Raw genomic sequence first — 55,838 nt, forward strand, 5'->3', positions numbered from 1 at the left:
TCGGCGTCGCGGCGGCCTCCGGGCGGTACGTGACGAAGATGGACGACGACAACTACTACGGCCCGGGCTACCTGCAGGACCTGGTGCGCGCCTTCGACTACACCGACGCCGCCGTGGTCGGGAAGTGGGCCCACCACGTGCACCTCGCCGCGACCGACGCGACCGTGCTGCGCTTCGCCCACGCCGAGCACCGCTACACCCGGCTGGTCCAGGGCGGGACGATCATGACCGCGCGGGACACGCTCGCCGACATCCCCTTCCGGGACATGCCGCGGGCGGTGGACACCACCTTCCTCGAGGCCGTGCACGAGGCCGGGGGTCGGGTCTACTCGGCCGACCGCTTCGAGTACGTCTCGCGGCGGGCGGCGAGCACCGAGGGGCACACCTGGGGGATCGGCGACCTGGAGCTGCTCAGCCGCTCCTCGCAGCTGCTCTTCTACGGCGACCCCACCGCCCACGTCACCGTCTGAGCCCCACCCGCCCCGATCTCCCACCTGTCCCCGCTTTATCGGGTTACCCGATAAAGCGCCGGTTACCGGGGAAGGCTTCTCAGGTTTTCGAGAGGTTCTCGCCGGCCGGTGTGGGCCCGCCTTCGGTATGGATGAAGGGGGAGAGCGCTCTGCCGAGAGCAGAACGGTGCGACCACGAGAGCAGGGCGGCGTAGCGTCGGACCATGACGAAGCTGTGGCGGCAGATGCTCGGCGACGCGATCCGCGGAACCCGGCGGGAGCGGGGCGAGCGGCTCGTCGACGTCGCCGAGACCGCCGGGATCTCCCCGCAGTACCTCTCCGAGATCGAACGCGGCCGCAAGGAGCCGTCCTCAGAGATGGTCGAGGCGGTCGCCGAGGCGCTCGGGCTGACCACGCTCGACCTCGTCCGGCGTGCCGCCGACGAGTCCGCTTCCGCCACCGGCCCGACCACGACCTCGCGCCTGGCGAGCGTGACGAGCCTCCGGTCCGACGGGTCCGACGGGTCCGACCGGACCGACCGGCCAGAGCGGCCGGATCGCACGCGGGCGTCCGTGCTGGCACTCGCCGGCTGAGGGACACGCCCGGTCAGTCGCCCGGGCCGCCCGGCCCCTCATCGCCTCGCGGCTCCACGATCTCGTCGACCAACCCGTAGGCCAGCGCTGCCGGCGCGTCGAGGACGTGGTCGCGGTCGGAGTCTGCCCGCACCTGCTCGGGGGTCCGACCGGTGTGCCGGGCGAGCACCTGCTCCATCTCCCGGCGCAGCCGGAGGATCTCGTCGGCCTCGACGACGAGATCGGGGATCGCGCCCCGGCTGCCCCCCTTCGGCTGCTGCAGCATCACCCGGGAGTGCGGCAGGATCGTCCGCCGCCCACGCGCCCCTCCGGCGAGCAGGGCGACAGCGCTGCCGCTGGCCTCGCCGACGCAGGTCGTCGCCACCGGGGCGCGCAGCAGCTGCATCGTGTCGTAGACGGCGAGCGTCGCGTTCATCGCACCTCCGGGGGAGTTGAGGTAGAGGTCGATCGGCCGGTCCGGGTCGGTGGCCTCGAGATGCAGCAGCTGGCCGATGATCGCGTTGGCGACGCCCTCGTCGACCGGAGTGCCCACGTAGACGATCCGCTCGCCGAGCAGGTGGGTGAAGAGGTCGAGAACCCGCTCGCCGCGGCTGTCCCGGGCGACGACGTTCGGGATGAGATAGCTGCCGCTCATGCCGCCGCCCCGATCTGGCCGAAGTCGCTGACGACGTGGTCGAGGAAGCCGTACTCGCGGGCGGCCTCCGCCGAGAACCAGCGGTCCCGTTTGGCATCCTCGAAGACCCGCTCGAAGGGCTGACCGGTCCGGGTGGCCGTGATCCGCATGACCTCGTCGATGAGCGCGCGCAGGTCCTCCGCCTGCAGCTCGATGTCGGCGGCCGACCCGCCGAAGCCGGCCGACCCCTGGTGCAGCAGCACCCGGCTGTGCGGAAGGGCGTAGCGCAGGCCGGGCTCACCGGCGGTGAGGAGGAACTGGCCCGCGCTCGCGGCCATCCCCATCGCCAGCGTCGAGACGCGGCACGGCAGCGCGTCCATCGTGTCCGCGATCGCCATCATCGCCGGAACCGAGCCGCCGGGGGAGCTGATCCACAGCTGGACGTCCTTGCGGCTGTCCTGCTGGGCGAGCACCCAGAGCTGGCTGATGAGACGGGTGCCGCCGGAGTCGTCGAGCTCGCCGTCGAGGACGACGATGCGGCGGAAGAAGAGCTCGTCCTGGATGCGGCTGTCGAGGGACGGGTGCAGCGGTGTCGTGGTCATGGCGCCACCGTGCGCCGGTCCGCGGCCATGGCGGAAGGGGACGAGGCTGCCGGCAGATCCGCCCAGGGCAGCAGGTCGCCGTCAGGGGGCGAAGGGGACTGATCGTCCCCTTCGCCTCCGGCCTGTCACGTGCCCGGGCAGTTGCGCGGCTGGTGGTGATTTTGCCCGGGCAGTTGCGCGGCTGGTGGTGATTTGCCCGGGCAGTTGCGGGACTGGTGGTGATTTGCCCGGGCAGTTGCGGGACTGGTGGTGATTTGCCCGGGCAGTTGCGCGGCTGGTGGTGATTTGCCCGGGCAGTTGCGGGACTGGTGGTGATTTGCCCGGGTTGTTGCGGGACTGGTGGTGATTTGCCCGGGCAGCTGCGCGTGTCAGTCGGTGGAGGGGGCGGACTGGCCGCCGCGGGTGCGGCGCCGGTTGCGGTTGCGGCGCCGACGCGGCCGGTCGCCGCCGCCGTCACCGTCGGACCCGCCGGAGGAGCGCTCGCCCTGGCGCTGGCCACCGCCACCGCTGCGGCCCCCGCCACGGTTGCCGCCGCGACCGCGACCACCGCGGTCGCGACCACCGCGGTCACCGCCGGAGCGGCGCCCGCTGGACTTGCCGGTCTCCCCGAGGTCCTCGACCTCCTCGGCGTCCAGACCGGCGCGGGTGCGCTGGCTCTTGGGCAGCCGGCCCTTGGCGCCCTCGGGGATCTCGAGGTCGGCGTAGAGGTGCGGGCTGGAGGAGTAGGTCTCCTGCGGCTCCGGGATGCCGAGGTCGAGGGCCTTGTTGATGACCGCCCACTTCGTCAGGTCGTCCCAGTCGACGAGGGTGATCGCGATGCCGGTGTTGCCGGCGCGACCGGTGCGCCCGATCCGGTGCACGTAGGTCTTGTCGTCGTCCGGGCACTGGTAGTTGATGACGTGGGTGACGTCGTTGACGTCGATGCCCCGGGCGGCGACGTCGGTGGCCACGAGGATGTCGACCTTGCCGTTGCGGAAGGCGCGCAGCGCCTGCTCACGGGCGCCCTGGCCGAGGTCGCCGTGGATCGAGGCAGCGGCGAAGCCGCGGTCGGCGAGCTCGTCGGCCACCTTCGCCGCGGTGCGCTTGGTGCGGCTGAAGATGATCGTCAGCCCACGGTCCTTGGCCTGCAGCACCCGCGCCAGCAGCTCGACCTTGTCCATCGCGTGCGCCCGGTAGACGAACTGCTCGATGGCCTTGACGGTCTGGCGCGAGTCGCCGTCCTCGCTCATCGCGCGGATGTGCGTCGGCTGGCTCATGTAGCGGCGGGCCAGGGCGACGATCGCCCCCGGCATGGTCGCCGAGAAGAGCATGGTGTGCCGGCTGGCGGGGGTCATCGCCATGAGCTTCTCGACGTCCGGCAGGAAGCCGAGGTCGAGCATCTCGTCGGCCTCGTCGAGCACGACGGTCTTGGCCGCGGAGAGGTCCAGGTGACCCTGCTGGGCGAGGTCGATGAGCCGCCCCGGGGTGCCGACGACGACGTGCACGCCCTTGGTCAGCGCCTCGATCTGCGGCTCGTAGGCGCGGCCACCGTAGACGGTGAGCACCTTGATGCCGCGGCGCTTGCCGGCACGTTCCAGGTCGCTGGCCACCTGCACCGCGAGCTCGCGGGTGGGGGCGACGGCCAGGGCCTGCGGGCGCCGGTCGTCGCTGTCGATCTCGACCCGGTTGAGCATCGGCACGCCGAAGCCCAGGGTCTTGCCGGTGCCGGTCTTGGCCTGGCCGATGATGTCGTGCCCGCCGAGCGCGACCGGCAGGGTCATCGCCTGGATGGGGAAGGGGTGGACGATGCCGGCGTCGGCCAGCGCGGCGACGATGTCGGGGTCGACGTCGAAGTCGGCGAAGGTCGGGGTGGGCGCCTCGGGTGCGTCGGTGGCGACGGCGTCGGTGACGTCGGCCTGCGGGGCGTCCTCGCCCTCCGGCAGGGTCGCGGGGTCGGTCTCGGGCAGCGTGGTGCCGTGCTCGGTCATGGGTCGTGGTCTCTCGATCAGCCGTGGGCGGCCGCGGGGCGGCCACCGTCGTGGACGGGCCGATCGGGGATCTGCCGTGGTCCTGCCTGACGAAGGAGGCGGACCGCGCCGGACGTCTCGTCCGGGTTCACTCACGTGCCGACCGGGCACCGGATGTCACCAGCATCCTACCGGGTCGGCCGATAGGCTCCGCGACATGGACGACGACGCCCCGACCAGCGCACCCGCCGCGGACCTCGGCGACCGGGAACGGGAAGGGGTGATCGAGCTCCTCGGGGCCATCTCCTACGGCGCCATCGCCGGCTTCACCCGGCTGGCCGCAGACAGCGAGCTCTCCGACGACCTCGGGCTGAAGCGCGCGCTGGCCGGGATGGCGGTCACCGAGTTCCACAACCACGAGGCGCTGGTGGCGCACATCGAGCAGCTCGGCGGCGAGCCGAACGCGGCGATGGACCCCTTCCGGGAGGCCTTCGACGCCTTCCACCGGCGCACCCGACCGCGCGACCTCGTCGAGGGGTTGGTCAAGGCCTACATCGGGGACGGCATCGCCAACGACTTCTTCCTCGAGATCGCGCGCTACGTCGACCCGGAGAGCCGGGCGATCATCGAGCGGGCGGCGGCCAAGGACACCGACACCGAGGTCATCGTCGAGGCGGTGCGCAGCCGGATCCGGGCGAACCGACGGCTGGCCGGGCCGCTGGCGCTGTGGGGCCGCCGGCTGGTCGGCGAGGCGCTGACCCAGGGGCAGGTCGTCGCCGGCCAGCGCGAGGCCCTGGCCGAGCTTGTGCTGGGGCTGAGCCACGACCGCCCGGGCGCGGACCTGGCCGAGATGGCCCAGATCATGGAGCGGCTCACCGACGCCCACCAGCGGCGGATGGGGCGGCTGGGCCTGCACGCCTGACGCGGCGCGCGACGGGGTCACCACGACGGGGCGGCGTACCGACCGGAGCGCGACGAGCGGATCACGACGACTGCGCGCAGGACGACTGCGCGCACGACGACGGGGTCGGCCGCGAGGTATCGCGGCCGACCCCGTCGGCGGTGCTGGTGGGGGCGGTGCCGCGCCAGGGTGCGGTGCGCCTCAGGTCTGCTTGCGACCGATCAGCGAGCCGTAGGCGACGATGAGCAGCGCGGCGACCGCGACCCCCGCGAAGAACGGGATGATCTCGAAGCCGCCGTTCTCGTTGTCGTAGCCGAGCTGGTAGACCAGCCAGGAGCCGACGAGCGAGCCGAGGATGCCGAGGATGATGGTGACGAGCACCGAGATGCTCTGCTTGCCGGGCAGCACCAGCCGCGCCAGGGCGCCGATGATCGCGCCGCCGATGATCGCGCCGAGGACGGTTGTGATCACGATCGTCTCCTTTCATCCGCCCGGACTGTCGTCCGGGCGCGGCCCGGACCACCCGGGCTGCGCCGGACAACCTAGCGCTCAACCACCCTTCGCACCCCGTCTGACCTGCACAGACGGCGTGTCGGCTCAGGCGCCGAAACCCACCCGGCCGCGGCTCGGCTCGCCGACCTCGATGTAGCCCAGGGCGCCGGCCGGGACGCTCACCCGACGACCGCGCTCGTCGGTCAGCACCAGGTGCCCGCCCTCGAGCGCGCTCTGGATGGCTGCCTCGATCTCGCTCTGCTCGCCGGCGGCGTCGATGACGATCTCGCGGGCGACGTTCTGCACGCCGATCTTGACCTCCACGGTGGTCTCCTCTCGCTGGGGTGGCTACGGCTTCGCAGCCATCGTGTCAGGCGCCGCCGACGGCCTCGTCGGCGGTGGTCGCCGTGATCGCGTCCGGGGACTCCTTGGGCGGGAAGGAGCCGATCCCGCGCCAGGCCAGCCGTCCCGCGGCCAGCGCGGCCGTCTCGAGGTCCATGCCCCCGGGGTGGCTCAGCCAGGCGCGGGCCGAGACCTGGGACATCCCGGCCAGGCCCACCCCGAGCAGGGTGGCCAGCTCGGCCGGCAGCCCGGTGTCCTGGGCGATCCGGGCGGCGATCCCGTCGGCGACCTGCGCCTCCAGCGCGTCCAGGCGGTGGCGCACCCCCGGGTCGTTGGTCAGGTCGGACTCGAAGACCAGCCGGAAGGCGAAGCCCTCGTCGCCGACGAAGCGGAAGAAGGCCCGGATCGTCGCGTAGACCCGCTCCTTGTGGGTCCCGGGGGTCTCCAGCGCCTCCAGCACGAGCGCCTCGAGCCGGTCGCACTGCTCGTCCAGCAGCGCCGTGTAGAGCTCCAGCTTGCCCGGGAAGTGCTGGTAGAGCACCGGTTTGGAGACGCCCGCCTCCTCGGCGATGTCCTCCATGGCGGTGGCGTGGTAGCCCTTGTCCACGAAGACGGTCAGGGCCGCGCCGAGCAGCTGCGCTCGGCGCTGGGCGCGAGGCATCCGCTGCACGCGCGGGGTGGGGGCAGTCATGCGTATCTCCCGACTGTGGTCCGGGTCACGCATCCTACCGACGGGTACCGCCGCGGTCCTGGCGGGGTTGGCCCCGGTGGTTGTCGGTCCCGGGTGATGGGATGTCGACATGTCCACCACGGTCCGCCTCGCCACCACCGGCCCGGCCGTCGGCGCACCCGCCGACGCCGCCGTGGCCGAGCTGCTCGACCCCGAGCAGGCGGGCGCGGTGGCTGCCCGGGGTCGGCTGGTCCGGGTGCTCGGCGGCCCCGGCACCGGCACGAGCACGGTGGCGGTCGGGTGCGTCGTGGACCGGGTCCGGCGGGGCGAGCGGCGGCTGGACGAGATCGTCCTCATCGGCCCCACCCGCCAGGCGGCGGCGCGGCTGCGCGACGCGGTCACCGCGCGCACCGGGGGGACCGGCACCCGGCCCCGCGCCCGGACCATGGCCAGCCTCGGCTTCGGCATCCTCCGCCAGCAGGCGAGCCTCCAGGGCCGGCCCGTGCCCCGGCTGCTGAGCGGCGCCGACCAGGACGTGGTGATCGGCGACCTGCTCGCCGGGCACGCCGCCGGGGAGGGCGCTCCCGGCTGGCCGCCGGGGGTGGCGGAGGCGCTGGGCACCCGCGGCTTCCGGGACGAGCTGCGGGACCTGCTCATGCGCTCGGTCGAGCACGGTCTGGGCCCGGCGGACCTGGCCCGGCTCGGCGAGGTGCACGACCGCCCGGAGTGGGTCGCCGCCGCCCGGGTCGCCGCGGAGTACGACGAGGTGACCGCGCTCTCCCGGCCGGGCGCCTACGACCCGGCCTGGGTGCTCACCGCGGCCGCCGACCTGCTCGAGGACGACCCGGAGGCGGCGGACCGGGTCGCCGCCGAGCTGCGCTGCGTCGTCGTCGACGACGCCCAGGAGCTCACCGCCCCGGCGGCGCGGGTCCTGGGCATCCTCGCCGGGCTGGGTGCCGACCTGGTGCTGCTCGGCGACCCGGACGCGGCCGTGCAGACCTTCCGCGGGGCCCGGCCGGAGCACCTGGTCCAGGACTGGCCCGGGATCGACGGACCGACGCACGTGCTGCGCACCGGGCACCGGCTGCCCGCCGCGGTGGCGACTGCCGACGCCCGTGTGGTCAGCCGGATCGGCGCGCTCGGTGGTGGCGGGCAGCGCCCCCCGGCGGCGACGGCCGCGCCGGGCGAGGTCGAGGTGGCCGTGCTGCGCTCCTCGGCGCAGGAGGCGGCCTGGGTGGCGCAGGCGCTGCGCCGGGCCCGCCTCGTCGACGGGGTGCCATGGTCCGAGCTCGCCGTGGTGGTCCGCGGAGCCGGCCGCCTCGGCACGCTGCGCCGGGTGCTCGCCGCGCGGGGCGTGCCGGTGGACAGCCCCGCGGGAGAGTCGCCGGTGCACGAGGAGCCGGCTGCCCGGCCCCTGCTGACGCTGCTGCGGATCTGCCTGGACCTGGCCCAGCACGGCCGGCCACCGGTCGTCGAGGACGTCGTCGACGTGCTGACCAGCCCGCTGCTGGGCAGCGACGCCGTGGCCCTGCGTCGGGCCCGGCGGGTGCTGCGCGCCGCCGAGCTGGAGTCAGGGGGCGGGCGCACCAGCGACGAGCTGCTCACCAGCGCCGTCACCGACCCGACCCTGCTGGTGATGCACGGCCCCGAGGTCGCCCCGCTGGCCCGCCTGGCAGCCGTCGTGGCGGCCGGTGTCGCGGCCGCCCGGGTCGACGAGGACGGTCGGTGGGCGGCCGGGGTCACCGGGGAGAGCGTGCTGTGGGACCTGTGGTCGGCGGTCGGGATGGCCGACGCCTGGCGGGAGCAGGCGCTGGCCGGGGGAGCGGCCGGACGCCGGGCCGACCGGCTGCTCGACGCGGTGGTGGCCCTGCTCGACGCGGCCGCGGCGCACCAGGACGCGCTGCCGGCCGCCGGACCCGACTCATTCCTCGCCGCCGTCGGGTCCAGCGCGGTGGCCGCCGACTCGCTGGCCGCCCGCGGCGACGCCTCGGGGACCGTGGCCCTGCTCACCCCGCAGTCGGCGGCCGGGCGCCAGTGGCGCCGGGTGGTCGTCGCCGGGGTGCAGGAGGGCGTCTGGCCGGACCTGCGGCTGCGCGGGTCGCTGCTCGGCTCCGAGCACCTCGTCGACGTGCTCACCGGGCGGGACGTCGGGGTGCGGGCGGCCCGGGAGAAGGTGCGCGACGACGAGACCCGGCTGCTGCACGTCGCGCTGACCCGAGCCACCGAGAGCGTGCACGTGACCGCGGTGAGCTCCGAGGACGAGCAGCCCTCGGTCTACCTCGACCTGATCGACCCGCGGGGCCCCGACGCCGGTGCCCGGCCGAGCGTCGAGGCGCCGCTGCAGCTGGACCTCGTCGGCGTGGTCGCCCGGCTCCGCCAGTACCTGGCCGGACCGGCAGACGTCGCCGCGGCGGCCGCCCGGCGGCTGACGGACCTGCACCGGGCCGGGGTGCGTGGCGCCGACCCTGCGTCCTGGTGGGCGTTGCGCGGTCTCAGCGACGACCGCCCCGTCCGACCGGCGGACGCGCTGGTGCCGGTGAGCCCCTCACGGGTCGAGGGCTACCAGCGCTGCCCGCTGCGCTGGTTGCTCACCAGCAGCGGCGGCGACGGGGTGGGCCACGTCTCCTCCGAGCTGGGCACGCTCATCCACGCGGTCGCCGAGGAGCTCGGGGACGTGCCCGAGGAGGACATCCGCGACGAGATCGACCGGCGCTGGCCACAGCTCGGCCAGCGCCCCGGCTGGGTCGCCGACCAGAACCTCGCCCGGGCGCACGCGATGGGCCGGTGGCTGGCCCGCTACTACCGGCAGGCGGCCGGCAGCGGGTGGACGAAGGTGGGCGCCGAGGTCCCCTTCGCGGTGGAGGTGGGCCGGGCGCGCCTGGCCGGGCGGGTGGACCGGGTCGAGCGCGACCCCGACGGCCGGCTGCGGGTGGTCGACTACAAGACAGGCTCGAGCGCCCCGACGAAGCCCGAGCTCGCCGTGCACCCGCAGCTGGGCACCTACCAGGTGGCCGTCGAGGCGGGCGGCTTCCCGGCGCTGGGGCGGGAGAGCGGCGGTGCCGCCATCGTCAACCTCGGCAAGGCGGCCAACCCGAGCAACACCGTCATGCCGCAGCCGCCGACCGGCGAGGCCGACGACCCCGCCTGGGCGCAGCGCCTGGTCGCCGAGACGGCCGAGGGGATGGCCGCGGCGCGCTTCGTGGCCCGGCCGGACGAGGGGAAGGTGTGCGGCACGTGCCCGGTGCGCACCTCCTGCCCTGCTCGCGACGAGGGGATGATGCTGCGATGAGCGAGCAGCTGCCGCTGCTGCACAACGACGAGGACGTCGCGACGCGGCGACCGCAGGAGCCGTGGATCGACGCCGTCGGCCTGAGTCGCGCGCTCGGGCAGGCGCACCCGCCGACCGCCGAGCAGCAGGCGGTCATCGAGGCGCCGCTGGAGCCGACCCTCGTGGTGGCCGGGGCCGGCTCCGGCAAGACCGAGACGATGACGGCCCGTGTCGTCTGGCTCGTGGCCAACGGGTTCGTCCAGCCCGACGAGGTGCTCGGGCTGACCTTCACCCGCAAGGCCGCCGGCGAGCTGGCCGAGCGGATCGGCGCCCGGCTGGACCGCCTCGCCGCGTCCGGCCTGAGCGTCCCCACGGCGCCCGCTGACGGGCTCGCCGCGGCGCCGACGGTCAGCACGTACCACGCCTACGCCGGCAGCGTGGTGCGCGAGCACGCGCTGCGCCTGGGGCACGAGCGGGACGCCCGGCTGCTGTCCGAGGCGGCGGCCTGGCAGCTGGCCCACGAGGTGGTCGTCGGCTACGACGGCCCGATGGAGGGGGTGGACTGGGTCGAGAGCACGGTGACCGGCATGGTTGTCGCCCTCTCCGGCGAGCTCGCCGAGCACCTGCGCACGCCCGAGGAGATGCAGGCTCACCTGCGGGCGCTCGCCGACCGCTGGGAGTCGGTGGGCGAGCGCGCCGAGAAGGCCCCGACCAAGGGCTTCCTCGGAGAGATCCCGCCGCTGCGGGCACGCGCCGCGGTGCTGCCGATCGTCGCGCGGTACCGCGAGGTGAAGCGGGCCCGCGGGGTGCTCGACTTCGCCGACCAGATGGCCCTGGCGGCCCGCCTGGCGCAGGAGGTCCCGCAGATCGGGGAGCAGGAGCGGGACCGCTTCCGGGTGGTCCTGCTGGATGAGTTCCAGGACACCTCCGAGGCCCAGCTGACCCTGATGACCGGTCTCTTCGCCCCGCACGGTCGAGCCTCGGGCGGGATCACGGCGGTCGGTGACCCGCACCAGTCGATCTACGCCTGGCGCGGGGCCAGCGCCACCACGCTGGGCGCCTTCGCCGAGCGCTTCGGCGCGCGGCGCCTGGCGCTGGGCACGAGCTGGCGCAACGACACGAGCATCCTCGAGGCGGCCAACGTGGTCGCCGACGAGCTGCGTGCCGGCGCCCCCGTGCCGGTGCCGCAGCTGAGCGCCCGGCCGGACGCGCCCCGCGGGGAGGTCACCGTCGCGCGGGTGGCGACCGCGGCGGAGGAGGCCGACCTGGTGGCCCGGTTCATCGCCGAGCGCCGTGGCCAGCGACGCACCGCGGCGGTGCTGTGCCGCAAGCGCAGCCAGTTCACCTCGGTGGTGGAGGCGCTGGTCGCCCACGACCTGCCCTACGAGGTGGTCGGTCTCGGCGGCCTGCTGCTGACCAGCGAGGTCAGCGACGTCGTCGCCCTGCTCAGCGTGGTGCAGGACCCGGCCCGGGGGGACCGGCTGATGCGGCTGCTCACCGGACCCACCTGCCGCCTCGGCGCCGCCGACATCGCCGGGCTCGGCGGTCGGGCGCGCGAGCTCTCGCCGCGCCGGGACCGCAGCGCCGGCACCGACCTCGCGCCCGACTCTGCCGACGGGGTCACCATCGTCGACGCCCTCGACGACCTCCCGGCGCCGGGCTGGCAGGGCCCCGGCGGAGAGACGATCAGCGAGACGGCGCTGACCCGGCTGGCCGCCCTGGCCGGCACCATCCGCCAGCTCCGCGGCCTGGCCGGTCTGCCGCTGCCCGACCTCGTCGGCGAGGCGGAGCGCGCGCTGGGCGTCGACATCGAGGTGCTGGCCCGCCCGGGGTGGTCACCGGGTGCCGCGAGAGCGCACCTGGACGCCTTCGCCGACGTCGCGGCCGGGTTCGCGGCCGGGGCCGACCGGCCGACGCTCGGCGGCTTCGTGGACTGGGTCGAGGCGGCCATCGAGCAGGAGCGTGGTCTCGACAAGCCGGTCGTCGACCCCACCCCGGAGGCCGTGCAGGTGCTCACCTGCCATGCCGCGAAGGGGCTCGAGTGGGACGTCGTCGCGGTGCCGGGCCTCGTCGAGGGCACCTTCCCGGCGCACTCGGCCCGGGTCACCCCGGACAAGGAGACCGGGGGCTGGAAGATCGGGAGCCCCACCGACCGCGGCTGGCTGGCCGGGGTCGACGGCGGGGTGCCCTACCCGCTGCGGGGCGACCGGGCCGGGCTGCCCGAGCTGGACGTCTCCGGGGCCACCCCGAAGGAGGTGACCACGGCGATCGAGGACTTCCGGCGGGCCGGCGGCGAGCACGCGGTCGTCGAGGAGCGCCGCCTGGCCTACGTCGCGCTGACCCGCGCGCGGCACGACCTGCTGCTCGTGTCGGCGCAGTGGGCGAGCGCGCAGGCCCCGCGGATGCCCTCACGGTTCTTCACCGAGGTGGCCGCGCTGCCCGGGGTCACCCGCCGCGGCGAGCTGCCGGCGGACGCCATGCCCGACGGCGGGGAGACCAACCCCGCCTTCGCCGAGCTGCACGCGGTGCCCTGGCCGCCGGAGACCCCGGCCGCGCCGGCGGACGAGGTGGCCGCGCTCGAACGGGCACGTGGACGGTTCGAGGAGCAGACCTCGCCTGGGACAGCAGAACCCGCCGCGGTGACCAGCCGCTACGCCGCGCTCGACGCGCAGATCACCGCCCTGCTGGCCGAGCGCGAGGAGCGTCGGCGCGGTGGTGACGTGGAGATCGCCCTCCCCGCGCACCTGTCCACGTCCGACCTGGTCGCGCTGGCCGCGGACCGGGCTGCCTTCGCCGCCGAGCTGCGCCGTCCGATGCCGCGCCGGCCGCAGCCGGCCGGACGGCGGGGGACCGCCTTCCACGCCTGGGTCGAGGAGCACTACGGGCGGGCCGCGATGGTCGACGTGCTGGAGCTGCCCGGCAGCGCGGACGCCGACCTCGACGACGGCGAGCTGGCCGGCATGCAGCGGCGCTTCCTGGACAGCCCGTGGGCGCAGCGGACGCCGCTGGAGGTCGAGCTGAGCCTGGAGACGGTCGTCGCCGGCCGGGCGGTGCGCGGGCGGGTGGACGCCGTCTTCCGCGACGAGGACGGCGGGGTGACGGTCGTGGACTGGAAGACCGGCGTCCCCCCGACCGGGGCGCAGGCACGGGCCCGGGCCGTCCAGCTGTCCGCCTACGTCCTGGCCTACGCGCGCTGGGCCGAGCTGCCGGTGGACCGGGTGCGCGCCGCCTTCTTCTACGCGGGCACCGGGGAGACCCGGGCGCCGGAGCTGCTCGGCGAGGACGAGATCGCGGCGCTCCTCACGGGGTAGATGCCGTCGCGGTCAGTGCCGGTGGGGGAGCGCTCCCGGGTCAGCGCTCTCGGGATCAGCCGACGGCCGAGCTCCCGCTGCGCGGTGCCTCGTCGTCCCCGTCGTCGAGGTCACCCGAGGCGTCGTCGTCCGCGACACCATCGTCGAGGTCGCGGTCCCCGGGAGCGGCCCGCACGCCGGTGTCGTCGTCGACGGGCCCGAGCACGAGCGGCTCGGTGATCTTCGTCGACCGGGTGCCGTCGCGGTCCGGCGCATCCTCGGCGGGCGCGACGTCAGCCGAGGCCTCCGGGACCACCGCGTCGTCAGAGGCGGGCGCGCGACCGTCCTCGCCCGGGTCGTCGTCACGCACCTCGTCGTCGCCGACGAGGTGCTCGTCCCCCAGCGGGCGCTCGTCATCCACCGGCTGGTCGTCGACCTCCGGGTCCTCGCCGGCGCTGTGCTCGTCACCGCCCGGCTCGTCACCGCCCGGATCGTCACCGTCCGGCTCATCCGCGGGGACCGTGCGGTCCTGCGGGTCGAGGCTGGCGGGCACGACACCGGGACCCGCGGACGAGTCGTCCTCGGCCGCCAGCTCGTCGTCCAGGCGACGCAGCCGCGCGGCGTACCGCTCGGCGGTCACGTCGTCGTCGGCGGCCACCGCGGCCGTCATCGCGTGCACCAGGCGCATCTCGTCGACCAGGCGGGCCCGCTCGATCAGGTGCGCGTCGGGGCGCTGCACCCGGGTGTGCGCGTACGCCTCCATCACGGTGTCCAGGGTGGCCTCGTCGACGACCGAGACGACCGCCGCCAGGTCGTCGGCGGGGTCGGCGACCTGCGCCGACTCCCACCCGAGGAAGGCCTTGAGCTCGGCGTCGTCGTCCCCCGGCACGGCCAGCACGCTGCCCTCGCCGATCGCGCCGTGGGTCGGCACCGGCTGGAAGCGCCACCGGCTGACGTCCTCGAGCACGCTCTCCCAGCGGCCGAGCAGACCGGTCGGCACCCGCCCCGTCGCCGCGGCACGGTCGAGATCGGCCAGGCGCCGCACCCGGTAGGCCTCCGCGTCGTAGACCGGCACCCCGGCCTCCTCGTAGACCCCGGCGTCGAGGTTGTGCAGCTGCGCCAGCGCACGGCCCAGCCCTGCGGCCAGCCGCGACCCGGCGGTCAGACCGGCCAGGTCGACGAGCTGCCCGGTGAGGTAGGCGTGCACGGCGGCGCGGCCGCCCTCGGGCAGCGCCGTCCACCCCTTCACCGTCGGGACCGGGGTGGTCAGCCGGCGGGCCAGCAGCCCCAGCAGCGCCGCGGACTGCTCCAGCTGGGCCGAGGCCGCCGGGGTGCGGGGGCAGCGGATCACCCACCGCCGGTGCTCGGAGTCCTGGACGAAGGCGACGTCGAAGGGGTGCGCCGGATCGGTGACGACACCCTCGACCGAGGCAGGGTCGAGGTCCGGCACCGCGGCGCTGGCGAGAGCGGCGAGTTCGAGCGGTCCACGGGTCACCCGCCCACCGTACGGCCCGCCACCACCGGAACGCGGGAGCGGCGAGGGGCGAGTCACCACCTACGCTGGGTGGGTGCCCCTGGACCCCTTCGCCGACCTGCCGCTGACCCTCCCCGGAGCCGACCGCGAGGGGCACCGACGCACCGACCCGGGGCGCCTCGACGAGGCGCTGACCGACCTCGCCACCCGCGTCCTCGACGTCACCGCCGGACGGGTGCAGACACGCGACGGCGAGCTCCGGCTGCGCCCGGCGACCGCGAGCGACGCCGACCGGCTGGTGCTCCACCTGGGCCGTCTCGACGGCGGCGCGGTGCTGGCCGTGGTGCACGACCCCCCGTCGCCCGAGCAGGCCACCGGCGACGAGGACGACCTCGACGCCGCAGCCTGGACCGACCTGCGCGGGGCCGCCGACGGGCTGCCCGCGGCGCAGGCGTCGCTGGCGGCGACCGCGGTCGCCCTCGCCAACTGGCACGCCGCGCACCCGCGGTGCCCGCGCTGCGGCGAGCCAGCCGAGCCCGCGGCCGCCGGCTGGGTGCGCCGCTGCCCGGCCGACGGCTCCGAGCATCACCCGCGCACCGACCCGGCGGTCATCGTCGCGGTCACCGACCCGGACGACCGGCTGCTGCTGGCCCGCAACCAGGGCTGGCCCGAGGGCCGGTTCGCGATCATCGCCGGCTTCGTCGAGCCCGGCGAGACCCTGGCCGCCGCGGTCGCCCGCGAGGTGGGCGAGGAGGTCGGCCTGCAGGTGGAGGACGTGCGCTACGCCGCCGACCAGCCGTGGCCCTTCCCGGCGTCGCTGATGATCGGCTTCTCCGCGCGGGCCACCGGCACCGAGATCACCCTGCTCGACGGCGAGATCGCCGAGGCCGGCTGGTACACCCGGCAGGAGTACCTGGAGGCGGTGCGCTCGGGGCGGGTGCGCCGGGCTGGCCGGCTCTCGATCAGCGCCCGGCTCGTCGAGCAGTGGCTCGGTCGCCGCCTCGACGACCTCGACGACCGCGGCTGAGCCGGTCGTCGGTGTCGTCTGAGAGAGTGCCGAGCATGACCCAGCCCCCGCCGGTGGCCCCCTCGGCCGACGACATCCTGGAGGCGCTGGACCCGGAGCAGCGGCAGGTCGCCGCCGAGCCGAGCGGACCGATGGCGGTGCTCGCCGGCGCCGGCACCGGCAAGACCCGGGCGATCACCCACCGGATCGCCTACGGGGTGCACGCCGGTGCCTACCAGCCCACCCGGGTGCTCGCGGTGACCTTCACCGCGCGGGCCGCGGGAGAGATGCGCACCCGGCTGCGGGACCTGTCGGTGGCCGGGGTGCAGGCGCGCACCTTCCACGCCGCCGCGCTGCGTCAGCTGCACTACTTCTGGCCCCAGGCCATCGGCGGCGCCGCGCCGGAGCTGATGCCGCAGAAGTTCTCCGCCGTCGGCGAGGCCGCCGGCCGGCTGGGGCTGCGTCTGGACCGGACCGAGCTGCGCGACGTCGCCTCCGAGGTGGAGTGGGCGAAGGTCTCGCTGCTCACCCCGGAGAGCTACGCCGACGCCGCCCGCCGAGCCCGTCGCGAGCCGCCCGGGATGGACCTCACCGCGATGGCCCGGCTGCTGGAGGCCTACGAGGAGGTGAAGTCCGCCCGAGGGGTCATCGACTTCGAGGACGTGCTGCTGCTGACCGTGGGCATCCTCCAGGAGCGCGAGGACGTCGCCGCGACCATCCGTGATCAGTACCGCCACTTCGTCGTCGACGAGTACCAGGACGTCAACGCCCTGCAGCAGCGGTTGCTCGAGCTCTGGCTCGGCGGACGCTCGGACATCTGCGTCGTCGGCGACCCGGCCCAGACGATCTACAGCTTCACCGGCGCCACCCCCGAGCACCTGCTGCGCTTCACCGCGCGGCACCGCGGCGCCGGGACGGTGCGGCTGGTGCGCAGCTACCGCTCCACGCCGCAGGTCGTCGAGCTGGCGAACCGGATGCTCACCGACCCCTCCGGCGGTCGGCGGCACGGCTCGGTGCAGCTCGTGGCCCAGCGCGAGGCCGGTCCGGCGCCGCGGCTGACCGTGCTCGACGACGACCCGACCGAGGCCGCGTGGGTGGCCGCCGAGGTGGGCCGCCTCGTCGCCGCCGGACGGCCGCTGTCGCAGATCGCCGTGCTCTTCCGCACCAACGGGCAGTCCGAGGCCTTCGAGTCCGCGCTGGCCGACGCCGGGATCCCCTACCTGGTGCGCGGCGGCGAGCGCTTCTTCTCCCGCGCCGAGGTCCGCGACGCGATCGTGCTGCTGCGCGGCGCCGCCCGCACCGACGACGGCAGCAAGCCGCTGCCCGACCTCGTCGAGGACGTGCTCGGCGGGCTGGGCTGGAGCCGCCAGCAGCCGGGCACCGCCGGCGCGGTCCGCCAGCGGTGGGAGTCGCTCAAGGCGCTGGTCGACCTCTCCGCCCGGGTCGCCGCCCGCGGCGAGGAGGTCCGGCTGCCGGACCTGGTGCGTGAGCTCGACGAGCGCATCGCCGCCCAGCACGCGCCCGACGTCGAAGGGGTGACTCTGGCGTCGCTGCACGCGGCGAAGGGGTTGGAGTGGGACGTCGTCGTCCTCGCCGGGTGCAGCGAGGGGCTGCTGCCGATCGCCATGGCCGACGGGGCCGAGGAGGTCGAGGAGGAGCGCCGGCTGATGTACGTCGGGGTGACCCGGGCCCGGGAGGTGCTGCACCTGACCTGGGCGCGCTCCCGGGCCCCCGGCGGTCGGGCCTCGCGCCGGCCGAGCCGCTTCCTCGAGCCGGCCGCGGGGATGCTCGGCGAGGGTGCCCGCAGCCCGTCCTCGTCCGGCGGCAGCCGCGGCGCCGGCACCCGGCAGCGGCGCGCGGCCGCGCCGCGACGCTGCAAGGGGTGCGACGCCGAGCTGACCACCGCCGCCGAGCGGGCTACGGGCCGCTGCCCGGACTGCCCGCCCACCTTCGACGAGGCCACCTTCGAGCGGCTGCGGGCCTGGCGGCTCGCGGTCTCCCGGGCTCAGTCCGTGCCCGCCTTCGTCGTCTTCACCGATGCCACCCTGGAGGCGATCGCGGAGGCGGCGCCGACCGCCCAGCGCGACCTGGCCGCGATCAGCGGGGTGGGTCCGCGCAAGCTCATCCTCTACGCCGACCAGGTCATCGCGGTCGTCGGCGGCGCCGACCCCGACGAGGTGCTCGACCAGGAGCCGTCGGCCGGCGACCAGGACGCCCTGCCGGACGGCTGAGGACGCTCGCCGATTAAATCGGTTGGCAGTCTCCGCGCAGGGGTCTAACCTGACGGAGTCAGTCGGGCCGAGAGCCCGTGAGCGCGTCGACGAGAGGAGGGCAGCACCGATGGACATCATCACCACGACCGGTACGTCCGGGTTCGCCGCTGCCCTCGCCACCCTCGGCGGGAACCAGGCGAGCAACGGCCGTCTGCGTGCGATCGACGCCGCCCGTCCGTGGGCGCCCTTCGGCACCTCCGCCGTCATCGGCGGCGCCGGTGCCGCCGTCGGCGCCTTCGACGCCCCGGATCCGCGACCCGTGGGACCACCTGCCTGACAGCAGGCACACCTGGTCACCACCTCAGGCCGCGGCATCCGATCACCGGATCCCGCGGCCTTCGTCGTGTCCCGCCACCCCCGCTCTCGCCCGACAGGAGTCATCAGATGCCGACCCCCGACCACCCACCTCATCCCGACCGGCTCACCCCGTGCATGACCGAGGAGCCGGAGACCTGGTTCGCCGACACCCCCGACGGGGTCGAGTTCGCCAAGGCGCTGTGCGGCACCTGCCCGCTGCGCCAGGCCTGCCTCGAGGGCGCCCTGGCTCGTCGTGAGCCCTGGGGCGTCTGGGGCGGCGAGCTCTTCGACAACGGTCGGGTGGTGCCGCGCAAGCGCCCCCGCGGCCGGCCGCGCAAGCACCCCGTCCCGGCGTGAGCCGAGCCCGGAAGCCCGGGCCGCCCGGCCACCTCGCCCGCATCGTCAGCCCGAAGGAGGTGAACGACGATGAGCCCGCTGTCCAGCCTCTCCCGGCGGCTGCGCCGCAGCCCCCGCGGTCCGCGACCGCTGCCGGTCAGCCCGCCGCAGCACCACCGCCGCGCCGACCCGCGCGACGAGCTCGCGGTCATCCTCACGCTGCGGTGACCCGCAGCCCCGGTGGAGGTGCCCGCACGCCCCAGAGCGCGTGCCGGCACCTCCACCCATCTGTGTCACCCCTGCTATCTGTCTCACCCGTGGCAGGCTGAGCGCATGGCCACGCTGCGCATCGCCCAGGACGAGGCGGCCGACGAGCTGCTCTCCACCGACCCCTTCGCCCTCCTGGTGGGCATGCTGCTCGACCAGCAGTTCCCGATGGAGCGGGCCTTCGCCGGTCCGCTGAAGGTCAAGGAGCGCTTCGGCAGCCTCGACGTCGCCGCGATCGCCGACGCCGACCCCGAGGCCTTCGCCGACCTGTGCGCCACCCCGCCGGCGGTGCACCGCTACGGCCGCTCGATGGCCGGGCGCATCCAGACCCTGGCGGCCACCATCCGGGACGAGCACGGCGGCGACCCGGCGGCGGTCTGGACCGGGGCCAGCGACGCCACGGACCTGCTCGCCCGGGTCAAGGCGCTGCCCGGCTTCGGCGACCAGAAGGCGCGCATCTTCGTCGCGCTGCTCGGCAAGCAGCTGGACGCCGCCCCCGAGGGCTGGCGCGAGGTGGTCGGCCCCTACGCCGAGGAGGGCTCGACCCGCTCGGTGGCCGACGTCGTCGACGAGACCAGCCTGCAGCAGGTCCGCGACTTCAAGAAGCAGGCCAAGGCCGCGGCGAAGGCGGAGAAGGGCGCCAAGGGCTGAGCTCAGGCCTCGGCGAAGCCGGGCAGGTGCTCCTCGAAGAGCGCGCGCACCTCGACGGTCGCGCCGAGCTGGGAGAGCACGCCCATCGCACCGAGGAAGACCCGGTGCACCATCGCGTACTCCCGCGGCAGGTTGATCCGCATCCCCATGGTGAACTCCGGGTGCCGCAGGTCGGTCATGCCCTCGCTGGCCCGGCGCATCCAGTCCCGGCTGAAGTGGTGCCGCTCGGTGCGGACCGGGTCGACGAAGGGGGAGACGTAGCTGAGCAGCGCCTCGGCGTCGACCTCGACGCCCGGCAGCACGAAACCCTCTGCCCGCATGCCGGCGAGCACCTCCTCGGCGTCGCCGCCGGCGGCGAGCGCGAAGATCCGCCCGATCGCCGGCGGCAGCCCGCCGGGGAAGCGGGCGACCGAGCCGTAGTCGACCACCCCGAGCCGCCCGTCCGGGGTGAGCCGGAAGTTGCCGGGGTGCGGGTCGCCGTGCATGAGCCCGCAGCGCGCCGGTGACTCCAGCAGGAAGGTCAGGTAGCGCCGTCCGACGACGTCGCGCACGTCCTGGTCGGCGTCGCGGATGAGCTGGCTCAGCGGGGCTCCCTCGAGCCACTCGGAGACCAGGACGTGCGGCCGGTGGGTCACCGACGCCGGCACGGCGATCTCCGGGTCGTCGACGTAGGCGGCGGCGAAGGCGGCCTGGTTCTCGGCCTCCAAGGCGTAGTCGAGCTCCTCGTCGGCGGCCGCCAGCAGCTCCTCGGTGACCGGCTTGATGTCCATGCCGGGCATCCACGTGCCCGCGACCCGGGCCAGCCGCGCGATCTGCTGCAGGTCGCTGCGCAGGGCCCGGTCGGCGCCGGGGTACTGCACCTTGACCGCCACCGGGCGCCCGTCGGACCACCGTGCCCGGTGCACCTGGCCGATCGAGGCGGCCGCCACCGGCTGCCCGCCCAGCTCGGGCAGCAGCGCCGCCCAGTCGGCTCCCAGGTCGGCCCGCAGCACCTCGTGCACCTCGTCGGGGCTCATCGGCGGCGCGGCGTCCTGCAGCCGCACCAGCATCTCCCGGTAGGGCTCGACGAGGTCCTCGGGCAGCGCGGCCTCGAGCACCGACAGCGACTGACCGACCTTCATCGCGCCACCCTTGAGCGAGCCGAGCACGGTGAAGAGCTGCTCGGCGGTGCGTCGCTGGATGTCGGCGTCGATCTGCTCGGCGGAGCCGCCGGTCATCCGACGGCCCAGGCCCGCGGCGCTGCGACCGGCATGCCCCAGCGGCAGCGAGGCCAGCCGAGCGGCCCGACCCGCTGCCCCTCGGGGGATGCCTCGCCGACGGTCGTCGGCTGCGCTGGTCATGGCAGCAACATACGCTGACCAGGTGAGACCTTCTGCGGTGCCCGGTCCGGTGAGTGAGCTGCGCGCCTTCGTCCGGGCCTCGCTGGTGCGGCCGGTGCCCCGGGACCACCAGGAGAGCGACGCTGCCTTCCGCCGCCGTCGGGTGGTCGCGGCGATCACCCTGGTCCTCGGCGCGGTGGCGCTCGCCGTGGCGCTGCGGATCGAGCCGGGCGACCCGCTCTTCTACCTGGCCACCCTGGTCGTCGCGGTGATCTGGAGCGCCGGGGCCCTGGCCTCGGGCACCCTGCACGTGGGCTGGGCGCACACCCGTGACCAGCGCACCGCCCGCCCGGTCGTCCAGTCGCTCACCCTGGGGGTGGCGCTGCTGCTCGTCTTCCTCCTCGGCGCGATCGTCGTCGGCGCGGTCCCGTGGCTGCGCGGACCGGTCGACGACCTGCTCGACCACGCCCGCTACGGCTCCCTGCCGCTGGTCGCCCTGCTCACCGCCCTCAACGGGGTGGCCGAGGAGCTCTACTTCCGCGGCGGGCTCTACGCCGCGGTCGGTCGCCGCCACCCGGTGGCGATCACCACGGTGATCTACGCCCTGACCACCGTCGGCACCGGCGTGCCGTTGCTCGTCCTGGCCGCGCTCGCGCTCGGCCTGGTCACCGGGCTGCAGCGCCGGGTCACCGGCGGCGTGCTCGGCCCGATCATCACCCACCTGACCTGGTCGCTCGGGATGCTCCTGCTGCTCCCGTACGGCCTCGACCTCTCAGATCGGATCTTTGGATGACCCCTGCCAGCGCAGATCCCCGCGAGACCACCAGCTCCACGCCCGGCGCCGGGGGCAGCGTCCTCGTCACCGGGGCCACCGGTTACGTCGGCGGCCGGCTGGTGCCCGAGCTGCTCGAGCGCGGGTGGCGGGTGCGGGTGCTCACCCGCCGTGCCGCTCGCCTGGACGGCATCTCCTGGGCCCGGGACGTCGACGTCGTCGAGGGAGACGCCACCTCGGCCGACGACCTGCGGCGCGCCCTCGACGGCGTCGACGCGGCCTACTACCTGCTGCACTCGATGGACGCCGAGGGCAGCTTCGTCGAGCGGGACCGGGCGATGGCCACCGCCTTCGCCGACGCGGCCGCGGAGGGCAGCGTCTCCCGGATCGTCTACCTCGGCGGCCTGCACCCGCCCGGCGAGGACCTGTCCCCGCACCTGGCCTCCCGGGTCGAGGTGGGGGAGATCCTGCTGGCCTCGGGCGTGCCGACCGCGGTGATCCAGGCCGGGGTCGTGCTCGGTGACGGCTCGGCCTCCTTCGACATGCTCCGTCACCTCACCGAGCGGCTGCCCGCCTTCGTGGCCCCGCGCTGGCTGCGCAACCGGATCCAGCCGATCGGGGTCGACGACGTGCTCGACCGGCTGGTGGCAGCCGCCGAGCTGGCGCCGGAGCACAACCGGACCTTCGACGTCGGCGGCCCGGAGGTGCTGACCTACGCCGAGATGATGCAGCGCTACGCCACCGTGACCGGTCTGCGGCGGCGGCTCATCCTCACCCTGCCGGTGCTCACCCCGGGCCTGGCCAGCCACTGGGTCGGCCTGGTCACGCCGGTGCCGGCCGGGGTCGCCAAGCCGCTCGTCGGCAGCCTGGTGCACGACGCGGTGGTCCACGAGCGCGACCTGGACGACCTCGTGGGGCCGCCGGAGGGCGGCCCGACCGGCTACGACGAGGCAATCCGTCGGGCGACCGCGCAGCTGGAGCCGCGACGCTGGTCGCGACGGCTGCGCTGGACCCTGGCGGTCGTCGGGGGTGCCGCGGTCGTCGGCAGCCTGGCCACCGACCCGGGCAGCCGCTGGTACCGCGGGCTCGACCTGCCGCCGTGGCAGCCGCCGACCATCGCCTTCCCGGTGGTCTGGACCACGCTCTACGCGACGACGGCCATTGCCTCGACCGCGGTGAGCGCCGAGCTGGAGGAGGACGGTCGCGGGCGGCAGGCGGCCGGCTACCGGCGCGCGCTGGTCGTGAACATGGTGCTCAACGCGGGCTGGTCGGCGCTGTTCTTCCGGGGCCACCAGGTGCCGGGGCTGCGGCAGGTCGTCCTGCCCGCGGCCACCGCCGAGGCGGCGACGCTGGCGGCGAGCAGCTGGGACCTCACCCGGCGGGCGGCGGCCGCCGGTCGGGGGAAGGGAGCGACCCTCGGCGCCTACGCCGCGTGGTGCACCTTCGCGGTCGCCCTCACCGCGGAGATCTGGCGGCGGAACCGCGGCTGAGGCTGCTCCGGTCGCCGCGCGGACCGCAGGCGGGGCAGGCCGGGTGCACCCGCCAGAACCGTCGCTCCAGGGTCGGGCCCGGGACGGCGACGTCGTAGGCCCAGCCGACGGCGGCCTCGGCCCCGGAGAGGTGCTCCAGCACGAGGCTGGTCGCCAGCCCGGCGGCGAGCAGCCGCACCGGCGCGGACCCGTCCACCGGTCGGGGAGCGCCGACCTGGGGTCGGCTCAGCTGCGCCCGCAGCCACGGCCACCCGGGGTCCAGGGTGGTTCGGGTCAGCTCGAGGCAGCTGGGGCAGGGACCCGACCCGGGTCGCAGCAGCGGGCCCACCCCGGCCTGAGAGACGGTGCACACCACCGGCAGGACGTCGCTGCCGCGAGCGAGCCAGCCGGTCAGCTCGCCGACCGACGGCGGGGTGCCGGTGGCGAGCACCGCCAGGGTGGTCGTCACCGGTGCCGGTGCAGGTGAACGTGTTGAGGTGGGGTCTTGCTGGGCGGTCTCCAGCAGGGCCGGCTCGTGCAGCCGCCGCACCTCGGCGATCCCGCTGTGCGAGAGCACGTCCGCCAGCAGCGCGGGGAGGCCGCCGCGGCCCACGACGAGCACGCGTCCGCCGGCTGCGGAGCGACGGGCGCACAGCTCCAGGTGGCCCGCGGCGGCGAGGCGGTCGACGAGCTCGGCGGCCCGGTCGCGCGCGATGCCCTGGGCCGCGGCGGCGTCGAGCACGCCTGCCAGGGCGCGGGACCCGTCGAGGCTGGTGATCCAGGCGGCCTCGTCCGGGTGCACCTGGTGCAGGTGCACCGCGGTCGGCCCGACCCCGAGCTGGATGCTGCCGTCGGGGCGCCGCAGCAGGGGCGAACGGGGACTGGTGAGTCGGGGACGGATGTCCATCGTGTCCTCGGCGAGGCGGTCGGTCAGGGGCGTGACCGACTCTGACGCATCGCGGCCGGTCCGCCGCAGACTTCTCCACAGCTCCGCAACTGCCCGGGCAATTGCCAAGGGGGTGCGCAACTGCCCGGGTAATTGCCAAGGGGGTGCGCAACTGCCCGGGCAATTTCGGTGGGAGGTGCGCAACTGCCCGGGCAATTGCCAAGGGGTGCGCAACTGCCCGGGCAATTGCCAAGGGGTGCGCAACTGCCCGGGCTAATTTCGTAGGGGTTGGGCAACTGCCCGGGTAGCTGCGGGGGGAAGGGGTCAGGCGCGGCGCGGGGTCACCAGGGACACGGCGGTGGCGACGAGGTCGGCGACGGCCGGCTCGGTGTCGGCCGGCAGCGCGTCGACGGGCCACCAGGCGACATCCAGCGACTCCTCGCTGACCACGGGCGGGGCGCCGGTGGGCGCCACGGCGACCCAGCGGAGATCGAGGTGCTCCCGGCACCGCGCGAAGCCGCCGCCCAGGGCATGCCGGTCCAGCTGGACCGGCCCTGGCAGCAGCCTCAGCAGGTCGTCGAGACCGGACTCTTCCCGAGCCTCCCGCAGCGCGGACCCGGCGACGCTCTCGTCACCGGGCTCGAGATGGCCACCCATCTGCACCCAGCGGCCGAGCTTGCGGTGCAGGGTGAGCAGCACGTGCTCGCCGGCCTCGTCCACGACGAGGCAGCCGGCCGTGACGTGCGCCGGCGGGCCCCCCTTCGCCGCCGCGTCCGGGTGCCGGGCCAGGTGCGCCAGGTACTCCTGGCGCAGCCGCTCCTGCGCCGGGTCCGGCGCCGACCATGCGGCGAGCAGTCGCGCCAGGTCGGTGCTCACCGCCTCGTAGCCCGGCAGGGGAGCGGCGCTCACCCCGGGTCGCGTGGTTCGTCGGCGGCGTCGCCCGGTGACTCGCCCTCGTCGGCCGAGCGCAGCAGCGACTCCAGCTCGGCGTCCAGGTCGTCACCGGCGCCGCGCTCGGCGGCCACCCGCTCGACGTAGCCGAGCACGTCGTCGAGGTCGCCCGCCTCCGGGGCGAGGTCGGGGTGTGCCCACGCGGCGTCCCGACCGTCGCGACCCAGCCGGTCCTCCAGCGCCGCGAAGAGGTTGGCCGCGTCGCGCAGCCGCCGCGGGCGCAGCTCCAGCCCGACGAGGCCGGCGAAGGTCTTCTCGGCCGGGCCGCCGGTGGCGCGACGGCGCCGGATGGTCTCGGCCATCGCCGCGGTGTGCGGCAGGTGGTCCCGGGTGGCCCGCTCGGCGACGACGTCCACCCAGCCCTCGATGAGCGCCAGCCAGGTCTCCAGCCGGGTCAGCGCCGCCCGCTGCGCCGCCGAGAGCTGCGGGTCGAAGAGCCCGGTGCTCAGCGCCTCGGTCAGGCCGGAGGGGTCGCTGGGATCGATCTGCCCGACCGCCTGCTCGAGCGCGTCGGTGTCGATCGACATGCCGCGGGCGTACTCCTGCACCGCGGCGAGGATCTGCGGCCCGAGCCAGGGCACCGCGGTGAAGAGGCGCATCCGGGCCGCCTCGCGCACCGCCAGGTGCAGCCACACCTCGTCGAGGTCGACCTCCAGCCCCTCGGCGAAGGCGGCCACGTTGCTCGGCAGCAGCGCCACCTGGCCCTGGATCAGCGGCACGCTCACCTCGGTCCCGGTGAGCACCTCGCCGGCGAGGGTGCCGACCGCGTGCGCCAGCTGGACGGTGATCAAGGAGGACGACATGCGCCCGACGAAGGGGGCGATCTGCCCGGTCAGCGAGGCCGGGTCGAAGCCCGGCGGCAGGCCCAGGGCCTGCAGGTCCTCGGCGCTCGGCGTCGGCTGGTCCTTCAGCCGGGAGGTCAGGGAGTCGCCGATCGCTGCGCTCAGCCCGTCGGCGACCGGGTCGACGAGCGAGGCCCACACCGGCATCGTCGCGTCCACCCAGCCGGCCCGGGTCAGCGTGGAGGCGGTGAGGCTGGGCGCCTCCAGCCCGGTGACCTCGTCCAGCCACATCGTCGCCAGGCGGGTGGACTGCTCGCCGCGGGCAGCGTCGGCCGGGTCGATCACGGCCCCCGGGCCCTCGGCGCCGGCGGCGCTGGCGGCATCAGTGTCAGTGCCAGTGTCGGCTTCGGTGTCGGCGGACCCGTCGCCCACCTGAGCGGCCAGCTCACGGGCGGTGCGGGTCGCCGAGGCGACGTCCACCCCCTTCGCCGGGGTGGAGGGGTCGAACATCGCCCGGACCTGGCTGGCCATCGCCTGCAGCGCCTGCGGGTCGGCGTCGGCCAGCCCCATCGCCTTGAGCTGCTCGACCATCTGCGGGGGCAGGTCCCGGCCGCCGGTGAGCTGGCGCAGCACCTCGGCGATCTCCGGCGGCAGGTCGCCGCCACGATCCGGGTCGCTGGGGCCGTGCTGGTCGTCGGTCACGAGGGGTCACCGCTCTCCTGAGATGATGCCTGTCGACACGAACAACACCGGGAGCCCGTCGATAAGTTCCCGATCCGTCCGCCGAGGAGCCTGATGTCGCAGCCGTCCGTCACCCCGACCGCGGTGGACCACGGTCCCACCCGGAGCGAACGGATCGCCAAGCGGATCATGGTGGTGGCGCTGCTGCTGCTGGCCGTCTCGCTGCTGGGCGCGGTGATCAAGCTGCCGTACGCCATCGAGTACCCGGGGTCGATGACCGACACCATCGGCACCAGCGCCGACACCCAGACCGTGCAGGTGAGCGGCGCGCGGACCTACCCGACCGAGGGGTCGCTGTACTTCACCACGGTCAGCGTGCTCGGTGGTCCGGAGCGGCACGTCAGCGTGTGGGAGTGGGTCGGCGGGCACCTCGACCCGGACGCCGAGGTGGTGCCGGAGGAGCTGGTCTACGGCGACGTCTCCACCGACGACGAGGTGCGCGAGGCGAACGAGGCCCAGATGACCGGCTCGCAGCAGAGCGCGATCGCGGTGGGGCTGCGCAGCACCGGCGAGACGGTCGGCCAGGAGAACCTCGTCGCCCAGGTCGGCGAGGACCTGCCGGCCGACGGGGTGCTGGAGCCCGAGGACGTCATCGTCGCGGTGGACGGGCAGGAGCTGAGCCGGGTCGACGAGATCGTCGGCGCGATCTCGGACCGCTCGGTCGGCGACGAGGTCGAGATCACGGTCGAGCGGGACGGGCAGGAGCGCACCGAGACGCTCACCACCGCGGACATCGGCACCGGCCGGGCCGGCATCGGGATCGCCATCGAGCCGGCCTACGACCTCCCCTTCGAGGTCATCATCGACGCTGGCGAGGTGGGTGGGCCCAGCGCCGGGATGATGTTCGCGCTCGCGGTGCACGACGTGCTCACCCCCGGGGCGCTCACCGGCGGCGAGGAGATCGCCGGCACCGGGACGATCAGCGACAGCGGCCAGGTGGGTCGGATCGGCGGGATCGACCAGAAGATGACCGGCGCCCAGGAGGGTGGTGCGGACTACTTCCTCGCGCCGGCCGGCAACTGCGAGGACGTCGTCGGCAACGAGCCGGACGACCTCGAGGTGGTGGCGGTCGAGGACTTCGAGGACGCGCTGTCGGCGGTCGAGGCGATCGCCGCCGGCCGCACCGAGGACCTGCCCCGCTGCTGAGCCCCCTTCGTCGTCCGACGGCGGCCGACAGCGGCAATCTGCGGACGACTGCGGCCATCTGAGCAGAACCTCTCGGATACCCGAGAAGCCTTCCCCCGAGAGCGAGCCTTTATCGGGTTACCCGATAAAGGGGAGACGGGTGAGGTCAGGTCTCGAGGGTGGCGCGAAGGGCGTGGACGAGGCCGGGGGCGATGTCCTCGCCGGTGGCCACCCGGTCGTCCTGGTCGTGGGCGCGCTGGCGCAGCAGGCAGATCGACCGGCCGTCCCGGTGCACCGCGACGAGCAGGCGCACGTCGGCCCGGTCCGGGTGCCGGGAGAGCGCCTCCACCGCAGCCTCCGGGTCGGCCGGCAGGTCGCGCTCGGCGCCCGGCGGCACGACGACGCGCTCCAGCGCCAGTGCGGCCCCGTCGACGGTCTCCGGCCAGGCGATCCGGCCCAGCAGGGTCTCGATCGAGGCGGTCCGGGCGAAGCCCTCCTGCTCGATCGCAGTCAGCGACCCGGGGGCCTCGTCGGCCACGTCCAGGCCGGCCGCGAGCTGCGGCTCGCGCGCGACGAGGTCGGCCGTGCCGACGAGGGCGAAGAGGCGCGGGTTCTGGTCCCACCCGGCGGCGGCGACGTGCCGCTCGGTCTCCAGGGCGGCGACCGTCAGCGGTTCGGTGCTGGGAGCGGGCTGGGGGTCAGGTGACGAGTCGGGCACAAGCCCATGCTGCCCGATGACAGCCTGGTGTCCGCAGGTACCGTGGGCCGCACCATGAGCGAGTCGACCAGCGACGGCGAGGGCGAGAGCCCCGAGACCGGTTCCACGTCCACCCGTCGGCGCGGCCCCCGCGGCCGGCTGGCGCAGGTCTTCGTGGCCCTGGCCGTGCTCGTCGTGCTCCTCACCCTCGGCGCTCAGCTCTACACCGAGGCGCTGTGGTTCGACGCGCTGGGCTTCGCCGGCACCTGGTGGGGCCGGATCCGGGTGCAGCTGCTGCTCTTCGTCGTCGGCGCGGTGCTGACCGCCGCGGCGATCGCCTCCAGCCTGGTCATCGCCTACCGCGGCCGACCGCTGGTGGTGCCGATGACCGCGGGGGAACGGGCGCTGGCCCAGTACCGGGAGGCGGTCGACCCCTTCCGCCGGGTCACCGTGATCGTGCTGCCGGCCGTCCTCGGGCTGCTCGCCGGCCTGGCCGCGGCGGGGCAGTGGCGCACCTACGTGCTGTGGCGCAACGGCCGGGACACCGGCGTCACCGACCCGCAGTTCGGGCACGACGTCTCCTACTACCTCTTCGCGCACCCGTGGTGGAGCTTCGTCGTCGGCTTCCTCACCGCGCTGGTCATCGGGGCGCTCATCGCCGCGGCCTTCGCGCACTACGTCTACGGCGGGCTGCAGCCGCCCTCCCGGGGCATCTCGACCCGGACCGCCTTCGTGCACATCTCGGTGCTGGCGGCCACGCTGGCGGTGCTGCGGGCGATCTCCTACATCCTCGACACGCACGCGCTGACCACCCAGGAAGGGGAGGTGCTCACCGGCGTCGGGTACACCGGCGCCAACGCCGAGATCCCGGCGATGTACATCCTCGCGGTCGGCGCGCTGCTCTGCGCGGTGCTCTTCCTCGTCGCCATCCGCACCCGCAGCTGGCGGCTGCCGCTGATCTCCACGGCGACGCTGCTGGTGCTCTCGGTGGCCGTCGGCGGAATCTACCCGGCGCTCATCGAGAACTACCAGGTCGCCCCCTCCCGCAGCTCGCTGGAGGAGCCGTACCTGCAGCGCAACATCGACTCCACCCGGGCCGCCTACGGGGTGACCGACGTGGCTACCGACGAGTACGACGCGACCTCGACGGTCTCCTCCGGGCAGCTGCGCGAGGACGCCGCCTCCATCCCTGGGGTGCGCCTGGTCGACCCCGAGGTGGCCAGCCCGACCTTCCAGCAGCTGCAGGCGCAGCAGCCGTACTACACCTTCCCGGAGAGCCTCGACGTCGACCGCTACGACATCGACGGGGAGAGCACCGACGTCGTCGTCGGCGCCCGTGAGCTCGACCTCGCCGAGGTGCCCAACGACCGCCGGGACTGGGTCAACGACCACACCGTCTACACCCACGGCTACGGTCTGGTCGCCGCCCGCGGAAACCAGGTCAGCGCCGGCAACCCGCAGTTCGTCGACCTCAGCGCGGGCGAGGAGTACGAGCCGCGGATCTACTTCGGCGAGGAGATGCAGCACTTCTCCATCGTCGGCTCGGAGGAGGACGCCGACCCGCGCGAGGTCGACCGCCCCTCCGGCGGCGAGGAGTCGCGCTACACCTACACCGGCGACGGCGGTGTGGCGATCGGCTCGACGGTGCGCCAGCTGGCGTACGCGATCACCCACAGGGACCGCAACTTCATCCTCTCCGACGCGGTCGGCTCGCAGTCCCGGCTGCTGGAGCACCGCACCCCGCGGGAACGGGTGCAGCGGGTGGCGCCCTGGCTGACCCTCGACGAGGACCCCTACCCGACGGTCGTCGACGGGCGGATCAAGTGGGTCGTCGACGGCTACACGACCAGCCGCAGCTATCCCTACAGCACCGCCTTCTCGATGTCCGGGGTGCGCAGCGGCGAGGTCTCCTCGGTGCAGACCCAGCAGCAGTCCGCGCTGGTCGGCGACCGGGTCAACTACATGCGCAACTCGGTCAAGGCGACCGTGGACGCCTACGACGGCTCGGTCGAGCTCTACCGCTGGGACGAGTCCGACCCGATCGCCGCCGCCTACGACCGGGCCTTCCCCGACCTGATGACCCCGCGCAGCGAGATCAGCGGCGACCTCATGTCGCACCTGCGCTACCCGGAGGACCTCTTCCGGATGCAGCGGGCGGTGCTCGCCGACTACCACGTCACCTCGGCCAGCGACTTCCGCGCAGGCCAGGACCGCTGGCGGGTGCCGAACGACCCGGCCAACCCCGAAGGGGGCCAGGCCCAGCCGCCGTACTTCCTCAGCCTGGCGATGCCGGACCAGGAGCAGCCGACGTGGTCGCTGACGTCGACGTACATCCCCAACGGTGACCGGGACGTCATGGCCGGCTACCTCGCGGTGGACTCCGACGCGGGAGCCTCGGACGGCGAGGTCGCCAACGGCTACGGCGCGCTGCGGATGCTCGCGGTGCCCCGGACGACGACCGTGCCCGGCCCCGGCCAGGTGCAGAACGACATCGCCAGCTCCAACGCCACGAGCACCGACGGCGGGCAGACCCTGGCCGACTACCTCAACAACAACAACCGCGGCGGCTCTCAGGTGCGCTTCGGCAACCAGCTGACGCTGCCGGTGGGCGAGGGCTTCCTGCACGTCGAGCCGATCTACCTGCAGTCGACCTCGGGCACCTCCTACCCGCAGCTGCGCGTGGTCGTCGTCTCCTTCGGCGGCCGGGTCGCCTGGGCGCAGAGCCTCGAGGGGGCGCTCGACCAGCTCTTCGGCGGCGACTCCGGCGCCGAGGCGCCGCAGGACGGGGAGCAGCCGGCCGAGGACCAGGAGCCGGCTGGCGACCCGACCGAGGGGCTGAGCGAGCAGGAGATCCGGCTGCGCGACGCGATCGCCGACATGGAGCAGGCCTTCGAGGACGGCCAGACCGCGCTCGAGGAGGGCGACTTCACCGCCTACGACGAGGCTCAGCAGCGGCTGCGCAGCGCGCTGCGCGAGGCGGCCGAGAACCAGCCCGAGGGCGGCTCGGTCACCCTCGACGAGGACGCCGCCGCCGGCTCGGGCGACTCGGCCACCCCCTCCGACGCCCCAACCCCCTAGGCAGCTGGATCCGCTCACCCTGCAGGCTGAGGGGCTACGCCGAAGGTGAGCGTCTGCGGTGCCGGAGCCGATTTGGTGGCCCGCTCACCCTCACGTAAACTCGTAGACACATCGCGGGGTGGAGCAGTTCGGTAGCTCGCCGGGCTCATAACCCGGAGGTCGCAGGTTCAAATCCTGCCCCCGCTACCAGATGAAGATGCGCTCAGTGTCTTCGCACGAAGTCCCTCTGGCACATTGCCAGGGGGACTTCGTGCATCTGCCACCACTTCCATTTCATGCCAGGGCAGGCGCCTGCCATCTGCTGCCCATGCAGTTGCGACCCGCGCCGCCTGGCGCCACCCTCCCCACTCGCGGCTGTTCTGCGGGCAACCTGCATTCGCTGGCACAGGTCTGCAGGGTGCGATCACGTAACGCAGCCTCGAAGCCAGCAGCAAGCGTTCCTGACCTGCCGGTGGCGTCGCTTCTGCACAGGGGTGACGCGAAGTGATGGAGGACCCCGTGGCCTATGACCCGGACGAGCGCATTCCGCGCAAGGATGCCGCACGACTCGCGCGACGTAGCCAGGACACGATTCGCCGATTGGAGCGCCGGCACCACCTGGCGGTCGAACGCGACGAGGCATCGCAGCAGGTCACCTACCGAGTGCAGGACCTCGTGGACCTCGGTGTCCTGCACATCGAGGACGTCGCCACCGCGGGAAGCGCGGCTGAGTCCGCCGAACTGGCCGGGGCCCGTGAGACCATCGCGCATCTGCGAGCCGACGTCGCCGAACGCGACGGTCGAGGAACAACTGACCCACTAAGGCTGGCGCGCACAGCGTGCAGGACTGCCGGAGCCTCGAAGCTTCGGTGCACACTCACTGCGCGCAGGCTTCGTCACTGAGGCGCTGGGCGCAGGCGGACTCTCCATCGCCCAGGTTCAGGAAGTCACGGACCACAAGAGCACGCAGATCCTGCTCCAGTACTACCGGAAGGCCAATCTGAGGAAGGACAACCCAGCGGCGAAGGTCGCCGAGTCGTTGAACTTATGAGGCTCATCCCAATCGGGGGTGTAGGAGTTAGGGTCTGAAGCCGCCGGTCTCGAGCAGGCCTCGGGCGATGTAGTTGGTCAGGTTGCGGAACCCGAGTGCGGAGCCGCGCAGGTGTTCGAGCCGTCCGTTGAGCGCCTCGGTCGGCCCGTTGCTGGTGCCGGGTCGTTCGAAGTAGGCGAGCACGTCAGCGGCTCGCTTCTTCAGGGTCCGGCCCAGGGTGGTGAGCTCGGTGAGCACCTTGGGGACCCGGCGCTGAGGTCGGTGATCAGCTTCTCCATGAGCTCGCGGCCACGTTGCCGGTCCTCGTGGCGATAGGCGGCGATCATGCGCTGGTAGGCACCCCAGGTCGCCTCGACCTCGACGTGAACGTCATCAACGAACAGCGCGCGTAGCCTGTCGCTCTGCTTGTCGGTGAGCAGGTCCGCGCCGGTGTGCAGCGTGCGCCGCGACTTGTAGAGCGGGTCGTCCCTGAACCCACGGTGCCCGTGGATCGCGAGTTGGACCCGGCGCCGGCACCTGTCGAGGGCGTCACCGGCCAGGCGCACGACGTGGAAGGGATCCATCACCGTGACCGCGTCCGGGATCTCCTCTGCAGCGGCGGTCTTGAACCCGGTGAAGCCGTCCATCGCGACCACCTCGACCGCGTCACGGAAGGCGTCGTCGCGGTCGGCGAGCCAGGTCTTGAACGCCGCCTTCGACCGGCCCTCGACCATGTCCAGCAGCCTTGCTGGGCCGGCGCCATCGCGGACCGGGGTGAGGTCGATGATCACGGTGACGTACTTGTCGCTACGCCTGGTGTGGCGCCAGACGTGCTCATCGACGCCAATGACCTTCACGCACTCAAACCGCGTGGGGTCGTTGATCAGCCGCCGCTTGCCTTCAGCCAAGCCGCGTTGTTGCCGGTGTCCCATGCGACCCCGAGTCCCTCGGCGACACGGGCGGCGGTGAGGTGTGCGACCACGATCCCTTCCAGCGCCCACCGCAGCCCGGTGTGCGAGAGCTCCGCCGCGGCGCTGGTGGCTTGGCGCCCACGTGTCCAGTCGGCACAGCGTTAGCGGCGCACTACAACTTCCGGCACGCTCGGTCGCCAACCCAGCGGCTCGTGGGCCAACTGCCGGCTAACGGTGTCTCGAGCAGCGCCTTCGCTGCCGCACCGTCGGCACCACTGATCTGGTTCCACCACTCGGCACGCGAGGACCGCACGATCCGGTTCAAGTCGTTGTCCGGTCACGCTCAGACCGAGGCCGTCGAGTCGAGCGAAGGCGGTCAGGTCAGGGCGGCCGGCGGGGTAGCGTCGGGCACGTCGAGGTCTTCCGGATGGATGGCGTAGGAACCTCCGTCGTCGGGAGACCTCGACGTCTATCTGCGGACCGACGCTCCCGGCCGACCTACACCGTCGTCTCAGAAGACCCCTGAAACGTCTTCGACGACGACGGGACCGGCGAGGAGGAGGGCGCGGTGAGCTAAAGGAATGGAGCTTGCTCGGCTTCGACGCCGCCGCAAGCTCCGGTGAAACGGTCGGTACTGGTCGGTCGTCGTCGGTCACCACCGGATGGCGGCGTCCCCCACGCTCGGCGTTTGCGCAGGTCAGCGGCTCGTTCGACCAGTGGGCACATCAAGCGATAGACGCAAAGCCGACGTGATGAGGTCGTCGGTTCGATTTCCACAGGGGCTCCGGCGAACAGCCCCTGACCTGCGGAAACGCAGGGCAGGGGCTGTTCGGGTCTGGTGGTCGCGCGATGCGCTGGCCTCACGGCTCTGCCCGACACCGACGTCGCTCTCCTCTGCGACGGACCCCTCGCGGCCGGCATCCTGTCCGTGTGTCGATAGGCCTCGCACCGCTCGGCAACGCAGCGTGGCGTTGCGTCGCGACCTGGCTACGGCTCGGAGGGGCGCGATCGTCTCGTGCGTTGGCGGACTACGGGAGCTTGGACGCGAGGACGTCGGCCGCCATGATCTCGGGTGCTGCGCCGAGGAGGTGCTGGTTGGCCGTCAGGTCCGAGCCGTGACCGTCTACGTCGACGACGCACGCATCCAGCCCCGTGCCGGCCGGGGGCCGGGTTCGGTGCGGGTCGGTCTCAGAAGGCGCTGGCGGCGGCTTCGGCGACGGCCTGGTCTTGGACGCCGGTTCCTCCGCTGACGCCGACGGCGCCGACGACCTGGCCGTCGCGCTCGAGCGGGATGCCACCGGCGAAGATCATCACCCGACCGTCGTTGGAGGCGTTGATGCCGTAGAACTGCTCACCGGGTTGGGCGAGGTCGCCGAGGTCTTTGGTGGCTGTGTCGAACGCTCGGGCCGTGAAAGCTTTGTTGATCGAGATGTCGATGCTGCCCAGCCACGCTCCGTCCATCCGTACGTGAGCGACGAGATTGCCGCCGGCATCGACGACGGCGATGTTACTGGGCTGACCCTGCGTGCTGGATTCAGCTTCTGCTGCCGCGATGACACGTTTGGCGTCGTCCAACGACAATGTAGGAATAGATGGCATCAATTGCTCCTTCGAATGTGGCGTGCGCTTTGTGGCTCGAGCCGCTCCAGAGCCGCCCGTTGGTTTGCCTGTTGAGTTTGTGACCGACAGCGCTCGTGTTGTGTTCGCGTTGCGGACGTGCGTTGGCGGACTACGGGAGCTTGGACGCGAGGACGTCGGCCGCCATGATCTCGGGTGCTGCGCCGAGGAGGTGCTGATTGTCCGTCAGGGCTGCGACGATGGCGCCGTTGGCGTGGGCGTCGCGAGCGGCCTCGTCGGGGAATGCATCGAAGATCCAGAAAGTGTCGGCGTGGGTCCTGACCGCGAACCAGACAATCGTTCCTACTTCTTCGTTGGCGAGCGCGACAGCGCCGGCGAGCAGATCGGCGAGCGCGTCGTGCTGTCCATCGGCTGCGACGATCTTGGCGACGAAGGCATACGGAAGTGATGCGGGTGTGGACATGAGGGGTTCTCCTAGGTGTCGAGGTTACCCGGTGAAGCAAGTTCAGCGTAGGACGAGCAAGGGCATGTGAGAAGTGGCGTATACGGCAGTATTGCTATTGTTTGCGCCATGCGTATCGGACTGATCGCGATCGACGGCTGCTTCGGTTCGGCTGTCGCGTCGGTCATCGACATCGTGCGGGTGGCCGACGGAGCCCGCGGCGATGTCGACCCGCGGATCGACCCGATCGAACTCGCCATCCTCGGACCGAAACGGACAGTGACCACGACGGCATCGATGACCCTGTCGGTGGGCTACCCGCTGTCGGAGTCCGCAGAGTTCGACGTGGTCGTCGTCCCTGCGCTTGGAACCCTCACTGCCGCCGCTACCAACGACGCCCTACAGAGCCGAGATGTTCGTTCGGTCATCGCCTCGCTCGGGCGCCTCGACGACGCGACCACCCGGATCGCCGCGGCGTGCACCGGCGTGTTCGCTGTCGCCGAGACCGGACGGATGGATCATCGGCGGGCGACGACCAGCTGGTTCCTGGGGCCGGAGTTCCTGAAGCGCTATCCGGCCGTCGCCCTCGATCTCGACACCATGGTCGTGGTCGACGGGAACCTCGTCACCGCCGGCGCCGCCTTCGCCCACATCGACCTCGCGCTCTCACTCGTGCGATCGATCAGCCCCGACCTGGCCCAACATGTCGCCAAGCTCCTCATCATCGACGAGCGTCCGTCGCAGGCGGCCTTCGTCGCCTACGAACATCTCCGGCACGATGACCCGATCGTCGTCGAGTTCGAACGCTTCGTGCGCGCCCGCCTGGACGAACCGTTCAACGTCGCCTTCGTCGCGCAGTCGCTCGGCACCAGCCGGCGCACCCTCGAACGACGAGTCCGTGCGGCGCTCAACCTCACTCCGCTCGGCTTCGTCCAACGGCTTCGCATCGAACGAGCTCGGCACCTCTCAGCAACCACGGACCTCACCTCCGCCGACATCGCGCTACGGGTCGGCTACGCGAACGCCGAGACTCTGCGCTCCCTCCTGCGCAGGGAGCGACGCCGTTCCTGACCTATCGCCATGCCATAGAACCACCTCTCAGCACGTCGCGTCGACGCTCCTGCGTCGCCCCTGGACGACCCACTCGACACGCCCGCAGCACAGGCCATGTGACGTGTCCCGGCTTCCCGGACGGTCGGGGTTGGGTGGCTGTGATGTCGCTGCGTTCTCGTTGAGAGGATCAGCAGACCCGATCAGAGCCGATTGGGATAAGACGCGAAGGCGGTCAGGTCAGGGCGGCCGAAGCTGGCCGGCGGGCGTCGGCCACGTCGAGGTCTTTCGGATGGATGGCGTAGGAACCTCCATCGTCGGGAGATCTCGACGTCTACCTGCGGACCGACGCGCCCGGCCGACCTACACCCTCATCTGGGAAGAGCCAGATTCGCTTGTGACGCCTTTGAGCTCCGTGAGCCTGTCGTCCTTCGGTCCAGTCGCGGGTTCGAATCGTCCCCCTACTGTTCTTCCTGCCACTTTGGCGTGTCCGCGTTCGCGGGGCGTAGCATGGAGATGTTCCCAGCGCGGCCTCGCTGCAACGATCACCCTAAGATGGGGGCGGTCAATCCGTTGTTGCGGAGCGGACGCCATATCCAGACGCCACCGAATCGCCGGATGAGTTGCACAGGTTCGTCGGTAGAGGGGGTTCGTAAAGTCAAGTCCGCTATCGTTAGGGCGAACCGCTGATCCAAAAAATAGGGCGCAACTTCTTGCGGTGACTCACCAACGACGCAGTCGACCCCGGCGCTGATTGCGTTCTCAAGGACGGATTCCAGTAGTACCCGCCCGACCGAGCGGCGGTACTCCTCACGTGTTGCGATCGCGTCGATGTACCAAACGGCCTGCGACTGCGCTTCCGGAAGCGGCACGGTGGCGATGGATGCGATGATCTCCTCGCCCAGTCGAGCTACGAGCCACAGCGATTGCTTCTTGTTGGCACCTGTGCCTTGTCGTTCGAGCCACCAACCGTCGGAGGCGACGGGGCCGCGTTCCGGCAGGGCCTCACGCGCGAGCTCGGCGCAGTCACGCGCGTAGTGCCGGCAGCCTGGCTCGATCTCAGCCAACTGTCTGTGACTCATAATCGACACCTCACCTCGATAGTGCACTTTAGAGCACTGTGCACAGAAGTGCACTGCGGGATCTTGGCGAGGTGCGCGAACAGCCGGTCGACGGGCCAGACCTAGTGGGCCTTGGTCATGCGGTTGCACGCCGACGGCAGGAGCGAGGCTGGAGCATCGATGCTCTAGCGGACGCGTCTGGAGTTGGTCGACGCACGATCATGAACATCGAGTCTGCGGCGAAGACTCCACGAATTGACACGCTTTACGCGGTAGCCAAAGCGCTCGACACGCCATTGGCCCAACTTGTTGAACAGTTGTAGTCGTCGAGAATGCTCATAGCTCCGGGCAGTGGCGCCCGTGACTGCTTGGACGAGGGTGTCACCGGGTGTGCATCACCCGTCGCGCTCCCAGGCCCAAATGCGGCATTTGCTTCCCTCGCACCTGCGCGAACAGTGTGTTAGTTTGGTTGCAGACGTGAACAACTCAGAGGCCTTGGCAATCGCCATGGCCCGCTCTTTTACGCGCCAGTGAGGATCGACTGATCTGTTGGCAGGGATTTGCAGATAATCCCCCCGCTACCACCCACGAAGGGCCCGGACCGATCGGTCCGGGCCCTTCGTCATGCCTCACGATCCATTACTGCAGGTGCCAGCTGACCTCGCGCGCTCCGACCACTGCTCCGCTGCTCTGCCCCGCCGTCCGCGCGGGCGGGCCACCCGCTCGACGCGCGCGCTGCCGCGACCTGCGTCACAGTGGAGGGATCGCCACGCGACCCCCGGGAGCAGCCATGTCCGACGTCACCCGCCGCACCGTCCTCACCGCCACCGGCGGCAGCGCGCTGGGGGTGATCGCCGCGAGCGCCACCCCGGCGGCCGCCGCGCCCTCCACACCCGCCACCAGCGCCACCGCCTCGACGGCCCCAGCCGCGCGCACCACGACGCCAGCAGCCTCGAGCGACCGTCGACCCCGCGGCGGCCCGGTCCCCGAGCCGCCCAAGGCCTCCGAGGCCGTGGGCTACGGCGGCGCGGTCTCCTGCGTCGATCCCTACGCCGCCCAGGTCGGGATCGACATCCTGCGCCACGGCGGCAACGCCACCGACGCCGCCATCGCCATGGCCGCCACCCTCGGGGTCACCGAGCCCTACTCCTGCGGCCTCGGCGGGGGCGGCTTCTTCGTCCACCACGACGCCCGTTCCGGGCGCACGGTCACCATCAACGGCCGCGAGAGCGCACCCGCCACGTACACCGAGACGACCTTCACCGACGCCGTGGGGGAGCCGCTCGACTTCGACGAGGTGGTCAACAGCGGCCTGTCGGTCGGTGTACCCGGCACCCTGGCCACCTGGGATGTCGCCGCCCGGCGCTTCGGCCGTCGGCGTCTGGCCGACCTGCTGCGCCCGGCGGAGGAGATCGCCCGGCGTGGCTTCGTCGTCGACGCCTACTACCGCAGCCACACCGCGGACAACGCCGAGCGCTTCGCCCGCTTCCCGGAGACGGCGCGCGTCTACCTCCCCGGCGGCGCGGTGCCCGAGGTCGGTGACGTCATGCGCAACCCCGACCTCGCCGACACCTACGCCCGGATCCGGTGGCACGGGGTCCGCGACTTCTACCGCGGGCGGATCGCACGGGCCATCGTCGACGAGGCCCGCCGACCGAGCACCGCGGCCGGCGTCGACGTCTTCCCCGGGCAGCTCACCCTCGCCGACCTGCGCCGCTACCGCGCGCGCACCGAGCACCCCACCCGCACGCGCTACCGCGACCTCGAGGTGCTCGGCATGGCTGTCCCGAGCTCCGGCGGCATCGCCGTCGGCCAGATCCTGCTGCTCATCGAGGCCTTCGAGCGGCGCACCGGCAAGCGGGTGGCCGACCTGCCCGAGGCGGAGTACCTGCACTGGTTCTCCGAGGCCAGCGCGCTCGCCTTCGCCGACCGCAACCGCTACGTCGCGGACGTGCACGGCGTGCCGCAGCGCGCGCTGCTCTCTCGCTCCTACGCCGACGAGCGGGCCGAGCTCTTCGACCCGGACGTGGCGGCCGAGCGGCCGGTCCCCTTCGGTGCGCCGGGTCGGGGCGGCGACGGCGGGGGAAGGGGGCGGCACCACCGCGAGCCACACCCGGGCCGCTCCACGACCCATCTCAACGTCACCGACCGCTGGGGCGACGTCGTCTCCTACACCCTGACGATCGAGCAGACCGGCGGCTCCGGCATCACCGTCCCGGGCCACGGCTTCCTGCTGAACAACGAGCTCACCGACTTCGAGTTCGAGCCGCTGACCGACGGGGTGCCGCACCCCAACCTGCCCGGCCCGGGCAAGCAGCCGCGCTCGTCGATGAGCCCGACGATCGTGCTGGAGCGCGGCCGCCCGGTCCTGAGCGCGGGCACCCCCGGCGGCTCGACGATCATCACCAGCGTCGCCCAGATCCTGCTGGGGCACCTCGACCGCGGCCTCGACCTCGTCGACGCGATCGCCGCACCCAGGCTCAGCTCGCGCAACGGCACCGAGACCGCCGACCTCGGGCTGGCCGAGAGCCCGGTCGGGGCCGCGCTGCGGGTGAAGGGGCACGAGCTCTCCTCGACCCGGTGGATCGGCAACGCCTCCGGTATCGCCCTGGAGCGTGGTCATGGTCGCGGGCGCAGGTGGGGCCGGCCGCGGCTGGTGGCCGCCGCCGAGACCGAGCGCGGCGACGGGGGAGCGGCCCGGGTGCTCACGCGTCGCCACCGCTAGGTCGCCCGACGCGGCACGGCGGGGAGCGCAGCCAGGCACAGAGAGGCCGTGGCGCGCGTCCTGCCAGCCGCGCGCCACGGCCATGTCCCTGGTCCTCGAGGCGGCGGACCGTGGCCTGGCACGCGCCTCTGTCAGGTAAGGCAAACCTAACTGACCGTCGTGGTCGACGCAAGAGCGCCCGTGAGGCTGGGAGCGCTTCCGTGGGCCCACGCTCAGCCCGGCCCGGGTCTCACGCCCGGACCCGCCCGGTTTCGCCTGCTTCACGGAAGGCGGCATGATGGGAGGGTGACTGCTCCCACCAAGCACCGTGTCGTCATCATCGGCTCCGGCTTCGGAGGCCTCTTCACCGCCAAGGCGCTCGCCCACGACGACGTGGACGTCACCCTCGTCTCCCGCACCGCCAGCCATCTCTTCCAGCCGCTGCTCTACCAGGTCGCCACCGGCATCCTCTCCGGCGGCGACATCGCCCCGGCCACCCGCGACATCCTCGGCACCCAGAAGAACGCCCGGGTCATCATGGGCGACGTCCAGGACATCGACATCGAGAACCGGACGGTGACCTCCCGCTTCGTCGGCCGCGACCAGGTCATCGAGTACGACAGCCTGGTCCTGGCCGCCGGCGCCGGGCAGTCCTACTTCGGCAACGACCACTTCGCCCGCAACGCCCCGGGCATGAAGGACATCGACGACGCCCTCGAGCTGCGCGGCCGGATCTTCGGCGCCTTCGAGCTGGCCGAGCTGGCCACCGACCCCGACGAGCGGCGCCGGCTGCTCACCTTCGTCGTCGTGGGCGCCGGCCCCACCGGTGTCGAGATGGCCGGCCAGATCGCCGAGCTCGCGCAGCGCACCCTGCGCGACGAGTTCCGCAGCATCGACCCCGCCGAGGCGCAGGTCATCCTCCTCGACGGCGCCGACCAGGTGCTGCCCCCCTTCGGCGAGCGGCTGGGCCGCAAGGCGAAGGCGAGCCTGGAGAAGCGGGGCGTGGACGTCCAACTCGGCGCGATGGTCGTCGACCTCGACGAGACGAGCATCACCATCGACGACGCGGACGGCGGCCGCCGCGAGATCGAGGCCGTGACGAAGGTGTGGGCCGCCGGTGTCGCCGGCTCCCCGCTGGGCAAGATCGTCGCCGACCAGGCCGGCGCCGAGGTGGACAAGGCCGGCCGGGTGCACGTCCAGGACGACCTCACCCTGCCCGGCCACGAGGAGGTCTACCTCGTCGGCGACATGATCAACCTCAAGGGCTACCCGGGCGTCGCGCAGCTGGCGATCCAGGGCGGCAAGTACGCCGCCGACCAGATCCTGCGCCGCGTCGAGGGCCGCGAGCCGGCGGGGCCGTTCAAGTACTTCGACAAGGGCTCGATGGCGACGATCTCGAAGTACTCCGCCGTGGCCAAGATCGGCCCGCTGAACTTCACCGGCGTGCCCGCCTGGCTCGCCTGGCTGGCGGTGCACCTCATCGCCATGGTCGGCTTCAAGAACCGGGTGACCACCCTGCTCAGCTGGATCATCACCTTCGTCGGCGACAGCCGCAACGAGCGGGTGAGCACGATGCGGATGGTCTTCGCCCGCAACGCCATGGACGACCTGGGTCACGAGTTCGCCTTCCCCGGGCTGCCGCGGCCGGAGGACGCCTCCCCGGGCGAGCGCGAGGCGGTGCGCCGCGCCTCCGCGGACGACGTCAGCGAGCGCGACGAGCCCGCCTGAGCCGACGGCCACCGTGCAGGCCCTCCGCGGCGCCCGACGTCCGGCCTGAGCCGACGGCCACCGTGCTGGCCCTTCGCGGCGCCCGACGTAGGGTGAGCGGATGCCGCTGCACTACACCCTCGAGCAACGACGGCTGAGCAACGGCCTGCGGGTCGTCGTGCAGCCCGACCCGACCACCCCGACCGTCACCGTCAACCTGTGGGTCGGCGTGGGCTCGCGTCACGAGGAGGCCGGGCGCACCGGCTTCGCCCACCTCTTCGAGCATCTGATGTTCCAGGGGAGCGAGCACGTCGCCAACGGTGAGCACTTCCAGGCGCTCATGGGCGTCGGCGGCCGGCTCAACGCGACCACGTGGTTCGACCGCACCAACTACTTCGAGACGGTGCCCACCGGGGCGCTGGAGCTGGCGCTGTGGCTCGAGGCGGATCGGCACGGCCGGCTGCTGCCCGCGCTGACCCAGGAGAACCTCGACAACCAGCGCGACGTGGTCAAGGAGGAGAAGCGGCAGCGCTACGACAACCAGCCCTACGGCACCGCGCTCGCCCGGATCTACGAGACCCTCTTCCCCGAGGGGCACCCCTACCACCACTCGACGATCGGCTCGATGGCCGACCTCGACGCCGCCTCGCTGCAGGACGTGCACGACTTCTACGCCCGGCACTATGCCCCGGACAACACCGTGCTCACCCTCGTCGGTGACGTCACCGTGGAGCGGGCGGTCGCGCTCGCCGAGACCTACCTCGGACCGCTGCAGCAGCGCTCCGAGCCCCGGCGCCCCGACCTGCCACAGCTGCCGCCGCTGACCACCCCGGCCCGCCTGGAGGTCACCGAGGAGGTGCCCAACGACCGGATCTACCTCGCCTTCCGGCTGCCGGTCGAAGGGGGCGCCTCCCGCCACGACTTCCTCGCCGCCTCGATGGCCCTGGACTGCCTCGGCGCGCTGAGCTTCGCCCCGCTGGAGCAGCGGCTGGTGCGCGAGGAGCCCCTGGCCAACAGCGTCGACACCTCCGCGATGGGCTTCGTCGACGGGGTCTCGCTCGGGCTGGTCGTCGCCGACGTCGCCGAGGGCGTCGACCCGGACCGGGTGGAGGCGGTGATCTGCGAGGAGCTGGAGCGCTTCGCCGCGGACGGCCCGAGCCCGCAGATGATGGAGGCGGTGCTCGCCCAGGCCGAGCGCGGCTGGCTCTCCGCGCTGGCCGCCCAGGACGAGCGGGCCGACCTCATCTGCCACTACACGCTGCTGCACGACGACCCCGGCTACATCAACACCTTCCTCGACCAGGTGGCCGAGGTGACCCCCGAGCAGGTCCGTGACGCCGCCCGGGAGTGGCTGCGGCCCGAGCAGCGGGCCGCGGTCGTCTACCGGGCCGCCGACGGCGAGCACGAGCGCCCCGCCGGGCAGAACAGCGCGGAGAGCGACGCGGGCACCGACGAGGAGAACGACCAGGAGGTCGTCGCATGAGCACCCAGGACGCCCCGACAGGCACGCTGCCCCCACGCCCCGAGGTCGCCCCGGCAGCCGCGTGGCGCCTGCCCGAGCCGCGCACCACGACGCTGGCGAACGGGATGCGGGCGATCCTGCTGCACGTGCCCGGCCAGTACGTCGTCTCGGTGCGGGTGACCCTGCCAGTGCCGCTGCGTGTGGAGCCGCCGGAGCGCGAGGGAGTGGCGTGGATCATGGCCCGGCTGCTCGACGAGGGCACCGCTACGCACGGGCAGCGCGAGCTCTCCGAGCTGCTGGAGCGCAAGGGGATCGCCCTCGGCGCGGGGATGAGCGAGAGCTCGCTGGGGATGGACCTCGACGTGCCGCAGCGCTTCCTCGGCGACGCGCTGACGCTGCTCACCGAGTGCCTGCGCGAGCCCTCCTTCGCCGAGCCGGAGGTGCGCCGGCTGGTGCGCACCCGGCTCGCCGAGATCGAGCAGCAGCGGGCCTCGGCCGCGCACCGCGGCATGCGCGAGCTGGCGGCGACCTACTACGACCCGGGTCACCGGGCGAGCCGGCCGGGCGCGGGCACGCCGGAGACGGTGCGGGCGATCACCCGCGAGGACGTCGTCGCCTTCCACGCCCGGCACGTCCGTCCGGACGGCGGGTCGGCGGTCGTCACCGGGGATCTCGACGGCACCGACGTGGACGCGCTGCTGGCCGGCTCGCTGGGCGCCTGGTCCCCGCCGCGCCCGGTGGGCGTCGAGGGCGCGAGCGAGGAGACCGGGACGACGCCTGGCCGGGAGGCGGCCCCGCGGGCCACCGACGCGGCCCGGGTGGTGCTCGTGGACCGGCCGGGCTCGGTGCAGTCCGAGCTGCTGCTCGCCGCCCCCGGCCCGGACCGCCGGGTGGACGGGGGATGGGCCCCCTTCCCGGTGCTGGCCTGGGTCATCGGGGGAGCGCCGAACGCCCGGATCGACCAGGTGCTCCGCGAGGGGAAGGGGTACACCTACGGGATCCGCTCCGGATTCCAGCCCCGCCAGGTGGGCGGCATGGCGATGGTCACCGGGTCGGTGCGCGCCGACTCCACCGCGGACTCGCTGCGGCTGGTCCGCGAGATCCTCGACGGCGTCGCCGGCGGGATCACCCCGGAGGAGACCCGCGCGGGCGTCGACTTCATGACCCTTACCGCGCCGGGCCGGTTCGACACCGCCGACGCGGTCGCCGACGAGCTGGCCATGCTGGCCGCGGACGACCTGCCGTTGAACTTCACCAGCGAGACCATCGCGGCGATGCGCCGGCTGGAGCCGGCCGACCTGGACGCCGCCTGGCGCGAGCACGTGGTCCCGGAGTGGACCGTGGTCGTCGTCGGCGACGCCGCGCTCTACCGCGAGCAGGTCGAGGAGCTGGGCCTCGGCCCGGTCACCGTGGTCCCGGCGTGAGCGTCGACGGCGCGCGTCGCCGCCGCACGTGAGTGACCGGCTGTCCGCGCAGCCCGGTACGCAGGGTCCACCCAGCCGGGCACGGCACACTGGTGGGCATGGGTGATCCCACCAGTCGTTCGCAGCCGGTGCCTCAGCTCGACGCCGTCCGGGGCGGCGCCCCCTTCCCCGGGATGCCCACGCCCGCCGACGGGATGATCCACGTCTCCGCCGAGCACCTCTCCCGGATCGGCGGCCAGCTGCAGCGCTTCCTGCTGGAGTACGAGTTCGGGCTCCGCGAGGTGGAGACGAAGATCGCCATCCTGCGCGACGAGTTCCAGCACATGCACGACTACAACCCGATCGAGCACGTGCTCAGCCGGGTCAAGACCGCCGACAGCATCCGGGCGAAGGTGGAGCGCCGCGGGATCGAGCGCGACCTCGGCTCCATCCGGGAGCACATCACCGACATCGCCGGGGTGCGGGTGACCTGCAGCTTCGTCGCCGATGCCTACCGGATCTTCGACCTGCTCACCCAGCAGCCGGACGTCACCGTGCGGCGGGTCTCGGACTACATCGCCGAGCCCAAGCCCAACGGCTACAAGAGCCTGCACGCCATCGTCGAGGTGCCGGTCTTCCTCTCCTCGGGCCCGGTGGACGTGCCGGTCGAGATCCAGCTGCGCAGCATCGCGATGGACTTCTGGGCCAGCCTGGAGCACAAGATCCACTACAAGTACGACGGCAACGTGCCCGACCGGCTGGTCGGCGAGCTCACCGACGCCGCGACCACCGCGGCCGAGCTCGACGAGAAGATGCAGCGGCTGCACGAGGAGCTGCACGGCTGAGCGACCCGACGGCGCCCGAGGGAGGGGCGCCCGAGGCAGCGATGCCCGACGCAGGGGCGTGCGAGCGACGGGGAGCTGCGGGTCAGTCCTGCGGCTGCAGCCGGCGCAGCATCTCCTCGTGCAGCAGCCCGTTGCTCGCCACGGCGTCCCCGCTCCACGGCCCCGGCCGCCCGTCCAGGGAGGTGAAGCGGCCGCCGGCCTCGGTGACCACCGGCACCAGCGCGGCCATGTCGTAGAGCGCCAGCTCCGGCTCGGCGGCCGCGTCCACGGCGCCCTCGGCGACGAGCATGTACGACCAGAAGTCGCCGTAGGCGCGGGTGCGCCACACGTCCGAGGTCAGCCGCAGGAAGCTCATCCCGCGCCCGGTCTCGCGCCAGCCGTCCAACGAGCTGTAGGAGAAGGAGGCGTCCTCGAGCCGGGAGACCTGGGAGACCCGGATCTGCCGGGCCTGGCTCAGCGACCGCCCGGTCCACGCGCCGCTGCCCTGGGCAGCCCACCAGCGCCGACCCAGCGCCGGGGCGGAGACGACGCCCATGACGCACTCGTCGCCGTCGACGAGACCGATGAGGGTCGCCCACACCGGCACCCCGCGCACGTAGTTCTTCGTCCCGTCGATCGGGTCGATGATCCACCGCCGCTGGGCGTCGCCGCTGGCGCCGTACTCCTCGCCGAGCACCGCGTCCCGCCCTCGGGAGCGACCGAGCTGGGCCCGGATGGCCTCCTCGCAGGCGCGGTCGGCGTCGCTGACCGGGGTGAGGTCCGGCTTGGACTCCACGACCAGGTCGTCGGCGAGGAAGCGGGACATCGTGATCCGCTCGACCTGGTCGGCCAGCACGTGCGCCAGCCGCAGGTCGTCGGCGTACCGGGAGGTCTCGGGCATGCCGGTCACCCTACGTGCGAGTCGTGGCTCGCCCCGAACGGACGGCGCCCGACCCGCGGCCACTGCGAGCGCGTCGGTCAGTCGGTGCTCTCGCCCGACCGGGCCCGCAGCAGCCGACGCAACGAGTCCAGCCGGGCCCGGCCGGCCGGCCCGGCGTGCCCGTCGGCCACCCACGGGTCGAGCCCGCACTCCTCCTCGTCGTGGGTGCAGCCGCGCGGGCAGTCCTCCAGCCCACCGGCCAGGTCGGGGAAGGAGGCGGCGATCTGGTCGGGGTCGACGTGCGCCAGGCCGAAGGAGCGGATGCCGGGGGTGTCGATGATCCAGCCGCCGTCGCCGCCATCCTCGTGGCCGTCGGCCGGCGGCAGCCGCAGCGCCACCGCCGAGGTCGAGGTGTGCCGCCCGCGGCCGGTGACGTCGTTGACCCGGCCGGTGGCCCGGTCGGCGTCCGGCACCAGGCGGTTGACCAGGGTCGACTTGCCGACCCCGGAGTGGCCGACGAGCACGGAGGTGCGCCCGGCCAGCCGGTCCCGCAGCGCGCCCAGGCCGTCGTCGCGCTCGTCGTGGACCGAGGTGACCACGGCCGGCACCTGCAGCGGTTCGTAGTCGGCCAGCAGCGACTCCGCGGGGGCCAGGTCCGCCTTGGTCAGCACCAGCAGCGGGTCCATCCCGGCGTCGTAGGCGGCGACCAGGCACCGGTCGATGAGCCGCGGGCGCGGCTCGGGGTCGGCCAGCGCGGTGACGACGACGAGCTGGTCGACGTTGGCGACGATCACCCGCTCCACCGGGTCGGTGTCGTCGGCGGTGCGTCGCAGCACGCTGCTGCGCTCCTCGACCCGGACGATCCGCGCCAGGCTGCCGTCGGCGCCGGTGACGTCGCCGACCAGCCCCACCCGGTCGCCGACGACGATCGGGGTGCGGCCCAGCTCGCGGGCGCGCATGGCCACGACCACCCGCTCGTCGGTGCCAGTGCCCACCAGGCACGTCCAGCGCCCGCGGTCGACGGCGGTGACCAGCCCGAGCACCGCGTCGGCGTGCGCTGGCCGGTCCTTGGTCCGCGGTCGGGACCCCCGGCCGGGCCGGACCCGCACGTCGGACTCGTCCCAGCGACGGCCGGGCCGGGCCACTAGCCGAGCCTCATCGTGCGGCGCCGGTCATCGGCGGACCATCATGCGGTACCGGAGAGCATCCGCTCCCAGAGCGGCACGAAGGTCGGCAGCGTCTTGGCCACCGTGCCGGGGTCGGCGACGACCGTCCCGGGCGCACGCAGCGCGAGCAGCGCCCCGGCCATGACCATCCGGTGGTCGGCGTAGGTGGCGAAGGGGGCGCCGTGCAGCGGTCGCGGGTCGATCCGCAGCCCGTCCTCGCGCTCGGTGACCTCGGCGCCGAGCGCGGCCAGCTCGGTGGCCAGCGCGGTGATCCGGTCGGTCTCGTGGCCACGGATGTGGCCGACCCCGCGGATGATCGAGGGGGAGTCGGCGCAGGCGGCCAGGGCGGCCACCACCGGGGTGAGCTCGGCGGCGTCGTGCAGGTCGACGTCCAGCCCCGAGACGGTGCCGTCGCCGGTGACGGCGAGCGCCTCGGCGGACAGGTGCACGTCGGCGCCCATCGTGTCCAGCACGTCCCGGATCCGGTCGCCGGCCTGGGTGGTGTGCTGCGGCCAGCCGGGCACGCGCACGGTGCCGCCGCTGACCAGCGCCGCCGCGAGGAAGGGCGCGGCGTTGGACAGGTCCGGCTCGACGGTGACATCGAGGGGCAGCAGCTCGCCCGGCTCGACCCGCCAGGTGTTGGCCTCGGAGTCGTCGACGTCGGCGCCGGCGTCCCGCAGGGTCTCCACGGTCATCGTGATGTGCGGCTCGGAGGGGACCGGCTTGCCGTCGTGGACGACCGTGACCCCGTCCTCGAAGCGGGGGCCGGCCAGCAGCAGCGCAGAGATGTACTGCGAGGAGGCGGAGGCGTCCATGACGACGGTGCCGCCGGTGACGGTGCCGGTGCCGCGGACCTCGAAGGGGAGCGTGCCGCGGCCCTCGTCCTCGATCTCGACGCCGAGGCCGCGCAGCGCGTCGAGGATGGCGGCCATCGGGCGGACCCGGGCCTGCGCGTCGCCGTCGAAGGCGACCGGCTCGCGGCACAGCGCCGCCACCGGCGGCAGGAAGCGCATCACCGTGCCGGCCAGGCCGCAGTCGATCGGGCGACCGCCGCGCAGCGCGGAGGGGGTGATGATCCAGTCCGGGGCGGCGTCGGCGTGGTGCCCGGAGGAGGTGGCGTCCTCGACCCCGGCGCCGAGGCTGCGCAGCGCGGCCGCCATGAGCTCGGTGTCGCGCGATCGCAGCGGCCGCCGCAGCCGGGAGACCCCGGAGGCCAGGGCGGCCAGGACGAGGTAGCGGTTGGTGAGGGACTTGCTGCCCGGCAGCACCACGGTCGCGTCGAGCGGGCCGGGTGCTGCCGGGGCAGACCAGTCGGCTGGGGTCATCGGCGCCGGATCAGCCGTTCTTCGCCTCGAGGGCGGCCAGCTTGGCCTCGCGCCGGGCGGCCTTGGCGTTGCGCTCAATGCTCTCCCCGGCGAGCTTGGCGCGGTAGGTGACGCCCGGCTTGCCCTCGGTGTCGACGGCGGCGAGCATGAGGCCGCCGAGCAGCCCGAGGTTCTTGAAGAACTGCACCTGCTGCATCTGCTTGGCGCCCGGGTCGCTCTCCTCCCAGAAGCGGTGGGTGGCGGTGGTCGGGACGAGCGCGCCGATGAGCACGGTCGAGGCGAGCCGCGGGAACTTGCCCAGCGCCAGCAGCGTGCCGCCGGCGACCATCGCGGCGCCGTAGCCGCGGATGACGGTCTCCTTCTGGTCGCTCATCCCGAGCGGCTCGGAGATCTGGCTGAGCGTCGGCTCGGACATCTCGACGTGGGCCTTGGGCTGCTTCAGGGCACCGATGCCGCCGCTGATGAAGATGGCGGCCAGCATCGGGCGGGCGAGGCGTCGAACGATCATGCGTGTCACTCCTGACGTGTCCGGGCAGGCGCCGCGGGTCGCGTCGCCTGCATCACCCCTACCGTAGTTCGTCGCCGCTCCCTCCGCGCCACCTACGGGACGACGACCAGGCAGGACGGCCCGGGCAGTGAGGCCCACCGCGCCCCCGTCGCGCCGCCCGTCCCGAGGCCCACCTCTAGGGTGGTCGGCGTGTGCGGACGCTACGCAGCCAGCGCGAACCCGGACGAGCTCGTCGAGGAGCTGGAGATCGACCTCGACCGGCTGGCCGAGCCCGCGCGCTCGATCCTCAAGAACCCCCAGGACCCGCCGGCCGGCGCCCCCGACTTCAACATGGCCCCGACCAAGCAGGCCCCGGTCGTGCTCACCCGCCGGCCGAAGGGGGAGGAGGGCGCCGATCCGCAGCGGCAGCTGCGGCTGCTCACCTGGGGGCTGGTGCCGAGCTGGGCCAAGGACGCCCGCGGCGGGGTGCGGATGATCAACGCGCGCGCCGAGACCGTGCTGGAGAAGCCGGCCTACGCCCGGGCGGCCGCGGCCCGCCGGTGCCTCGTCCCGGCCTCGGGCTGGTACGAGTGGCAGGTCAGCCCGACCGCCACCGACGCCAAGGGCAAGCCGCGGCGGCAGCCCTTCTACATCCACCGCGGCGATGAGGACGTCGTCGCGCTCGCCGGGCTGTACGAGTTCTGGCGCGACCCGGAGGCGCCGCGCGACGACCCGCTGGCCTGGCTGACCACCTTCACCATCGTCACGACCACCGCCGACCCGGGGATGGACCGGATCCACGACCGCCAGCCGCTGGTCCTGGAGCGGGAGGACTGGGCGCGCTGGCTGGACCCCGGGCTCACCGACCCCGACCAGGTCGGGGAGCTGCTCGGCTTCGCCGCACCGGGGCGCTTCGCGGCGCACCCGGTCTCCCGGGCGGTCAGTTCCAACCGCAGCAACGGACCGCAGCTCATCGAGCCGGTCCCGGCGGCCGAGCTCGAGGGTGTCGTCGACCCGGAGACCGGGGAGATCGTCGGGGGCGAAGGATGAGCCCGGGGGCTCGGACGAGCGGGAACGACGAGACCCGCGTCATCGAGACCACCGACGTCGAGACCCCGACCGGTCCGGCGCGGCTGCACCACCACCGGGCGCGCGCCCCCGAGCACGGCACGGTCGTGCTCGGGCACGGCGCCGGCGGCGGGATCGGCGCCGTCGACCTCGTCGCGCTGGCCGAGGCGCTGCCCGCCGCCGGGTGGAGCGTCGTCCTCGTCGAGATGCCCTGGCGGGTCGCCGGGAAGAAGATGGCGCCGCCGCCGCGGCGCCTCGACGAAGGGTGGCTGCCGGTCCTCGACGTGGCGACCGCGTCGCTGAGCGGTCGGCTCGTCGTCGGCGGGCGCAGCGCGGGTGCCCGGGTGGCCTGCCGCACCGCGGCCCAGGTCGGTGCCGAGGCCGTGCTCGCCCTCTCCTTCCCGCTCGTGCCGCCGGGCAAGGGCCCGGAGAAGTCGAGGATCGGCGAGCTGACGACGCCGGGCGAGCACGGGCTGCCGGTGCTCGTCGTGCAGGGGGCCACGGACCCCTTCGGCCGCCCGGAGCAGGTGCGTGCCGCGGTGACCGAGATCGGCGCGACCGGGGTGACCGTGGCCGGCGTGCCCGGGGCGCACTCCTTCCGCGGGGCGCAGGACGCGCTCGTCGAGGCCACCCTCGCCTTCCTGGGAGAGCTGGATCGCGGGGAAGTATAGGGCTCAGGCGAGGGCGAGGATCATCGCCAGCACCTCGTCGGGGTCGCTCAGCCGGTCGCCGACGAGCTCGCGCACCTGGCTCATCCGGTAGCGCACCGTCTGCGGGTGCACGTGCAGCTCCTCGGCGACGAGCTCACGGCGGCCCTGCAGCAGCAGCCAGGCGCGCAGGGTCTCGGCAAGCCGGTCGGCGGTGGCCTCCGGGAGCTCGGCGAAGGGGGCCAGCGCCGCCTGCCGCAGGTCGGCCCGGGCGGCCGGGTCGGCGGCCAGCAGTACCTGGGGGAGCACCGCGTCCGCGTCTACCTGACCGTGCGGCAGCGCCCGCACCGCCCGGGCGTAGGACTCCACCACCCGGTGCCACGGGCGGGCCGGGCCGGCGATCGCGTCCCGTCCCTCGAGCAGCTGCAGCAGGCGCGACCGGGCCGGGCCGCCGGTCTCCGGGACCAGCGCCACCGCGTGCGTCGCCGGCGGGGGCGCGCCGTCGGCGTCCGGGAGGTCCTCGGTGAGGGTGAGGGTGCGGGGGTCGAGCAGGCCGAGCGTCGTCGGCAGCCGGTCCCGGGGGACCAGCAGCGCGGTGAGCGTCCGCGGCGGGGTCCAGCGCGCCTCCTCGGCCTCGCGCCGCAGGGTCGCCTCCGGCTCGGCCCCGAGCAGGCCCCGGGTGAGCCGGTGCACGTGCACCTGGCGCTCGCGCTCGGCGCTCGCCGACTCCGCGTTGTGCCCGGCCACGCTGGCCGCGGAGAGCTCGTCGATGTAGGTGAAGACCAGCTCGGCGAAGCGGCCCAGGGTCGCCGCGTCGACGCCCGCAGCGACCGCGCTGCGGGAGAGCTCGCGCCAGGACACCCGGGCGCCCACCCGGTAGGCCGCGAGCAGCGCGTCCACCGGGCGGCCCTGCCGGGCCTCGACCTGGCCGAGCTCGCGGGCCGCGGTCACGCCGACCCCCACCGGTCGTGCCCTGCCGGGCGGGCCGCCCTCGGCGGCGAGCTCGACGAAGCTCTCCAGGGAGACCTGCACGGCGCGCTCGATGACCCGGCCCATCCGGCCCTGGAAGGGGGCGTCGTAGGCGGGCACCTCCTCCATGATCGCCGCCACGGTCTGCCGGGCCACCGTGCCGAGCTCCTCGCGCAGCGCGGTCACCGCCGCCGGGTCGAGGGTGATCTCGGCGGCCTGCGCGGCCACCCGCCCGCCGGAGCCCTCGCCCGGTCCGCGGCCGGCTCCGGCGGTGGGCCCCGTGGGACCTCCGGTGGTGTCCGGTGCCATGGCATGTCCTCACGTTGTCCGTCGTGAAGGGGGACGTACCGGGACCAGTCGGTGAACCACCTCACAGATTGTTCGCTATGAACAATATCGACCGGTCACGCCTACGCGTCAAGGACAGCGATCCCCCCTTCTTGGCACGAAATGATGGAGGCATGCCTTCGACGACCGTCCCGCGCCTGGTCTCGCGGCTCGCCCAGGGGCTCACCGTCCCCTTCGTGCCCGACGACTACCTCGATCTGGTCGCCCCGCTGCGCTCCGGCGCCGACCTGCGTGGTCGCATCGTCGCCGTCCACCCGGAGACCGCCGACGCCGCGACCATCACCATCCGCCCCGGCCGGGACTGGGCCGGGCACGTCCCCGGCCAGAACGTGCGCCTGGGCGTCGACGTCGACGGGGTGCGCCGCTGGCGGGCCTACTCGATCACCTCGGTGAGCAACAGCCCGACCGCCCGTGACCGGACCATCTCGATCACCGTCAAGGCGATGGCCGACGGCCTCGTCTCCCGGCACCTGGTGCACCGCACCCGGCCGGGCACCGTCGTCGCCCTCGACCAGGCCACCGGCGACTTCGTGCTGCCGGCGGCCCCGCCCCGCGGGCTGCTCTTCCTCACCGGCGGGTCCGGCATCACCCCGGTGATGGGCATGCGCCGCAACCACGACCTGCGCGACCGGGACGCGGTGCACATCCACTCCGCCCCGACCGCGGCCGACGTCATCTTCGCCGAGGAGCTGCGCCGGGAGAGCCCGGGCGTGCGTACCCACGTGCGGCACACCGACGACGAGGGCATGCTCGACCCGGCCGCCCTGGACGCCCTCGTGCCGGACTGGCGCGAGCGGGAGACCTGGCTGTGCGGGCCGACCCCGATGCTCGACGCCTTCGAGGCGGTGTGGGCCGAGGCCGGGATCGTCGACCGGCTGCACGTCGAGCGCTTCCGCCCGGCGATCACCGCGACCGGCGAAGGGGGCCGGATCAGCCTCACCACCGGGGCCGAGCGCACCGAGGTCGAGGCCGACGGCGCCACCACCGTCCTGGACGCCGCCGAGGACGCCGGCGTCATCATGCCGAGCGGCTGCCGGATGGGCGTCTGCTTCGGCTGCGTCCTGCCCATGACCGACGGCGCCGTGCGCGACCTGCGCAACGGCACCCTCACCGAGACCACGCCCGACGACCCGCCGGTGAAGGTGCAGACCTGCATCTCCGCGGTCGCCGGCGCCTGCACCATCGAGACCCAGGAGAGCGCATGACCAGCACCATCGAGCGGCCCACCGCGACCAAGGCACTGGACAGCCGGATCACCGGCGGCCGGTCCGAGGTCGTGCACACCCACGTCAACGCCACCCCCAGCCCGATCGACCACCTCACCCCGGAGCAGATCGAGGAGATCGGCCGCGAGCTCGACGAGATCCGCCAGGAGGTCTTCAACAGCCTCGGCGAGCAGGACGCGGCCTACATCCGCCGGGTCATCGCCGTGCAGCGCTGGCTCGAGCTCGGCAGCCGCGGGGTGCTGCTCTTCTCCCGGCACCCGCTGGCCTGGGTGGTCGGCACCGCCGGCCTGTCGGTGGCCAAGATCCTCGACAACATGGAGATCGGGCACAACGTCATGCACGGCCAGTGGGACTGGATGCGTGACCCGAAGATCCACTCCTCGACCTGGGAGTGGAACACCGTCTCCCCGGCCGAGCAGTGGAAGCACAGCCACAACGAGATCCACCACACGTACACCAACGTCGTCGGCAAGGACAACGACCTCGGCTACGGGATCATGCGGGTCGACGACGCCCAGCGCTGGTACCCCGCCTACCTCGTGCAGCCGCTGCTCAACCTCGTCAACGCCACCTTCTTCGAGTACGGCATCGCCGCCTACGACCTCGAGCTCGGCAAGAACTGGAAGACCCGCAAGACCAACCCGGCCTTCCAGGCCGACGCCGCGCACGTCATGGCCAAGATCAAGCGGCTGGCGCTCAAGGACTACGTCCTGTGGCCGGCGCTGTCCGGGCCCGGCTTCGTCTCGACGTTGACGGCCAACTTCACCTCGAACATCGTCCGCAACTACTGGACCCACTCGGTCATCATGTGCGGGCACTTCCCGCAGGGCGTGGAGACCTTCTCCAAGACCTCGATCGAGGGGGAGACCCGCGGCGAGTGGTACCTGCGGCAGATGCTCGGCTCGGCCAACATCAGCGGCAGCAAGCCGATGCACATCATGACCGGTTACCTGAGCCACCAGGTCGAGCACCACCTCTACCCGGACATGCCGAGCCCGAAGCTGGCCGAGATCTCGCCGCGCATCCAGGACCTCTTCCAGCGCTACGGCCTGACCTACGTCACCGGGCCGCTGCACACCCAGGTCGCCTCGGCGTGGAAGGAGATCATCCGCCTCTCGCTGCCGAACGACACCTCGCTCAAGCAGACCGTGCAGATCCTCGCCACCCAGGGGATGAAGGGTCTGAAGAAGCGCGCCCGTCAGACCCGCAACATCTACGCCTGAGCCCCCGACAGTCCTAGGACAGTCGCCCCGGCCCTCGCGCGCGAGCGGTCCGGCGCGACAGTCCTAGGACTGTCGCCCTCTGGGGTTGGGGTCAGGCGGGGTAGCCCTGGGGGTTGGCCGACTGCCACCGCCAGGTGTCGGCGCACATCTCGGCGACGTCGCGGGCGGCCCGCCAGCCCAGCTCGTCCTCGGCGCGGGAGGGGTCGGCGTAGCAGACCGCGAGGTCGCCGGCCCGCCGCGCGGCGATCTCGTAGGGCACCTCCCGCCCGCTGGCGGCGGCGAAGGCGGAGACCATCTCCAGCACCGAGGTGCCCTGCCCGGTGCCGAGGTTCCAGGCGCGGACCCGCAGCTCGGGGTGGGCGGCGAGGTACTCCAGCGCGGCCACGTGACCGGCGGCGAGGTCCTCGACGTGGATGTAGTCGCGCAACGGCGTCCCGTCCGGGGTGCCGTAGTCGTCGCCGAAGACCTGCAGCCGCTCACGGCGCCCCACCGCCACCTGCGCGACGAAGGGCATGAGGTTGTTCGGGATCCCCTCGGGGTCCTCGCCGATCCGCCCGCTGGGGTGCGCCCCGACCGGGTTGAAGTAGCGCAGCAGCGCCACCTGCAGCAGCCCGTCCGCCTCGGCGACGTCGCTGAGGATCTGCTCCTGCATCACCTTCGTCCAGCCGTAGGGGTTGGTCGCCGACGTCGGCGCCCCCTCCCGCATCGGGACGGCGGCGTCCGCGCCGTAGACGGTGGCCGAGGAGGAGAAGACGAGGGTGCGCACCTGGTGGCGCTGCATCGCCCGGAGCAGCCCGAGGGTGGAGCCGAGGTTGTTCTCGTAGTACTCCAGCGGCATCTCGCCGGACTCGCCGACCGCCTTGAGGCCGGCGAAGTGGACCACCGCGTCGATCTGCTCCTCGGCGAAGATCCGCTCCACCTTGTCGTGCTCGCGCAGGTCGATGGCGTGCACCGGCACGTGCTGGCCGGTCAGCTCCTCGAGCCGCGGGACGACGCTGGGGCGGGCGTTGACGAAGCTGTCGACGACGACCACCTCGTGCCCCGAGGCGATCAGCCGG

49 protein-coding genes, 1 tRNA gene and 2 pseudogenes (2 of these 52 running past the window's edge) are annotated in these 55,838 nt (G+C 73.3%); 28 read left to right on the top strand and 24 right to left on the bottom strand.

Going from position 1 to position 55,838, the window contains the following annotated elements; translation table 11 throughout:
• Both BJY28_RS09020 and BJY28_RS09025 read left to right on the top strand, forming a co-directional pair.
• On the top strand, positions 1-470 hold the final stretch of the coding sequence (locus BJY28_RS09020) for a glycosyltransferase family protein (RefSeq protein ID WP_343037036.1). It extends 1,408 nt beyond the left edge of the window; 470 of the gene's 1,878 nt are visible here — the last part of the coding sequence; the start codon falls outside the window, past its left edge; it ends in the stop codon at positions 468-470.
• Positions 471-673: 203 nt separating this feature from the next.
• A complete protein-coding gene (locus BJY28_RS09025) occupies positions 674-1,042 on the top strand; it encodes a helix-turn-helix domain-containing protein (RefSeq protein WP_179462712.1) in 369 nt (122 codons plus the stop codon).
• A 13-nt stretch (positions 1,043-1,055) separates the two neighbouring features.
• On the opposite strand, the gene BJY28_RS09030 is transcribed toward BJY28_RS09025, so the two are convergent.
• The 3 genes from BJY28_RS09030 to BJY28_RS09040 all read right to left on the bottom strand — a co-directional run bounded on the left by BJY28_RS09030 (position 1,056) and on the right by BJY28_RS09040 (position 4,224).
• The gene (locus BJY28_RS09030) at positions 1,056-1,676 is read right to left on the bottom strand and encodes a ClpP family protease (protein ID WP_179462713.1); all 621 of its coding nucleotides are present in this window, start codon (positions 1,674-1,676) and stop codon (positions 1,056-1,058) included.
• Positions 1,673-2,257: a ClpP family protease gene (locus tag BJY28_RS09035; RefSeq protein WP_179462714.1), complete on the bottom strand. Its 585-nt coding sequence runs from the start codon at positions 2,255-2,257 to the stop codon at positions 1,673-1,675. The genes BJY28_RS09030 and BJY28_RS09035 overlap by 4 nt, the downstream gene beginning before the upstream one ends.
• A gap of 368 nt (positions 2,258-2,625) precedes the next feature.
• Positions 2,626-4,224 (bottom strand): DEAD/DEAH box helicase, encoded by a 1,599-nt coding sequence (locus BJY28_RS09040; RefSeq protein WP_179462715.1) that lies wholly within the window; start codon positions 4,222-4,224, stop codon positions 2,626-2,628.
• Between the two features lie 196 nt (positions 4,225-4,420).
• Here BJY28_RS09040 and BJY28_RS09045 point away from each other — a divergent pair, with 196 nt between their 5' ends.
• Positions 4,421-5,125: a ferritin-like fold-containing protein gene (locus tag BJY28_RS09045; protein ID WP_179462716.1), complete on the top strand. Its 705-nt coding sequence runs from the start codon at positions 4,421-4,423 to the stop codon at positions 5,123-5,125.
• A gap of 180 nt (positions 5,126-5,305) precedes the next feature.
• Here BJY28_RS09045 and BJY28_RS09050 read toward each other — a convergent pair whose 3' ends face one another.
• The 3 genes from BJY28_RS09050 to BJY28_RS09060 all read right to left on the bottom strand — a co-directional run bounded on the left by BJY28_RS09050 (position 5,306) and on the right by BJY28_RS09060 (position 6,629).
• Complete coding sequence (locus BJY28_RS09050; RefSeq protein ID WP_179462717.1) at positions 5,306-5,575, bottom strand: GlsB/YeaQ/YmgE family stress response membrane protein; 270 nt, start codon at positions 5,573-5,575, stop codon at positions 5,306-5,308.
• Positions 5,576-5,701: 126 nt separating this feature from the next.
• Positions 5,702-5,920 carry a DUF3107 family protein gene (locus BJY28_RS09055; protein WP_179462718.1) on the bottom strand — a complete coding sequence of 73 codons (219 nt, stop codon included), beginning with the start codon at positions 5,918-5,920 and terminating at the stop codon, positions 5,702-5,704.
• Between the two features lie 46 nt (positions 5,921-5,966).
• The gene (locus BJY28_RS09060) at positions 5,967-6,629 is read right to left on the bottom strand and encodes a TetR/AcrR family transcriptional regulator (protein WP_179462719.1); all 663 of its coding nucleotides are present in this window, start codon (positions 6,627-6,629) and stop codon (positions 5,967-5,969) included.
• A 109-nt stretch (positions 6,630-6,738) separates the two neighbouring features.
• Between BJY28_RS09060 and BJY28_RS09065 the strand changes: the two genes are divergently transcribed.
• Both BJY28_RS09065 and BJY28_RS09070 read left to right on the top strand, forming a co-directional pair.
• Entirely contained in the window at positions 6,739-9,897 is a 3,159-nt protein-coding gene (locus tag BJY28_RS09065) for an ATP-dependent DNA helicase (RefSeq protein ID WP_179462720.1), read from the top strand.
• Entirely contained in the window at positions 9,894-13,187 is a 3,294-nt protein-coding gene (locus BJY28_RS09070) for an ATP-dependent helicase (protein ID WP_179462721.1), read from the top strand. The genes BJY28_RS09065 and BJY28_RS09070 overlap by 4 nt, the downstream gene beginning before the upstream one ends.
• A 55-nt stretch (positions 13,188-13,242) precedes the next feature.
• Here the strand turns inward: BJY28_RS09070 and BJY28_RS09075 are convergent, their stop codons facing one another.
• Positions 13,243-14,661, bottom strand: coding sequence for a phosphotransferase (locus tag BJY28_RS09075; RefSeq protein ID WP_179462722.1), 1,419 nt, complete (start codon positions 14,659-14,661; stop codon positions 13,243-13,245).
• A gap of 73 nt (positions 14,662-14,734) precedes the next feature.
• On the opposite strand from BJY28_RS09075, the gene nudC reads away from it, so the two are divergent.
• The 6 genes from nudC to BJY28_RS09105 all read left to right on the top strand — a co-directional run bounded on the left by nudC (position 14,735) and on the right by BJY28_RS09105 (position 19,470).
• Positions 14,735-15,667 carry an NAD(+) diphosphatase gene (gene nudC, locus BJY28_RS09080; protein WP_179462723.1) on the top strand — a complete coding sequence of 311 codons (933 nt, stop codon included), beginning with the start codon at positions 14,735-14,737 and terminating at the stop codon, positions 15,665-15,667.
• Positions 15,668-15,702: 35 nt separating this feature from the next.
• Positions 15,703-17,877 (top strand): ATP-dependent DNA helicase UvrD2, encoded by a 2,175-nt coding sequence (locus BJY28_RS09085; protein WP_218875268.1) that lies wholly within the window; start codon positions 15,703-15,705, stop codon positions 17,875-17,877.
• A gap of 109 nt (positions 17,878-17,986) precedes the next feature.
• Positions 17,987-18,196 (top strand): hypothetical protein, encoded by a 210-nt coding sequence (locus tag BJY28_RS09090; RefSeq protein ID WP_179462724.1) that lies wholly within the window; start codon positions 17,987-17,989, stop codon positions 18,194-18,196.
• Positions 18,197-18,303: 107 nt separating this feature from the next.
• Positions 18,304-18,573: a WhiB family transcriptional regulator gene (locus BJY28_RS09095; RefSeq protein WP_179462725.1), complete on the top strand. Its 270-nt coding sequence runs from the start codon at positions 18,304-18,306 to the stop codon at positions 18,571-18,573.
• 69 nt (positions 18,574-18,642) lie between these two features.
• Positions 18,643-18,780 carry a hypothetical protein gene (locus BJY28_RS09100; RefSeq protein WP_179462726.1) on the top strand — a complete coding sequence of 46 codons (138 nt, stop codon included), beginning with the start codon at positions 18,643-18,645 and terminating at the stop codon, positions 18,778-18,780.
• Between the two features lie 105 nt (positions 18,781-18,885).
• A complete protein-coding gene (locus tag BJY28_RS09105) occupies positions 18,886-19,470 on the top strand; it encodes an HhH-GPD-type base excision DNA repair protein (RefSeq protein ID WP_179462727.1) in 585 nt (194 codons plus the stop codon).
• Between the two features lie 2 nt (positions 19,471-19,472).
• Here BJY28_RS09105 and BJY28_RS09110 read toward each other — a convergent pair whose 3' ends face one another.
• The gene (locus tag BJY28_RS09110) at positions 19,473-20,810 is read right to left on the bottom strand and encodes an ABC1 kinase family protein (RefSeq protein ID WP_179462728.1); all 1,338 of its coding nucleotides are present in this window, start codon (positions 20,808-20,810) and stop codon (positions 19,473-19,475) included.
• A 22-nt stretch (positions 20,811-20,832) separates the two neighbouring features.
• Here BJY28_RS09110 and BJY28_RS09115 point away from each other — a divergent pair, with 22 nt between their 5' ends.
• Together BJY28_RS09115 and BJY28_RS09120 are read left to right on the top strand one after the other, a co-directional pair.
• Positions 20,833-21,582 (top strand): CPBP family intramembrane glutamic endopeptidase, encoded by a 750-nt coding sequence (locus tag BJY28_RS09115; RefSeq protein ID WP_343037037.1) that lies wholly within the window; start codon positions 20,833-20,835, stop codon positions 21,580-21,582.
• Positions 21,579-23,051 (top strand): tryptophan-rich sensory protein, encoded by a 1,473-nt coding sequence (locus tag BJY28_RS09120; RefSeq protein WP_179462729.1) that lies wholly within the window; start codon positions 21,579-21,581, stop codon positions 23,049-23,051. Before BJY28_RS09115 ends, BJY28_RS09120 begins: the two co-directional genes overlap by 4 nt.
• Here BJY28_RS09120 and BJY28_RS09125 read toward each other — a convergent pair.
• The 3 genes from BJY28_RS09125 to BJY28_RS09135 all read right to left on the bottom strand — a co-directional run bounded on the left by BJY28_RS09125 (position 23,017) and on the right by BJY28_RS09135 (position 26,351).
• A complete protein-coding gene (locus BJY28_RS09125) occupies positions 23,017-23,937 on the bottom strand; it encodes a hypothetical protein (protein ID WP_179462730.1) in 921 nt (306 codons plus the stop codon). The genes BJY28_RS09120 and BJY28_RS09125 overlap by 35 nt on opposite strands.
• A 303-nt stretch (positions 23,938-24,240) precedes the next feature.
• Complete coding sequence (locus BJY28_RS09130; RefSeq protein ID WP_343037038.1) at positions 24,241-24,825, bottom strand: NUDIX hydrolase; 585 nt, start codon at positions 24,823-24,825, stop codon at positions 24,241-24,243.
• Positions 24,822-26,351 (bottom strand): zinc-dependent metalloprotease, encoded by a 1,530-nt coding sequence (locus tag BJY28_RS09135; protein WP_343037039.1) that lies wholly within the window; start codon positions 26,349-26,351, stop codon positions 24,822-24,824. Before BJY28_RS09135 ends, BJY28_RS09130 begins: the two co-directional genes overlap by 4 nt.
• Before the next feature lie 93 nt (positions 26,352-26,444).
• Here BJY28_RS09135 and BJY28_RS09140 point away from each other — a divergent pair, with 93 nt between their 5' ends.
• The gene (locus BJY28_RS09140) at positions 26,445-27,536 is read left to right on the top strand and encodes a YlbL family protein (RefSeq protein WP_179462731.1); all 1,092 of its coding nucleotides are present in this window, start codon (positions 26,445-26,447) and stop codon (positions 27,534-27,536) included.
• Between the two features lie 145 nt (positions 27,537-27,681).
• Here BJY28_RS09140 and BJY28_RS09145 read toward each other — a convergent pair whose 3' ends face one another.
• Positions 27,682-28,233 carry a PPA1309 family protein gene (locus tag BJY28_RS09145; protein WP_179462732.1) on the bottom strand — a complete coding sequence of 184 codons (552 nt, stop codon included), beginning with the start codon at positions 28,231-28,233 and terminating at the stop codon, positions 27,682-27,684.
• Between the two features lie 54 nt (positions 28,234-28,287).
• Here BJY28_RS09145 and BJY28_RS09150 point away from each other — a divergent pair, with 54 nt between their 5' ends.
• From BJY28_RS09150 to BJY28_RS09160, 3 genes are all read left to right on the top strand, one after another.
• On the top strand, positions 28,288-31,290 hold the full coding sequence (locus BJY28_RS09150; RefSeq protein WP_179462733.1) for a UPF0182 family membrane protein: 3,003 nt from the start codon (positions 28,288-28,290) through the stop codon (positions 31,288-31,290).
• 112 nt (positions 31,291-31,402) lie between these two features.
• Positions 31,403-31,479 (top strand) — tRNA-Met (locus BJY28_RS09155).
• Between the two features lie 309 nt (positions 31,480-31,788).
• The gene (locus BJY28_RS09160) at positions 31,789-32,172 is read left to right on the top strand and encodes a hypothetical protein (protein WP_179462734.1); all 384 of its coding nucleotides are present in this window, start codon (positions 31,789-31,791) and stop codon (positions 32,170-32,172) included.
• Between the two features lie 175 nt (positions 32,173-32,347).
• Here the strand turns inward: BJY28_RS09160 and BJY28_RS16620 are convergent.
• From BJY28_RS16620 to BJY28_RS09180, 5 genes and pseudogenes are all read right to left on the bottom strand, one after another.
• A pseudogene (locus BJY28_RS16620) lies at positions 32,348-32,548 on the bottom strand (transposase); the annotation flags it as partial.
• Positions 32,521-33,411 (bottom strand): ISL3 family transposase, encoded by an 891-nt coding sequence (locus BJY28_RS09165; RefSeq protein WP_281366916.1) that lies wholly within the window; start codon positions 33,409-33,411, stop codon positions 32,521-32,523. The pseudogene BJY28_RS16620 and the gene BJY28_RS09165, both read right to left, overlap by 28 nt.
• An 827-nt stretch (positions 33,412-34,238) precedes the next feature.
• Positions 34,239-34,316: pseudogene (locus BJY28_RS09170) on the bottom strand (antibiotic biosynthesis monooxygenase); the annotation flags it as partial.
• Positions 34,317-34,398: 82 nt separating this feature from the next.
• The gene (locus tag BJY28_RS09175; protein ID WP_229117445.1) at positions 34,399-34,785 is read right to left on the bottom strand and encodes a GlcG/HbpS family heme-binding protein; all 387 of its coding nucleotides are present in this window, start codon (positions 34,783-34,785) and stop codon (positions 34,399-34,401) included.
• A 154-nt stretch (positions 34,786-34,939) separates the two neighbouring features.
• The gene (locus BJY28_RS09180; protein ID WP_050670096.1) at positions 34,940-35,251 is read right to left on the bottom strand and encodes a putative quinol monooxygenase; all 312 of its coding nucleotides are present in this window, start codon (positions 35,249-35,251) and stop codon (positions 34,940-34,942) included.
• 108 nt (positions 35,252-35,359) lie between these two features.
• Here BJY28_RS09180 and BJY28_RS09185 point away from each other — a divergent pair, with 108 nt between their 5' ends.
• Positions 35,360-36,301 (top strand): GlxA family transcriptional regulator, encoded by a 942-nt coding sequence (locus BJY28_RS09185; protein WP_179462735.1) that lies wholly within the window; start codon positions 35,360-35,362, stop codon positions 36,299-36,301.
• A 524-nt stretch (positions 36,302-36,825) separates the two neighbouring features.
• Here the strand turns inward: BJY28_RS09185 and BJY28_RS09190 are convergent.
• A complete protein-coding gene (locus tag BJY28_RS09190; protein WP_179462736.1) occupies positions 36,826-37,347 on the bottom strand; it encodes a GNAT family N-acetyltransferase in 522 nt (173 codons plus the stop codon).
• Between the two features lie 119 nt (positions 37,348-37,466).
• On the opposite strand from BJY28_RS09190, the gene BJY28_RS17040 reads away from it, so the two are divergent.
• From BJY28_RS17040 to BJY28_RS09220, 6 genes are all read left to right on the top strand, one after another.
• Positions 37,467-37,664 carry a helix-turn-helix domain-containing protein gene (locus BJY28_RS17040; protein WP_425485722.1) on the top strand — a complete coding sequence of 66 codons (198 nt, stop codon included), beginning with the start codon at positions 37,467-37,469 and terminating at the stop codon, positions 37,662-37,664.
• A 467-nt stretch (positions 37,665-38,131) separates the two neighbouring features.
• The gene (gene ggt, locus BJY28_RS09200; protein WP_179462738.1) at positions 38,132-40,066 is read left to right on the top strand and encodes a gamma-glutamyltransferase; all 1,935 of its coding nucleotides are present in this window, start codon (positions 38,132-38,134) and stop codon (positions 40,064-40,066) included.
• 285 nt (positions 40,067-40,351) lie between these two features.
• On the top strand, positions 40,352-41,773 hold the full coding sequence (locus BJY28_RS09205; protein WP_179462739.1) for an FAD-dependent oxidoreductase: 1,422 nt from the start codon (positions 40,352-40,354) through the stop codon (positions 41,771-41,773).
• A gap of 100 nt (positions 41,774-41,873) precedes the next feature.
• Positions 41,874-43,235 (top strand): M16 family metallopeptidase, encoded by a 1,362-nt coding sequence (locus BJY28_RS09210; RefSeq protein WP_179462740.1) that lies wholly within the window; start codon positions 41,874-41,876, stop codon positions 43,233-43,235.
• Positions 43,232-44,638 (top strand): M16 family metallopeptidase, encoded by a 1,407-nt coding sequence (locus BJY28_RS09215; protein WP_179462741.1) that lies wholly within the window; start codon positions 43,232-43,234, stop codon positions 44,636-44,638. The genes BJY28_RS09210 and BJY28_RS09215 overlap by 4 nt, the downstream gene beginning before the upstream one ends.
• A 173-nt stretch (positions 44,639-44,811) precedes the next feature.
• Positions 44,812-45,462 (top strand): GTP pyrophosphokinase, encoded by a 651-nt coding sequence (locus BJY28_RS09220; RefSeq protein ID WP_179464041.1) that lies wholly within the window; start codon positions 44,812-44,814, stop codon positions 45,460-45,462.
• 82 nt (positions 45,463-45,544) lie between these two features.
• Here BJY28_RS09220 and hisN read toward each other — a convergent pair whose 3' ends face one another.
• The 4 genes from hisN to BJY28_RS09240 all read right to left on the bottom strand — a co-directional run bounded on the left by hisN (position 45,545) and on the right by BJY28_RS09240 (position 49,320).
• Complete coding sequence (gene hisN, locus BJY28_RS09225) at positions 45,545-46,342, bottom strand: histidinol-phosphatase (RefSeq protein ID WP_179462742.1); 798 nt, start codon at positions 46,340-46,342, stop codon at positions 45,545-45,547.
• Between the two features lie 77 nt (positions 46,343-46,419).
• Positions 46,420-47,466: a ribosome small subunit-dependent GTPase A gene (gene rsgA / locus BJY28_RS09230; RefSeq protein WP_179462743.1), complete on the bottom strand. Its 1,047-nt coding sequence runs from the start codon at positions 47,464-47,466 to the stop codon at positions 46,420-46,422.
• A 41-nt stretch (positions 47,467-47,507) separates the two neighbouring features.
• Complete coding sequence (gene aroA, locus BJY28_RS09235; RefSeq protein ID WP_179462744.1) at positions 47,508-48,812, bottom strand: 3-phosphoshikimate 1-carboxyvinyltransferase; 1,305 nt, start codon at positions 48,810-48,812, stop codon at positions 47,508-47,510.
• 10 nt (positions 48,813-48,822) lie between these two features.
• Positions 48,823-49,320 (bottom strand): DoxX family protein, encoded by a 498-nt coding sequence (locus tag BJY28_RS09240; protein ID WP_179462745.1) that lies wholly within the window; start codon positions 49,318-49,320, stop codon positions 48,823-48,825.
• Positions 49,321-49,509: 189 nt separating this feature from the next.
• Here BJY28_RS09240 and BJY28_RS09245 point away from each other — a divergent pair, with 189 nt between their 5' ends.
• Both BJY28_RS09245 and BJY28_RS09250 read left to right on the top strand, forming a co-directional pair.
• On the top strand, positions 49,510-50,349 hold the full coding sequence (locus BJY28_RS09245; protein ID WP_179462746.1) for an SOS response-associated peptidase family protein: 840 nt from the start codon (positions 49,510-49,512) through the stop codon (positions 50,347-50,349).
• The gene (locus BJY28_RS09250; RefSeq protein WP_218875272.1) at positions 50,346-51,038 is read left to right on the top strand and encodes an alpha/beta hydrolase family protein; all 693 of its coding nucleotides are present in this window, start codon (positions 50,346-50,348) and stop codon (positions 51,036-51,038) included. The genes BJY28_RS09245 and BJY28_RS09250 overlap by 4 nt, the downstream gene beginning before the upstream one ends.
• Positions 51,039-51,041: 3 nt before the next feature.
• Here BJY28_RS09250 and BJY28_RS09255 read toward each other — a convergent pair whose 3' ends face one another.
• Positions 51,042-52,292 carry a PucR family transcriptional regulator gene (locus BJY28_RS09255; protein ID WP_179462747.1) on the bottom strand — a complete coding sequence of 417 codons (1,251 nt, stop codon included), beginning with the start codon at positions 52,290-52,292 and terminating at the stop codon, positions 51,042-51,044.
• A 152-nt stretch (positions 52,293-52,444) separates the two neighbouring features.
• Between BJY28_RS09255 and BJY28_RS09260 the strand changes: the two genes are divergently transcribed.
• Both BJY28_RS09260 and BJY28_RS09265 read left to right on the top strand, forming a co-directional pair.
• The gene (locus BJY28_RS09260) at positions 52,445-53,536 is read left to right on the top strand and encodes a ferredoxin reductase (protein WP_179462748.1); all 1,092 of its coding nucleotides are present in this window, start codon (positions 52,445-52,447) and stop codon (positions 53,534-53,536) included.
• Positions 53,533-54,780, top strand: a complete 1,248-nt coding sequence (locus BJY28_RS09265; protein WP_179462749.1) for a fatty acid desaturase family protein — start codon at positions 53,533-53,535, stop codon at positions 54,778-54,780. The genes BJY28_RS09260 and BJY28_RS09265 overlap by 4 nt, the downstream gene beginning before the upstream one ends.
• 91 nt (positions 54,781-54,871) lie before the next feature.
• On the opposite strand, the gene galE is transcribed toward BJY28_RS09265, so the two are convergent.
• Positions 54,872-55,838, bottom strand: partial view of a UDP-glucose 4-epimerase GalE gene (gene galE, locus BJY28_RS09270; protein ID WP_179462750.1) — the 3' portion only. 53 nt of this gene lie beyond the right edge of the window; the window shows 967 of its 1,020 coding nt (coding positions 54-1,020); its start codon lies beyond the right edge, outside the window; it ends in the stop codon at positions 54,872-54,874.

This window comes from Janibacter alkaliphilus (genome assembly GCF_013408565.1).
GTDB lineage: Bacteria > Actinomycetota > Actinomycetes > Actinomycetales > Dermatophilaceae > Janibacter > Janibacter alkaliphilus.

Excerpts from the sequence above, each read along its gene's own strand:
- BJY28_RS09025 (WP_179462712.1), top strand. The coding sequence starts at position 674 with ATGACGAAGCTGTGGCGGCAGATGCTCGGCGACGCGATCCGCGGAACC.
- BJY28_RS09030 (WP_179462713.1), bottom strand. The coding sequence starts at position 1,676 with ATGAGCGGCAGCTATCTCATCCCGAACGTCGTCGCCCGGGACAGCCGC.
- BJY28_RS09035 (WP_179462714.1), bottom strand. The coding sequence starts at position 2,257 with ATGACCACGACACCGCTGCACCCGTCCCTCGACAGCCGCATCCAGGAC.
- BJY28_RS09040 (WP_179462715.1), bottom strand. The coding sequence starts at position 4,224 with ATGACCGAGCACGGCACCACGCTGCCCGAGACCGACCCCGCGACCCTG.
- BJY28_RS09045 (WP_179462716.1), top strand. The coding sequence starts at position 4,421 with ATGGACGACGACGCCCCGACCAGCGCACCCGCCGCGGACCTCGGCGAC.
- BJY28_RS09060 (WP_179462719.1), bottom strand. The coding sequence starts at position 6,629 with ATGACTGCCCCCACCCCGCGCGTGCAGCGGATGCCTCGCGCCCAGCGC.
- BJY28_RS09065 (WP_179462720.1), top strand. The coding sequence starts at position 6,739 with ATGTCCACCACGGTCCGCCTCGCCACCACCGGCCCGGCCGTCGGCGCA.
- BJY28_RS09070 (WP_179462721.1), top strand. The coding sequence starts at position 9,894 with ATGAGCGAGCAGCTGCCGCTGCTGCACAACGACGAGGACGTCGCGACG.
- BJY28_RS09085 (WP_218875268.1), top strand. The coding sequence starts at position 15,703 with ATGACCCAGCCCCCGCCGGTGGCCCCCTCGGCCGACGACATCCTGGAG.
- BJY28_RS09090 (WP_179462724.1), top strand. The coding sequence starts at position 17,987 with ATGGACATCATCACCACGACCGGTACGTCCGGGTTCGCCGCTGCCCTC.
- BJY28_RS09095 (WP_179462725.1), top strand. The coding sequence starts at position 18,304 with ATGCCGACCCCCGACCACCCACCTCATCCCGACCGGCTCACCCCGTGC.
- BJY28_RS09100 (WP_179462726.1), top strand. The coding sequence starts at position 18,643 with ATGAGCCCGCTGTCCAGCCTCTCCCGGCGGCTGCGCCGCAGCCCCCGC.
- BJY28_RS09105 (WP_179462727.1), top strand. The coding sequence starts at position 18,886 with ATGGCCACGCTGCGCATCGCCCAGGACGAGGCGGCCGACGAGCTGCTC.
- BJY28_RS09110 (WP_179462728.1), bottom strand. The coding sequence starts at position 20,810 with ATGACCAGCGCAGCCGACGACCGTCGGCGAGGCATCCCCCGAGGGGCA.
- BJY28_RS09120 (WP_179462729.1), top strand. The coding sequence starts at position 21,579 with ATGACCCCTGCCAGCGCAGATCCCCGCGAGACCACCAGCTCCACGCCC.
- BJY28_RS09125 (WP_179462730.1), bottom strand. The coding sequence starts at position 23,937 with ATGGACATCCGTCCCCGACTCACCAGTCCCCGTTCGCCCCTGCTGCGG.
- BJY28_RS09140 (WP_179462731.1), top strand. The coding sequence starts at position 26,445 with ATGTCGCAGCCGTCCGTCACCCCGACCGCGGTGGACCACGGTCCCACC.
- BJY28_RS09150 (WP_179462733.1), top strand. The coding sequence starts at position 28,288 with ATGAGCGAGTCGACCAGCGACGGCGAGGGCGAGAGCCCCGAGACCGGT.
- BJY28_RS09180 (WP_050670096.1), bottom strand. The coding sequence starts at position 35,251 with ATGTCCACACCCGCATCACTTCCGTATGCCTTCGTCGCCAAGATCGTC.
- BJY28_RS09185 (WP_179462735.1), top strand. The coding sequence starts at position 35,360 with ATGCGTATCGGACTGATCGCGATCGACGGCTGCTTCGGTTCGGCTGTC.
- ggt (WP_179462738.1), top strand. The coding sequence starts at position 38,132 with ATGTCCGACGTCACCCGCCGCACCGTCCTCACCGCCACCGGCGGCAGC.
- BJY28_RS09210 (WP_179462740.1), top strand. The coding sequence starts at position 41,874 with ATGCCGCTGCACTACACCCTCGAGCAACGACGGCTGAGCAACGGCCTG.
- BJY28_RS09215 (WP_179462741.1), top strand. The coding sequence starts at position 43,232 with ATGAGCACCCAGGACGCCCCGACAGGCACGCTGCCCCCACGCCCCGAG.
- BJY28_RS09220 (WP_179464041.1), top strand. The coding sequence starts at position 44,812 with ATGCCCACGCCCGCCGACGGGATGATCCACGTCTCCGCCGAGCACCTC.
- hisN (WP_179462742.1), bottom strand. The coding sequence starts at position 46,342 with ATGCCCGAGACCTCCCGGTACGCCGACGACCTGCGGCTGGCGCACGTG.
- aroA (WP_179462744.1), bottom strand. The coding sequence starts at position 48,812 with ATGACCCCAGCCGACTGGTCTGCCCCGGCAGCACCCGGCCCGCTCGAC.
- BJY28_RS09240 (WP_179462745.1), bottom strand. The coding sequence starts at position 49,320 with ATGATCGTTCGACGCCTCGCCCGCCCGATGCTGGCCGCCATCTTCATC.
- BJY28_RS09250 (WP_218875272.1), top strand. The coding sequence starts at position 50,346 with ATGAGCCCGGGGGCTCGGACGAGCGGGAACGACGAGACCCGCGTCATC.
- BJY28_RS09255 (WP_179462747.1), bottom strand. The coding sequence starts at position 52,292 with ATGGCACCGGACACCACCGGAGGTCCCACGGGGCCCACCGCCGGAGCC.
- BJY28_RS09260 (WP_179462748.1), top strand. The coding sequence starts at position 52,445 with ATGCCTTCGACGACCGTCCCGCGCCTGGTCTCGCGGCTCGCCCAGGGG.
- BJY28_RS09265 (WP_179462749.1), top strand. The coding sequence starts at position 53,533 with ATGACCAGCACCATCGAGCGGCCCACCGCGACCAAGGCACTGGACAGC.